The following is a 55,719-nucleotide window of genomic DNA, read 5'->3' as shown; positions in this document are numbered from 1 at the left end:
GGAATGGGGTTTCTACGGCGGCGGATTCATCGGATTCTCGGTGGTCGCATTGCAGCTCGACTTTTCGACGATCACCATTCCGGTGTCGACCGCAGATCTATCGCTGCTCATCGTATTTCTGGTCTACACGTCAGAACTCGCGCGAGCCGACTCGCGCACTTCGACGTCAACAGCCGAGGACGGCAGCCTTGGCCAAGCCGACGTACTGGTAGGCGAAGGTCGCCGTCCATAGTGGGATCGACCGGCCGTAGTCGCGCGGCACGGACCGCATGACGACGTCGCCTGCGAAGCACTGGCCGAAGATGTAGCGGGCGCGGAAGAGGTGGTAGCGCCAGCTGACCACAATGACCGAGCGCCAGTGTCGCTCCTTCGCCATCCGCTCCGTGAACATGGCCTCACCACGCGTCGTCGAGGGATCCGGGTTGAAGCAGATGACTTCGATGGATTCGGTGCTCGCCGAGCAGACGCGTTCCATCAGTTCCGCGCCGCCCCGGTGATACCCGTCGTTCAGGTAGGGGTCGGAGATCAGCACCGTGTTGGCGTAGCCCTCGCGGGCGAGTTGCAGCCCGTAGTCTTCGCGGCCGTCGTGTTCGCCGCCGAGCACAACGATGGCGTCGACCTTGCGTAGCGGGTCGGAATGATCCCGATAAAAGAGTTGATAACCGACCCCGTCGAAGGCGAGTACGACCACAACGACAATCACGAGCACCCAACTGATCAGACGGCCGGAGAGTCGTCGTCGACGGCGGGGTGTCTCCTGTCCGCTGCGGGGCTCGGAGACGTAGGAGTCCGTCGGGTCGGGCGACGTCACGTGGCAAGTCCTCCGGCCGGGAATCTGACCTCGTCGACCTTAGTCGAGGCTCCCCTGATTGGCTCGAACCGAGGACGGACGGCCACAAAAAAGCGCTTGATGGAGGGCTGAAAGCCACGATTCTCGGGTGGCAAAACCGCAGATCAGACCCTATATTTGCTAGACCAAAGCGGTGATCAATTGAACTTGAATAGCGGTACTTGGATCCAATTCACACCTGCCCGCTTGGATAATCGTAAACTGCACGCGTGGAGAGGGCGGCGGACAAGTACGGGGGGCACGACGTTCCCGGAATTGTCGTCGCCATCCTCGCCGATCCGCAGCGCCGGGCGTGCGCGGTCTTCGGCCGTGAGCAGACCGAGGCGGCAGCGCGCACGGTGGTTTCTCAACTCGTGGAAACGCTGGGGCCAGACGTGGGTCTGGACACCCGAAACCGATTCGAATGGCTCCTGCAGCTACCACAGGGCCCCGGCGTCGACGCCCTGCTCGTCGCTCTACAGGCGGGCCTCACCGCCACGACAGCCGAAGTCGACGGGGTGAGCGTCTTCGTCGACTTCGCCTATGGCATCTCGAGTGGATCGGTGTCAGGTGCCTCGGCGTCAGGCGTTGGGGCCGACAGCCTCGTCCGGTCAGCCGACGCCGCGCTCTGCCTGGCTCTGGAATCGCAGCGTCGAATGGCAATCGCCGGACCCGAAATCTATGAGCGGCTCGAAGACGACCTCGACCTCGCGGTGAGGCTGACCAACTCGTCGCAGGCAGAGTTCCGACAGTTCTACCAACCGATCGTGCGGATTGCTGATGGCGCGACCGTCGGGTTCGAGTCATTGCTGCGGTGGATCACCGCCGACGGAGTGCTCTTGCCCGGCGACTTCCTCGCCGTCGCCGAACAGACGTCGACGATCCTGCCCATCGGTCGCAACGGGGTGACGCAGGCGGTCCGAGCGCTCCACGAGTCGATCAAACCGATGTGCGGCCCGGACGCGTTCGTCAGCATCAACCTCTCGCGGCAGCAGCTCGTCGACGAGACGATCGTCGATCACGTGGTCACCGAGATCGACAAGTACGGCCTCGGCCCTGGTCAGATCTGGATCGAGGTCCAAGAAAACGAGGTCATCGACTTCGACACGGAGGCTCAGCGCGCCGTCGAGCGACTACACGAGAGCGGCTGCACCATCTCGATCGACGACCTCGGCTCGGGATTCTCGGCGCTGCGATACGTGCGGGACCTACCGGTCGACGTCGTCAAGGTCGATCGGGCGCTCATCTCGGCTATCGCAAACAATCCGACCGACCGAGCGGTGGTGCACGCAATCTGCGAAATGGCCGAGACGATGAACATCTCGACGGTCGCGGAGGGCGTCGAGCACCACGCCGACTTCACCGGCGTCGAAGAGTTGGGTTTCCAGTTCGCGCAGGGCATCTACTTCGGCGCACCCGAGCCGTTCGGGTCGGCGCCCCAGTAGTCGTGCGGGTGCGGGTCCGGTAGTCGTGTGGGTGCGGGTTCAGTAGTAGTACGGGAAGGCGTCCCACTCCGGAGAACGCTTCTCCAAGAACGCATCTCGGCCCTCGACGGCCTCATCGGTCATGTACGCCAGGCGGGTGGCCTCGCCGGCGAAGACCTGCTGGCCCATCAGTCCGTCGTCGGTGAGGTTGAACGCGAACTTCAACATGCGCTGGGCCGTCGGCGATTTGCCGTTGATCGCCCGTGCCCAGTCGATGGCCGTGCGCTCGAGGTCGGCGTGGTCGACGACGCGGTTGACCGCGCCCATGCGGTGCATGGTCTCGGCGTCGTACGCCTCGCCGAGGAAGAAGATCTCGCGGGCGAACTTCTGGCCGACCTGCTTGGCGAGGTAGGCGCTGCCGTATCCGGCGTCGAACGAGCCGACGTCGGCGTCGGTCTGCTTGAAGCGGGCGTGCTCACGCGAGGCGAGTGTCAGATCGCAGACGACGTGCAGCGAGTGCCCGCCGCCGGCGGCCCAACCGTTGACCACGGCGATCACGACCTTGGGCATGGTGCGGATGAGTCGTTGCACCTCGAGGATGTGCAATCGGCCGCCCTCGGCCTTGACGCGCGCCTCGTCGACCCCGGTTGCGTCGGCGCGAGTGACGTCGGAGTCGTGGCTGGTCGCGTACTGGTAGCCCGACCGTCCACGGATGCGCTGATCGCCGCCGGAACAGAAGGCCCAGCCGCCGTCCTTGGGGCTCGGGCCGTTGCCGGTGAGCAGGATTGTTCCGACGTCGGGGCTGCGTCGAGCGTGGTCGAGGGTGCGGTAGAGCTCGTCGACGCTGTGGGGGCGGAACGCGTTGCGGACCTCGGGCCGGTTGAAGGCGATGCGCACGATTCCGTCGGCGCGGCTCGTGCCGACGTGGCGGTGGTAGGTGATGTCGGTGAGGTCGTCGAAGCCTTCGACCGTGGTCCACTGGCTGGGGTCGAAGGGCTGGTCTGATGCGTGCTGGGTCTCACCGGAGGTCATGAATATTGACCTTAGTTGTCCGATGAGTGGCCTTCGCGAAGCCCCATCTGGCACCCTTGATGCATGTCATTCGAGGTGATCGCGATCGTGATCGTCGCCTGGGTGACGATCTCGGTGGTCGTCGCCCTGGTGGTCGGTGCCGTGATCAGGCAGCGTGACCGGCGCGAAGCGCCCCGTCCGACCCAGCTCGCAAGCGGTTCCGAATCCGACAAGCACGAGGGCTGACCGGCCATATACGGTGGCCAGATGGCATCTGACACGCGCGACGGTTGGGACATCCGCTCCGAAGAGGAGTCGCCCCACGAGGGCGGATTCCGCGCAAGGATCGAGGTCACGACCGACCGCGGCGGACCCCGATACGCCGAGCTCAACGAGCAGATCCGACGGCTCATGGACCTCGCCCGCTACGCGAGTCCCGAGGGCGCGGAGACCGACGAGCTACTCGAGCAGATAACCGCCCTCAACGAACGACTGGAGAAGGTCCAGGTCGACGAGTGGCACACTCCTGCGGGAACCCGCGTCGACCTTCCTGCACGAGGCAACATCACGCTCCCGCCGTACGTGATCTCGTCGGCGAGCGCCGACGGAGTAGTCGCAGAGGTCACCTTCAGGCCGTTTCACCTCGGTGGCAACAACGCGGCGCACGGAGGGCAGGTGGGGGTCGCATTCGACGACCTCGGCGGCATGGCGTCGGCGCTCGCGATCAACGGGGTCACCCGCACCGCATACCTGACGGTCCAATACCGCTCGCTGACACCGTTGTCGACGCCGCTGACGTGCCGCACCTGGGTCGACAAGCGTGAAGGGCGCAAGGCCTTCGTGAAGGGCACCCTCCACGACGGCGACCGTCTGTGTGCCGAGCTGGATTCGCTATTTATTGAGCTGAAGCCTGGTCAGCCGTAACATTTCGAGGTACCAGGGTCGGGGGCGTCTACGTCGGGGGTTGTCCATATCCCAGGGGTCATGAGTACCAGGGAGATTGACAGGCATGGACCGGCATTCGGTGGTCGACGACCGCCTGGCGATCACCGTCGCGCTGGGAGCACTCCTGTTCGCGGTGGTTACGTTCGTGCAGGTCACTCTCGACACAACGCCCGGAGCACGTCCTGCATCATCGGTTGCGGCGGTCACGGCCGTCGTGCTCGGCGTTGCCGCGTGGATGATCTGGCGGCGGCCGGGGGCGATCACGTCGCGCACCGCTCCGGTGCTGGTCACTGCGGCTGCGCTGCTTGTTGCCGCGAATCCTCTCGCTTACGTGCTCTGCACGCACGTCGCCTACCCGTCGATCGGAACGCTGCTGGTCATCGTCGGGATCGGGGCACTCGTCCCGTATCCGCGCATCGCGCTCGCGCTGATCGTCGGGCTAAATGTGGCGGCGCTGCTGTTGGCGTGGCGCTATCCGCAGGCCGCTCCACTGGGCGTCGTAGCCGTGCAGTTGCTCAAGGCTGACGTGCTCGCGCTCGTGATCGCGCTGACCTGGCGACGCACCGAGCGTCGCCTCGGGGCGGCCACCGAGACCATCGCGCATATGGCGGTGACCGACGAGCTGACGGGTCTGCTCAACCGTCGAGGACTGACCGAGCGCGGACAGACCTTTGTCGACGATGCCCTCGCGTCGGGAGACCATGTGATTGTCGCCTTCATCGACGTCAACAACCTCAAGGGCATCAACGACTTTCACGGACATTTCGTCGGTGACAGTCACCTCTCCGGTATCGGCGAGTCGTTCAGGTGGGTGCTCGACGGTGGCGATTTGGCCGCCCGGGTTGGAGGCGACGAGTTCGCGTTGGTTGCGCGCGGCGGACCGGATGAGGTCTCGCAGTTCCGATCGCGTGTCGAACATCTACGTGCACGAGTGCCGCACTTCGGCGTCGCGATCGGCTGGGCGCAGTGTGGACCGGAGGACGCCAGGACGCTGCGCGCCCTGTTCGACGAGGCGGACGGAATGATGCTGCGCCACAAGCGGCGGCTGATCTAGGGGTCGTCGGCGCGGCGGTGCGGTTCTTTGGTCCGTGCAGGTGTTTTGCTGCAGTTGTTTGGCTTCAGTGCAGTTCGGTGACCTCGATGGTCGCGCCCGCGGTGTGGAGTCGGTCGATCAGTGCGTCGCCCATCGCGACGGCGGGTGTGAGAACGCCTGCGCGCGAGGGCAACTGGTGGCGGTTCAGCGCGAGTGTCAGTGCGCTCTCGCCGAGCATGACGGCCGTGGCCTTGTATCCGGGGTCGCCCTTCATCGAGAAGGTGGAGCGGAAGCGTCGACCGGTCGTGGTGCGCGTGTAGGTGCGGATCACGAAATAGCCGTTCTCCCGCGCCTTTTCGCTGGGACCGGAACCCGGTTTCGGAAGCACGCGGTCGAGGAGCGCGCGCGTCGGGGTGAACGACATCGCGCCGAGGAACGCGCCGGACCCGATACCGACGGCGCCCGCGATGACCGTCGACACTCCCGGGACACCGCCGACGGACATGGTCTCGGCGTAGTGGAAGTCCTTGCCGTAAGCGCCGTCGAGGAGTGCGTTGGAGCGTCGAACTATGCGCGTGTTGTGCGAAGCCATGAAGAACGGTGCGAGGGTTCCGCGCAGCGATTCGTCGACCTTGTGCGCGTTGATGATTCCGATGTCGCTCGGCTCCGACGACAGCGCGGCTCGCGGGGTCTGGGCGGGTGCGCCCGAGAGTGCCTGCGGGTTGAGCAGGAGGCGTCGGACGCTGGAATCCTTTGCCTGCTCGGCGATCACGCGCATCGAGTCGATGGTTCCGCCCGAGACGCCGCCGCGCATCGCAGCGACGACCATGGTGGTGTCGGTCATTTCGCCCGCGTCGGCGTCGGTGACTCCGCGATACAGCTCGTAGGCGGCGAGATCGGAAGGGACGGAATCGAATCCGCACGAATGCACGATGCGTGCTCCGGTGGCCTCCGCGATCTCGTGGGCTTTCTGGATGGAGTAGTGCACGAAGGGGACCTCGCCGGTGAGGTCGACGTAGTCGGTGCCCGCGGTGGCCGCGGCGACGACGAGTGCCTCGCCGTAGCGCAGGTACGGCCCGACGGTGGTGCAGATGACGCGCGTGCGGGCGACCATGGCGTCGAGCGATGCGGGCGACGACGAATCGGCGACGATGAGCGGCCAGTTGCGAGCGGCGTCTGGCAGGCGGCGTCGGGTGTCGGCGAGTTTGGTCTCAGAACGCCCCGCTAGCGCGATGCGTGTTCCGGCGGGAGCATGCTCGGCGAGGTAGCGGGCGGTGAGTTCACCGACGAATCCGGTGGCGCCGAAGACGACGACGTCGAATTCGCGGATATCGGGCGCCTCGGACGGGCTCGTCGAGGCTGACGACTGGGTGTTTTCGGGCTGGCTTTCACCGGTCATGAGTTCAATGTATATGCGACTCCGGTCACAGTAACAATGGGCTGCGTCGTCGTGAGGGCGGAGCGTCGCAGGTCAGGTGCGGGTTTCAGGGGGTGAGCCTGCGGGCGGCCGCGCGTGCTGCGAAGGGCGCGACGAACAGCATGAGCAGTACGCGCAGGATCTGGGCCGCGACGACGAATGCGACGTTGGAGCCCGCGGCCGTCGCTGCCGCGAGCACCGCGTAGATACCGCCCGGGGTGGTGGCGAGGTAGCAGTCGAACATCGACTCGCCCGTCCACCAGGAGAGCAGCACGCCGAGCAGCGCGCAGCCGACGCCGATCGCGAGGATCAGCACGACTGCGGCGGGCAGGATACGGCCGATGGCGCGGAGTCGGGGGAGCGTGAACCCGAGGCCCGCCTGCCAGCCGATCACCGCGTATGCGACGGCGAGCAGGACCGAGGGGACGGCGGCGTCGCCTGCGATCCCGGTGAGTTCTGCTGCCGTTGCGAGGGCCATCGGGCCGAGGAGGCCCGCAGCGGGGAGATGGATGAGTTTTCCGAGCGGGAGGCCGACCCCGATGCAGATCGCGAGGAGTGCGACGCCCGCGGCCTGTTCTGTCCAGGTCGGCCGGGCGACAACGACATTCGACGACGACGCGTGGAACACCAGCGACGCGACGAGCGGAATGGTGCTGGTCACGAGCGCGACCCGGACGTACTGGACGACCGCGACGACGCGCTCGTCACCACCGAGATCGCGGGTCAGCGCGACGAGACCCGACGCCCCGCCGGCCACCAGAGCGAGTGAGCCGGTCAGGGCGTCGACCTCGCGGTGCAGGCCGAGGAGCGCGCCGCCCGCGACCGACAGCGCGAGCGTGCCGAGCCCCACGACGAGCACCGGCAGCCAGGCGGAGCCGAGGCCCGAGATGGTCGTCGGATCGGCCATGGTGCCGATGTAGACGCCGACCGTGCCCTGCGCCGCCAACATCGCCGCGCGGGGGACCATCGGCGGGTCGGTGGCGTCGGGTTTGGTGGCTTTGTCGGCGGGTTCTGTTGCGCTGTCGGGGTGTGATGCGGTCGCGGTTTGGGTTCTTGCGTCGGCGGGCGTGCGTGGGCGTGGGGCGTATCCGACGATCGCAAGGAGTGCGGCGACGAGGAGTCCGGCGAACAGCGGCGCGGCGTCGACGTCGATGAGGTCCAGCAGGACACTGACGCCGACCGTGAAGGCGGCGAGCAGGAACCAGCGGGTCATTAGTCGAGCGTAGCGAGAGGGCGATCGGGTGGTCGGGTGGAGCGAGGGTGCGGTTTTGGTCAGGGGGCGGTTGCGCTGCCGAGGCTGAGGGCGGCAAACGGTCGGGGTGCGCCGTGTTGGTAGAACTGGTCGAGTGCGGTGAGGTCGAAACCGTTGTCGGTCAACAGTTTCGGGATGTCGCGGGTGAGGTGACAGCCGCCTGCGGTGCGTTTCTGGATCGGTTCGAGGCGTCGCTGCCAGCGTCGGACAGCGTCGTCGGGCGCGCTGCCGTGTTCGAGAAAGACGACGGTGCCGCCGGGGCGCACGACGCGGGCGATCTCGGCGAGTGCGGCGTCGACGTCGGGGATGGTGCAGAGGGTGAAGGTCGAGAGCGCGGCGTCGAACGTGTCGTTGTCGAAGGGGAGGCGCTGGCCATCGAGTCCGGCGCGGCGGATGGGGACGGGCGAGGCCGTGACGCGCTCGACGGCCATGTTCCACGCGACGTCGGAGGGTTCGATCGCGTCGACGGACGTGACGGCGCCCGGGTAGAGGCCGACGTTGCGGCCCGAGCCGAAGCCGATCTCGACGACGCGGCCAGAGAGTGGCGCGCAGGCGCGGCGTCGAAGTGGGTCGAGCATCGACGACCCGCACGTCACGTTGATGACGCGCGGCAGAACGTGATCGGTGTAGAAGCCCACTTGCCAACCTTCCGTCGAGCCGACGGCACGTATCGGAGATCACTTTAGGTGCGGACATAGGCTGGAGCTCATGAATTCCTCGACAGAGTCGACGAACTCCATGCCTGGCGCGGCGAGTTCCACGCCTGCGGAGGCGGGTGGGCCGAATCCGTCGACGTTGCAGGCGCGGGTGATCGTCGACGAGATGATCCGCGGGGGTGTGCGGGAGGCCGTGCTGTGCCCTGGGTCGCGCAATGCGCCGCTCGCGTATGCGCTGTACCTGGCGGACCGGGAGGGTCGGCTGCGGCTGCACGTGCGGATCGACGAGCGGTCGGCGGGGTTTTTGGCGTTGGGGTTGGCGGTGTCGTCGAGGCAGCCGGTGCCGATCGTGATGACGAGCGGCACAGCCGTCGCCAACATGGGGCCCGCGGTGTTCGAGGCGAACTACGCGCGGGTGCCGCTGGTTGTTGTCAGTGCGAATCGGCCGTATGAGCTGCTGGGATCTGGCGCCAATCAGACCGTCGAGCAGTTCGGGATCTTCGGGACGCAGGTGCGGGCGGCGATCAGCATCGGGCTCGCGGAGGAGGGGCTCGACGCCAACAGTCAGTGGCGTTCGGCCGTCGGGCGTGTGTTGGCGTCTGCGCGTGGTGCGCGGACGGGAAATCCCGGGCCCGTGCAGTTCGACATTCCGCTGCGCGAGCCTCTGGTGCCCGACGTCACGAGTACGTCCGAGGATCTCGGCGCGTTCTCCGGACGACCCGGCGGCGTGCCGTGGACGCAGGCGCCGGTGGCCAAGCTCGACGTCCCGCTGCCGATCGATCTCTCGCTCGACACCGTGGTGATTTCTGGGCACGGGTCGGGTGTGCATCCGGAGTTGGCGGGCGTGCCGACCGTCGCCGAGCCGACCGCGCCGCACGCCGCGACGCCGCTGCACCCGCTCGCGCTGGGGTCGATCAAGCCGCAGCAGGCGATCATCTGCGGGCGTCCGACGCTGCATCGCGGGGTGTCGCGGCTGCTGGCCGATCCGGAGGTGCGCGTCTATGCGCTGACCACGGGGCCGCGCTGGCCGGACGTGTCGGGCAACGTCTACGCGACCGGGACGCGCGCGGAGGTCAGCGGCGAGCCGCGCGAGGAATGGCTCAAGGAGTGCGCCGCCCTGGAGCAGCGCGTGCTGGGAGCTGTCGACGCTGTGCTCGACGAACCGGGGCCGCCGACCGGGCTGCACGTCGCGCGTGTGGTGAGTGCGGCGTTGTCGGCGGGTGATCAGTTCGTGGTCGGGGCGAGTAATCCGATTCGCGACGTCGCGCTGGCGGGCCGGGTGTCCGAAGGTGTGCGCGTGCTGTCGAACCGCGGCGTCGCGGGGATCGACGGGACCAATTCGACGGCGATCGGCGCTGCGCTGGCCGGGGGTGCGGCGTCGACCGTCGCTCTGATGGGCGACCTGACGTTCATCCACGACTCGACCGGGCTGATCATCGGGCCGGGTGAGCCGCGCCCGTCGTCGCTGCGGATCGTCGTGGCGAACGACGACGGCGGTGGGATCTTCGGGCTGCTCGAGCAGGGCGATCCGCGGCTCGACTCCGGCGCGTTGTCGGGGGCGTACGAGCGGGTCTTCGGGACGCCGCACCGCACCGACCTGGCCGCCCTGTGCGCCGGGATGCGGGTGGCGCATCGTCGGGTGTCGCTTTCGGAGCTCGCCGCCGTGTTGGGAGAGGAGCTGCCGGACGACGCCGGGGGCATCGAGGTCGTCGAGGTGGTCACCGACCGCGGCCGACTGCGCGACGTCCACGCCGCCATCGCCGCGCGGGTGGCGGGGTAGGGGCGAGGCCTGGCTTTGGGTCGGGCCGTGCTGCGCGGCTGGGGTGGGGTGGGCGGCCGGCGGTGCGCGCAGAAAAGTGCACCCCTGGGGTGGTCGGGGTGTACCGGTACAGGTCCGCGGCCCACAGGACGTAGTTTTCTGCGCGGGGAGCCGCGCCCGACGGGGGCGTCGGACCCGGCGGTTATCCTGGCAGCCATGAATCCGACCATCCTGCGACGTGTGCAGAAGGTGTTGCTCACGCTCGGGATGGTCGTGACCGCGATGTGCCTTGTGCTCATCGTCGCGTGCTTCCGCAACGACGCGGAGATCGAGAAGCACAAGGCCACGGTCACCGCCGACGTCGTGTACGCCGACCGGCTGCACGCCAACGCGTACTTCCAGACGCCCGACGGCTCGGTGCACAGTCCGCGGCTCGGGCTGCTGTATCCGACGGAGCTGACCGCAGGCCAGCGCATTCGAGTCGACTACAGCACCGCCAACCCCGACCTCGCCAAGCCGACCGGGCGCACCGCTGTGCTGTCGATCGTGCCCGCGGTGTCGGTGGCTGTGCTGGGGTGGATCGTCGTCGGGGCGCTGATGCTCGGCGTCGCGGAGTTCTCCCGACGCTGGGGCCGACGCCGTGCCGCGCTGCGCACCGCGCGCGACGAGGCCGACGCGGGGAGCGCTGGTGCCCAGGCCGACGGTGGTGCGCGGGACGAGGCCGACGCGGAGGGCGCCGGTGCGCAGGCCGACGGCGGTGCGCGGGACGACGACGGTGCACAGAACTCCGGTGCGCAGGCCGAGGCCGACGCGTCTTCGACTGGCGCTGAGTCCAACTCGTCGGCTGCCGAGACTTCACGCGGAGTTTCGAGACCCGACACGTCGGCCGAGGTTGCCGGAAACCTCGGCCGCTGATTCTTGCGGCATGCGCGTCGCAATCGCCGCCGAGAGTTTCCTTCCGCAGGTCAACGGGGTCGTGAACTCGGTTCTCCGGGTCATCGACCACCTCGAACGTCAGGGCCACGAGGCCGTGGTGATCGCTCCCGACTCGGCGCGCGGCGTCGAACGTGGTCCGCGACTAGTGGGTCGGCGCACGCCGGTGCATCTGTTGCCGTCGGTGAAGGTGCCGCGGGTGTCGTCGTTGCCGGTGGGTGTGCCGGCGCCGGTGCTGTATCGGACGGTGCGTGATTTTCAGCCCGACGTCGTGCATCTCGCGTCGCCGTTCGTGGTGGGCGGGGCCGCGGCTGTCGTTGCTCGACGACTCGACATCCCCACGGTCGCGGTGTTCCAGACCGACATCGCGGGTTTTGCCGATGCGTACCGGCTCGGCGTGGCCTCACGCGCGGCGTGGCGCTACACCAAGCGTCTGCACGAGATGTGTGACCGTACGTTGGTTCCGTCGAGTGCGACGCTGGAATCGCTTGGTGCACATGGTGTTCCGCGCCTGTATCGGTGGGGGCGCGGCGTCGACACGCAGTTGTTCAATCCGACTCGGCGCGACGAGGAGCTGCGTCGTGAGTGGATGGGTGATCGGGAGCGTTTGGTCGTCGGATTTGTCGGCCGGTTGGCGCCGGAGAAGCACGTCGAGCGGTTGGCATCGCTCGCGCACGACGACTCGGTGCGGGTGGTGATCGTCGGCGACGGACCGGAGCGCGCGAGGTTGACGCGACTGCTGCCCGACGCGGTGTTCACCGGGGAGTTGCGCGGCGTCGAGTTGGCCCGCGCGTACGCGAGCCTCGACGTGTTCACGCATGCGGGCGAGCACGAGACGTTCTGCCAGGCGATCCAGGAGGCGATGGCCAGCGGGCTGCCGGTCGTCGGGCCGGACGCCGGTGGGCCGCGCGATCTGGTGTCGGCGTGGCGGACGGGGTATCTGCTCGAGCCGGCGTCATACTCGGCGAAGTTGCCCGAGGTGATCGACGTGCTGCGCGACGACACGCATCGCGCGGCGATGGGGCGGGCGGGGCTTGCGGCGGTGCGCGATCGGACCTGGCCTGCGATCTGCGAGCAACTGGTCGGGCACTACCGCGCGGTGATCGCCGGGCAGAGCGGACTGACCGATTCGGAGCTGTTGGCCGGGTAGTAGCGTGGTCGGCATGGCCATCACCGACCGCGCAGGTCTCGACAAGGCGCCTGCCGAGGTCGCCGCGATGTTCGACGGCGTCGCGAAGCGCTACGACATCACGAATACTGTGCTCTCCTTCGCGCAGGATCGTCGGTGGCGCAAAGCGACACGCAAGGCACTGGCGCTGGGCCCGTCGGACGTGGTCCTGGATCTCGCCGCGGGGACCGCGGTCTCGACAGTCGAACTGGGGGAGTCGGGAGCGACGTGCATCGCCGCCGACTTCTCGCTGGGAATGCTGAAGGCGGGCGCCGACCGCGACGTTCCCAAGGTTGCGGCCGACGCGCTGGCGTTGCCGTTTGCTGACGGATCGTTCGACGCCGCGACGATTTCGTTCGGGCTGCGGAACGTGCAGGACGTTCCACTTGCGCTGTCAGAATTGAGCCGTGTGCTGAAAACCGGTGGGCGACTTGCGATCTGCGAGTTCTCGACCCCGACCTTCGGGCCGTTTCGCACCGTGTACATGGAGTACCTGATGAAGGCGCTGCCCGCGGTGGCGACGAAGGTGTCGAGCAATCCGGCGGCGTATGTGTATCTGGCAGAGTCGATTCGGGCGTGGCCGGATCAGTTCGGGCTAGGCGACCTGATCCGCGCCGCGGGGTTCACCGACGTGCGCTGGCAGAACCTGACCGGCGGCATCGCCGCGGTGCACACTGGCCGCAAGGCTTAGCGCGGCCGGGGGTACGTACACAATCGTGACGTGAGCGGGGCGCCGAGGAGATTATTGTCTCGGCGCCCCGCTGACGACCGAGTTGTGTACGCGCGCCGCGGGTGTGGAAGTTCAGAGGGCGTCGAGCAAGGTGTCGCGCGGGCCTCGATCAGCGGGCCAGGTTCGGGCGCGCGCGGGTGCTGGCCTCGTAGATGTGTGTCTTATCGAAAGATGTGGGTGCTGCAGCACACAGATCCTTCGATTCGACACACATTTAGCCGCCGGGCACTGCTCGGCGCAGCTCTTGAGCGACGCGGGGTTCACCGACGTGCGCTGGCTGAACCTGACCAGCGGAATCGCCGCGGTGCACACGGGTCGCAAGGCTTAGGGCGGCCGGGTGCGTACACAATTGTGACGTGAGCGGGGTGCCGAGGAGATTATTGTCTTGCCCCCGCGCTGACGACCGAGTTGTGTACGCGCGCCGCGGGTGTGGCGGTTTGGCGGGCGTCGCACGGGCTCCCGATCAGCGGGCGGGGCACGACGGCGAAACCGCAGCTCCGCTGGTCGAGCGGACGCGAGCGCAGCGAGCACCCAGGTCGAGACCACTGGGCCCGGCGGGGTGATCTCGACAAGCTCGATCAGCGGCGCGGGGCTCGATCAGCGGGTCGGCTCGATCAGCCGGCCGGGCTCGGTCAGCGGGCTGGGGCTCGATCGGCGGGTCGGGTTTGGGTGCGCGCGGGTGCCGGCCTCGTAGATGTGTGTCTTGTCGAAGGTTGTGGGTGCTGCAGCACACAGATCCTTCGATTCGACACACATTTGGCCGCAGGGGCGCTAGGCCGAGCTCTTGTGCGCCACAGGGCATCCCGTGGGGAAGGTGCCGAGGTCCTCGACGCGGTAGCCGTTCGGGTAGCCGCGGACCTCGGCGGTGTCGATGCCGAAAACCGGTTCGGTGCGGGGCGTGGCGAAGTAGCGGATCGCGAGGCCGCGGGCTTTGAGTCCTGCGGCGACGAGTACGCGCTCGGCGCGTGTCGGGTGCGGGTAGTGGAAGGCGTCGAGGAGGGGTTCGTCCATGAGTGCGCGGGCGAGTCGTCGGACGAGCGGGGCGGGAAGGAGTCGGTACGGCATGAAGGTGGTCAGGAGGTCGAGCGTCGAGTCGGCAACGGCGCGGGAGCCTTCGCGGAAGTCGAAGTGCTGTTGCTCGTAGGAGTCCATGAGGGACTCGAACTCGGCGTAGGTGTCGGGAATGTCCTTGATTCCCATGTGCTTTCCGAGTAAGCGGTAGTAGTTGGTGAGCCCGTCGATCTCGCGCTGGCTGAGTGTGCGCCACTCGTAGGCATTGATCCAGCGGGGTGGACAGACGACGAACGTCGCGAGGACGTAGAGCATGTCGTCGTTGGAAATGTCGTAGCGGCCGTGCATCTGGTTGATCCGACGGACCGCCGCGTGCCCCTGGCTGCCCGGAGCGAAACCGTGCTCGACGGGTGCGGACAGGAGTAGCACCGTGTCGTCGTAGCGCTTCTGGGTTTCGTCGGTGAATTGGACTGTCTTGTAGAGCAATTCGCCGATCGACGGCACCGCGTAGGTGCGGAACAGGGCAAAGCTGAGCGCTTGCGTCGTGGCCCAGACGAACTCCTTGCTCGACAGTTCAAGGGCGTACGTGCGCGGATCGTCGGCTGGATCGACGGCGGCGAGTTCGTCGCGGCGACGGTACCGCTCGCGTCGACGCGCGGAGGTGATGCCGGAGAGCCGCGAAGGCAGGGTCCGCAGAGGTGGTGTCCGCAGAGGCATGAGGGGCTCCCTTGTCGTCGACGTTGTGGTGCATGACACATTCTCAATGGAACGTATCACGCAAAACGTCTCAAACCAATGGTCGACGCCTCGACGTGGAGCTACGGGGAAGTATTCAGGCGAACGGAGGCCGGTCGTCGATGCGCGTGGAGACGTGGCCTGCGGCACGCCAGGCGCGGGCGACGAGATCGGCGTCGTCTTCGGTGATGAGGTTGCCCATCACGCGCACGACGAGCGACATCAGCTTTGCCGACCGAATGCCCGGCCGCCCGAGCAGCGGCACGGCGCGAGGGACGGTCAGCACGCCGGCGAGGCGTCGAGCGGCTGAGAACGCCAGACCGTAATGCTCGACGAGGGTCTGCTGCCACTGCACGGTGTGGTCGGGGCTGCCGAGGCGCTGGGCGGCGAGGCGGCCGGTCTCGAGGGCGTAGTCGATGCCCTCGCCGTTGAGCGGATTGACGCATGCGGCGGCGTCGCCGATGAGCATCCAGTTGGGTCCGGACACACCCGTCACCGCGCCACCCATCGGCAGCAGCGCCGACGTGAGTCGAGCGGGTTTCCCGGTGATCTGCCACTCGTCGCCGACCATGCGCGCATAGTGGTCGAGGATGGGACGTAAAGCCATGTGCGCCGGGCGTTTTGACGTCGCCAGCGCACCCACCCCGACGTTCAGCAGGCCGCTCGCAGTGCTGTGTTGATCCGGCCCACTCCCGGTGCTGTGTTGATTCAGATCGCCCCCTGCGCTCCCGAGCGGGAAGAGCCACCCGTAGCCGGGTAGGAGCTCGCCGTCGGGGGCGCGTAGCTCGAGGTGCGACCCCATCCAGTTGTCGTCGGCGCGTGTCGACGGGACGTAGGCGCGCGCTGCGACGCCGAATGCGGTGTCGCGGTGCCACTCTCGGCCGAGCTTCTTGCCGAGCGTCGAGCGCACGCCGTCGGCGACGATGACCTCGCGCACGCGGATCGTGTGCTGTCCTTCCGGACTGTCGACGGTGACCGTCGAGATCCGATCGCCGGACATCTCGACGTCGATGGCCTTGGCGCCCTGGAACATTCGGGCGCCGCGAGTGACGGCGAGTGCGCGCAGCTCGTCGTCGAGTTCCATCCGCGTGATGGCGCTGCCGTACGCGGGGAAGCGGCCGGCCGGCCACGGCACGCGCTGCGTGGCTCCCCAGCCGTGCAGTTCGAGGCCGTCGATGCGGGGGCTGGCGGCAAGGCGGTCGGCGAATCCGAGTTCGATGAGCTCGGCGGTCGCGCGCGGCGTCAGGCCGTCGCCGCATGTCTTGTCGCGGGGGAAGGTGGCGGCGTCGAGGAGGACGACGTCGAGTCCGGCAGCGGCGGCGTGGGCGGCGGCGGCAGACCCGCCCGGTCCCGCGCCGACGACGAGGACGTCGGCGCTCTCGGGGATCTGGCTCGTCACTCGACCAGTATGTGGCCTCCCGGCACGCTCGCCACACGCGCCCACCGACTAGGCTCGGCGGAGTGAAGTCGACTTTCGCGGGTCTGGATCTGGGTTCCGAAGAGTTCGCTGGCATGGTGCGGACATCGTTGGGCCAGGTAGAGGAATTGTTGCTGTCCGAGTTGGCATCCGGCGACGACGTCATGACCGAGGCTGCGAGCCACTTGGCCAAGGCGGGCGGCAAGCGTTTCCGCCCGATGTTCGCGATCCTGGCCGCCCAGTTCGGGCCGCGTCCGGACGCGAGCGAGGTGATCACGGCCGCGACGGTCGTCGAGATGATCCACCTCGCGACGCTCTATCACGACGACGTGATGGACGAGGCGCCAATGCGACGCGGCGCGCAGAGCGCCAATGCGCGGTGGTCCAACAGCATCGCGATCCTCTCCGGCGACTACCTGTTCGCCCGCGCGTCGCGCCTGGTGTCGACGCTGGGGCCCGACCCGGTGCGGATCATCGCCGAGACTTTCGCCGAGCTGGTAACGGGTCAGATGCGCGAGACCATCGGCGCCCGCGACGTCGACCCGATCGATCACTACCTGAAGGTGGTGTGGGAGAAGACCGGTTCGCTCATCGCGGCTGCCGGTCGGTTCGGTGCGATGACCTCCGGTGCAACTTTGGACGACGTCGAGCGGCTCTCCCGACTCGGCGACATCGTCGGCACGGCGTTCCAGCTCTCCGACGACATCATCGATATCCGTTCAGCCACAGGCGATTCGGGCAAAACGCCCGGAACCGACCTGCGTGAGGGTGTGCACACGCTGCCGGTGCTCTACGCATTGGCCGACGACGACGCGGCGTCGAACAGGTTGCGCGAGCTGCTCGTCGTCGACGGTGGTGCCGCGAGGCCGCTGACCGACGACGCCGAGGTTGCCGAGGCGCTCGGCCTGCTCGTCGAGTCGCGTGGCATGACCCAGGCCAACGCGACCCTGCGCGGATACGCAGACGAGGCGGGGCAGGTTCTTGGCGCGCTTCCCGAGGGGCCCGCGCATGCCGCGTTGACGTCGCTGGTCGATTACACGATCGCGCGCACCGGGTAACTCGCCGACGCCACACGGAAACCCAACCGGACCCTGGATCGTTTGAGAAACTGAGAGCCCCGGCATCGCGTCGGCGGCGAGTTCGAACGAGGATCTGATGCGAAACGGTGTGAAGACGGCACTTCTGCTCGGAACGATGTCGGCGTTGATCGTCGCGATCGGTGCCTGTTTCCGGAGTCCGACGATTCTGTGGGGGTCGGTGATCCTTGCGATCGCCGTGAACGGCTACGTGTACTTCAACAGCGCCAAGATGTCGCTGAAGGCGATGCACGCGCAGCCGGTGACGGAGGTCGAGGCACCCGTGATGTACCGGGTGGTGCGCGAGCTCGCGACGCAGGCGCGGCAGCCGATGCCCGCGCTGTACATCAGTCCGACGGAGTCGCCCAACGCCTTTGCGACGGGCCGTAACCCGAAGAACGCGGCGGTGTGCTGCACGGCGGGAATCCTGCGGCTCCTCGACGAACGGGAACTGCGCGCGGTGCTCGGCCACGAGCTCTCGCATGTCTACAACCGTGACATCCTGATCAGCTCGGTCGCGGGTGCGATGGCCGCGATCATCAGTGGTCTGGCGAACTTCGCGATGTTCTTCGGGATGTCGGGTAACCGCAACAACGGACCGAACCCGATCGCGCTGATCCTCATCTCGCTGCTCGGGCCGTTCGCTGCGACGTTGATCAAGCTCGCGGTGTCGAGGTCGCGGGAGTTTCAGGCCGACAAATCGGGTGCCGAACTGACCAACGACCCGTTGGCGCTGGCGTCGGCGCTCGCCAAGATCTCCGGCGGCATCCAGGTGGCGCCGCTACCCCCGCAGCCCGACATCGCCGCGCAGAGCCACGCGATGATCGAGAGCCCGTTCCGCGCCACCGACCGCATGGCCAAGATGTTCTCGACGCACCCGCCGACCGAGGAGCGCATCCGGCGCCTGCAGGAGATGGCGCGGCGGGGGGTCTAGCGGGTCGCCGAGTGAGAATCGACGAGCGCAGCGAGGAGGCTCGGAGCGAGGGCGGGCCCGCGCTTCTGACTAGCTCAGCGGTAGTTGACGAACTGCAGGGCAATGCCGAAGTCCTCACCCTTGAGGAGTGCGATGACGGACTGGAGGTCGTCGCGCTTCTTGCTCGACACGCGTAGTTCGTCGCCCTGGATCTGAGCCTTGACGCCCTTGGGGCCCTCGTCGCGGATCTTCTTGGAGATCTTCTTGGCGTGCTCGGAGTCGATGCCCTGCACGAGGTTGCCGGAGATCTTGTAAGTCTTGCCCGACGACTGGACCTCGCCGGCGTCGAACGCCTTGAGCGAGATGTCGCGGCGGATCAGCTTTTCCTTGAACACATCGAGGGCTGCCTGGGCGCGCTCTTCGGCGTCGGAGGTGATGACGATCGTCTCTTCGCCGGACCAGTCGATGCCGGTGTTGGTGCCGCGGAAGTCGTAGCGCTGCGAGAGTTCCTTCGCGGCCTGGTTGAGGGCGTTGTCGACCTCCTGGCGGTCGATCTTGCTCACCACGTCGAACGATGAATCAGCCATGGATCACAGCGTAGCCCGACGCCGCTCGGGCCCGGGGCGAGTGGGGTGGTCTCGACAAGCTCGACCAGCGAGGAGTAGCTCGACCGGCGGTGGGTGCAGCTCGGGCGGCGGGTGGTCTCGACAAGCTCGACCAGCGGTTGGGGGCTCGACCCGGCGGCGGGCGCTCGACCGGCGGCGGGTGGTCTCGACGAGCCCGACCAGCGAGGAGCAGCGGAGTGCCTCGTGGGGCGTCGTGCTGACCTGCGGGTTTGCGTCGAAGACAGGGGTTCGTTGTATTCTTCTCGGCGTTGTTCTTACGGTCGTGAAGGTCGTGGGAAACAGCACGGCAGATTGCCCGAGCGGCCAATGGGAGCGGACTGTAAATCCGTCGCGAAAGCTACGCAGGTTCGAATCCTGCATCTGCCACAACGAGGTGAACGTCTGGTCGGCGGTCCATCGGAGAGCTGTGAGAGCAGCGATTTGGTGAGCCGCCGCATCGGTGTGTAACCTCGTTAAGGCTCTCCGGACGCCCGCAAGGGCTGCCGGAAACGCCCCCTTAGCTCAGTCGGCAGAGCGTTTCCATGGTAAGGAAAAGGTCGACGGTTCGATTCCGTCAGGGGGCTCGGTAGGACTTGAACGCCCGACGCCGCAACGCCACCGCGAGGACTGCGTCCACGCTGACGGCGTTCATGTCACCATGGCGGTGTAGCTCAGCTGGTTAGAGCGCACGACTCATAATCGTGAGGTCGAGGGATCGAGTCCCTCCACCGCTACACGTAAGGCTTGTCGCGCGGCCCGGGTCGGGCGAGGCGGCGCCTAGTGCTCCGACGACCCAGACCCACCCGAAAGAAGGCGAACCCAGTGGCTTCCTCAACTGACGTCCGGCCCAAGATCACCTTGGCCTGCGAGGTGTGCAAGCACCGCAACTACATCACCAAGAAGAACCGTCGTAACGATCCCGATCGCCTCGAGATCAAGAAGTTCTGCCCGAACTGCGGCAAGCACCAGGCGCACAAAGAGTCGCGCTGATTTGTCGCTGAGGCCGATGGCCCGGAGCGTCGTCGAATGACGGTGTCAAGCAGGTTGTCGGTACGCGATCGGATCGTCGAATCCGGTTTGCGTAGTTCGGCGTTGTGCGTCGTCGCGAGATGCGCACCCACAAGTTTTGTGCAACTGCGGGCTGTCTCACACGAGGCAGCCCGCAGTTGTCGTTCAGATGAACAAGTTCAGTACAGTTGCCAGCGAGTATGCGTCTCGACGATGAGCGGTCAGCCCTCCGTCCGTCGGACGTACAGCCCAGTGCAGCGTGAGGAGTCCAGCCGATGTCACAGATCACCGATAGCGAGATCCAGGAACGGATCGACGCGTTGAAGAACGGTGTGAAACTGACTCCGGAAGAGATCGCGGCGCACACCAAGTCGATGGTCGGTTTCAACTACACGGTCGACGACTACTACGAGGTCGGTCGTGAAGAGATCCGCAAGCATGCTCGTGCGGTGCAGGACGCACATCCCGTCCACTGGGACGAGGCGGCCGCGGCGGAAATGGGTCACGACACCCTGATCGCCGCGCCGACATTTGTCTCGGTGCTCGGGATCATCGCGCAGCGTCGGCTCTTCGAAGACATCGTCACCGGCTACGACCTGTGGCAGATCATGCAGACCGACCAGCGACTGATCTTTCACCAGCCCATCAAGGTGGGCGACCGACTGATCTGCGACGTCTCGCTGGAGTCGTTCCGGCAGATGGGTGGCGCGGACGTGATGGTCACCAAGAACATCATCTGGAATCAGCACGACGAGCCGGTCATGACGACCTTCACCAGCCTTGTCGCGCGGGCTGCCGTCGACGCTGATCCCGAGGTCCTCGACGAGCTCGAGCACGTCATGATGAAGGTCGACAAGGAGCCGACGCTGCCGCGTAGCGTGCACGGACCGTTCGACCGCTACAACGATCCGGACCCGGTCGTTGCGCCGAAGCCGTACTCGGCGATCAACTTCGACGACCTCGAGGTCGGCCAAGAGCTGACCCCGATGACCAAGACCCTCACGCGCGGCAACCTGGTCAACTATGCGGGTGTCGCGGGAGATCCCAACCCGATCCACTTCTCCGACGAGCTGGCCAAGGTCATCGGACTCGAGACTGTGGTCGCGCACGGCATGCAGACGATGGGCCTCGGCGCCAGCTTCATCACCGAGTTCATCGGCGACCCGGCCGCGGTCTACGAGTACAACGTGCGCTTCACCAGCCCGGTGTACGTCTACCCCGACACCTACGCGAACGTCGACTTCACGGGCAAGATCAAGTCGCTCGACCCGGAGACTCGACGCGGCGTGATCAGCATCGTCGCCAAGCAGGGCGACCGCAAGATCTTCGGGCGCGCGCAGGCGCACGTGCAGTTCAACTGACGCTAACGGCCTGGCTGGGTGGTCTCGACAGGCTCGACCAGCGGGTGGGGCTCGGCCGGGTGGTCTCGACAGGCTCGACCAGCGGGTGGGGCTCGGCCGGCGGGTGGGCGCTCGGCCAGCGGTGGTCTCGACAAGCTCGACCAGCGGGTGGGGCGCTCGACCAGCGGGTGGGCGCTCGGCCAGCGCTGGTCTCGACAGGCTCGACCGGCGGGCGAGGCGCTTGACCGGCGGTTGGGCTCGGCGCGCGGGAGTGGTCAGGCGGCCTGATGGGTCGCCACGTGGACCGGCTGCCCGAGCGCGATGCGGAAGAGGGCGCGCACCGAGTCGAGTGCGCCGTCGGGCACGTCGGCCGACGGCGAGGCGCCGGGGTGCTGGCGGGCGATGCGGGCGCGCAGCACCTGGTGGCGGATCTCGAAGCGCACGGGCGCGGTCAGTGTTGCGGCCTCGCCGTCGATTCCCGCGTTGAGGTCGGTGTCCGAATCGATCTCGAACGTCGGCGCCACCCATTCGCTCCAGAGGTGTTGTAGCCGTGTCGAACCGGGACGCGACGTCGGGTCGGCGATGACTGCGACGCCGAGCAGGCCGTCTTCGATGCTCGGGCGGGTACCCGATCCGATGATGTGCCCGAGGCGATACTGGTTGTTGGACACCATGATTGCGGCGACGGACTCGTGTTCTGTGCCGTTGGGGTCGTGCCAGGAGACCGATGGCTGGTCGGCATTGGGTCCGAGGACCTGCGACGCGACGTCGAGCAGCGTTTTGGCTTTGGCGTTGCGGTAGCTCTCGCGTTGGACGGCCTCGCCGTAGACGCCGAGCGAGACGTTGTTGACGAAGACCTGTCCGTTGACGACTCCGAGGTCGACGCGACGTTCGCCGCCTTCGACGAAGGAATCGAGGGCTCCGACGGCGTCGTCGCGGTCGACGCCGACGTCGAGTGCGAAGTGATTGCGGGTGCCCGACGGGATGCACGCGTACGGCAGATCGTGCGTCGCCGCGACGTCGGCGACGACCGCCTGCGAACCGTCGCCGCCCGCCATCGCGAGTGCGTCGGCGCCGTCGGCGATGGCGCCCTCGGCGAGGGCTCGCAGATCGTCGCCCTTGACCAGTTCGATGGTCCGGTAACCCCGACGTTCAGCTTCGTCGGCGAGGTGGAGGCGGTCGGCTTTGCCGTCGCCGGAGCGTCGGTTGTAGATGAGCACGGGAGCACTCGGGGGTGCGACGATGGGCAACGGCACCGAGACGCGGAACGCTCGCGACGCCGCCGCGATGGCGATCGCGAACAGCGCGATCACGACGAGCGTGCCGATCAGCAGCCACCAACTGCGCAGCACGACGATGACGATGGCGACCACAGCCAGGATCACCGCGATGACCAGTTCGGCGAGGCGTCGGTTCCCGATATTGAACAAGCCGTCGACGGCCAGTCCCGCAGCGACGAGCAGCAGCACCAGCGCGATGAGTCCGACGGGGAATTGCTTGCCCGCCGAGACGATGGCGATCACCACGCCGAGAGCGCCCGAGGCGAGCGAGAGGATGGCAAAACCGCGTCGTTGTCCCGCAGATTGTGTCATCAGCTCACGATACGCAGCCGACGAACAGTGAGGCGGGACATCGGGCTGCGGCGCACGGAACTGTCGCGGGATCGACTCCTGACAGTGAACGCAGCGCAGGCAATCACGGCGATGCCACCGGCCACGACCCCGAGCGAAACCCCCTCGTGCAGCAGCAGCGCGCCCCACGCGACCGAAAGGACGGGTTGGACGAGTTGCGTCTGACTGACGACGGTCATCGGCCCGATCGCGAGTCCGCGATACCAGGCGAAGAATCCGAGGAACATGCTGACGGCACTGAGATATCCGAACGACGCCCATTGCGACGCGCTGATGTCAGTCGGCGGTTGCAGGTGGATCGAGCGGGCAGAGACCATCGCCATGACAGGCAGCGCGAGCACCAGCGCCCAGCAGATCGTCTGCCACGCGCCGAGTTCGCGCGCGAGAATGCCGCCCTGGGCGTACCCGACCGCGCCGAGCACCACGGCGCAGAGCAGGTAGACGTCGTCGATTCCGCTCGACGACGCGCCGCCGTGCGCGAGGAGCGCGAACGTGACCGTTGCGATGGCACCCGCGGACGCACCGATCCAGAACCGCACGCCGGGACGTTCGCGGGTCAGCGTGACCGCGACGACGGCGGTCATCGCGGGAAGCAGTCCGACGATCACCGCGGCGTGGCCGGAATCGGAGTGTTGCAGTGCCAGCGACGTGAACAGCGGGAATCCGACGACGACGCCCGCGGCGACCGGGAGCAGGCGAAGCCACTGCCGGGCGGTGGGGAAGCGGGTGCGCGTGACTCCGAGCGCGATGACGGCCAGCGCTGCCGCGACGACGGCCCTGCCGCATCCGACCAGCAGCGGGTCGAGTCCTGCGTCGCCGCCGGAACCGACGGCGATACGGGTCAGTGGCACCGAGAACGAGAACGCGGCCACCCCGACGAAGCCCCAGACCAGACCGCTCGACGGTGCCTGGTGCGATAGCGGCCTCGAACCTGGTGCGATAGCGCTACTATTGTCTCTCATGTTTGACGATAGCAGCTCGCGGATCGCGCAACACCTGAGATTGCTCGCCGAGCGTGAGCAGCCGGGATCGAGACTGCCGTCGACGCGTGCGTTGGCCAAGCAGTTCGGGGCCGGTCCGGTTACGGTCCAGCGTGCTCTCGCGGCGCTGGTTGCCGACGGTATCGTCGAAACACGCTCGGGTGAGGGGACATTCGTTGCTTCTCGACGTTCCGCCCCGAGGCGCGACATCGGGTGGCAAACCGCAGCGCTCGGGCCGGAACGTTCCGGAATCCCCGCAACAGGGTCGACGCTGCGGATGGTCCCGCACGACACCATCGCCATGCACGGCGGATACCCCGACGACGAGCTGCTACCGCAAGAGCCAGTCGCGGCCGCTGTGCGTCGTGTGTCGCGAATGGCTGAGGCATTCACGCGACCGCCTGTCGCGGGCGTTCCGGAGTTGCGTCGCTGGTTCGTGAGCGAGCTTGCCGGGGTCGAGGGCGGTGCCGGCGGTTGGCGTGACTCCGATGTCGTGATCACCTCGGGCGGGCAGGCCGCGCTCGCCGCGACGATGCGGGCGATCGCCGCTCCGGGCGAGGCGATCGTGATGGAGTCGCCGACCTACTGGGGTGCGATCGCGGCGGCGCGCCAGGCCGGTCTGGTGATCGTTCCCGTCGCGCGCACCGGGGGCGCACCGAGCGCCGTCGACCTCGACACCGCGTTCGCGACGTCGGGTGCGCGCGTCTTCTACGCCCAGCCCAACTACGCCAACCCGACCGGCGAGCAGTGGTCGGCGCAGCAGCGGGCCGAGGTGCTCGACGTCGTGGCGGCGCATCGGGCTTTCGTCGTCGAGGACGACTGGGCCCACGACTTCGGCATCGACACCGTGCCGCGAACACTCGTCTCCGCGGACGAGAACGGGCACGTCATCTACCTCAGGTCATTGACGAAGAGCATGTCGTCGTCGATCAGGGTCGCCGCGGTGATGGCGCGTGGGCCGGTGCGTCAGCGCATCGAGAGTGCTCTGGCGCTCTCCGACCTGTACGTGTCGCCGATCCTGCAGCTCGCCGCGCTCGACGTCGTGACCAGGCCCGCGTGGCGCACATCGCTGCAGCGGCTGCGACGCGGACTCGGTGCGCGTCGCGACGCTTTGCTCGACGCGCTGCGCGCCGAACCGTCGTTGACGGCCACGACACCGCCGGGCGGGTTGCACCTGTGGGTTCGGCTGCCGGACGTCGGCGCTGGGGACGTGCCCACCGACCCGGACGTCGTCGCCGCGCGGGCGCTGGCGCGCGGGCTGTCGGTAGTGGCCGGCCGCGAGTGGTTCCCGGCCGAGCCGACCGGACCGTACGTGCGACTCAGCTACGCCGCCGCGGCACCCGACCGCTACGCCGAGGCCGTCGAGATCCTCGCTGGGTCGTGTTAGGCAGCCGCTGCGGCGAGGGCGTCGAGAACCTGGCGGGCCGTGGCGTCGGGACGTCGAGTGATGTCGTCCCAGGTGAAGTTCAACATCCGCCAGCCGTCGGCGAGTAGGGCGTTGCGCTTGGTCCGGTCGCGTTGGAAGGTCTTGGCGTCGCGGTGGAACGCGAAGCCGTCGATCTCGACGATGAGTCGCGCGTCGCGGAACACGAAGTCGAGCAGGTACCCGAGGACCTCTGTGTTGGCCGTCCACCCGGTGATGCCGTGCGCGTCGAACAGTGCGGTGGCCGTGCGTTCGGCATCGGATCGCGCTCCGGACCGCGGTGCGTCGAAGAGTCGTCGAGCCTCGGGTGAACCACGACGACGCGGGTAGCGGCGTAGCGCGTCGTCGAGTTCGGTGATGGTGACGCGGTGGGTGAGGAGGGCGTTGTCGACGGTCGAGGTGTCGCCAGCGGCGGCGACGTCGAGCAGGGTGGTTGCCACCGACGCCACGCGCAGCCCATCGACCACGACGACGTCTGGTTCGTGCAGACGGCGATGCGTGACGAGAACGCCTGCCGACGCACCGGCGTGGCGGCCCTTGACCTGGGTGGCGACACTGATCTTCGACGGAAAAGCACTGGTCAGGCCGTGCCACCATGCGGCCGACGACCCGACGAGCACCGCGGATTTGCCGACCGATGCGACCGCGATCCGGACTCGTACTCGCGATGTGCGCGGATGGTCGACGGCGCGGAAGGTGGCCTCCGCCTCACGCACCCACGTGCCGGCGGAGAGTCGACGCTGCACCGAGTGCCTGCTGAGGCCGAGCGCTCGAGCCTGTGCGAGAGTGATGACGCCGTCGTGCGTCGACAGGTGCTGCGCGAGCGTGGTCATGCGATATCGGACGTGACGGGGCGCCCTGAGGTTCCATGCCGTGGGGTTCCACGCCGGCCGAAATCTTGCGGTTGCCCAGACGCGCGGAATCCGAGCGTCTGGGCAACCGGAAAAATTCGCGGATCGACGCAGGTCGGGATGGATCGGTACAGGAAGTGTTTTGGGTTAAGCGGGGCGGGTGTTCTACACTGAAGTGTCAGGTTTACCCTTGACTTGCGCGCCGCCCATAGGGTGGCGCGTTGGTTTTGTCGGCGACGGCCCATCGGTTTCGGATCGGTAGGCTGGTTCCGGCAGGTCGACCATGACCGGCGACTGCAGAACTCGCAAGAGTCGACGCAGTCGCAAAGGGGCGTAGCTCAACTGGCAGAGCAGCGGTCTCCAAAACCGCAGGTTGCAGGTTCAAGTCCTGTCGCCCCTGCCCTGGAGAGGGCACACGTTGACGAGAGGACCTCGAAGGTGAGCAAGCGAGATCGAGCGGCCCGCGCCAAAAACGACGGGCAGTCCAACGCCGCCGATTCGGCAGCGGAGGAGCTCGAGACCCGCGACGACGCCGTCGAGGACGCGGATGCCGCAGCCTCGGATGCGTCGTCGGACGATCTTCGTCCGAAGGGCAAGCGTTCGGGACGCGGTCGTCGCTCGTCGGCGAGTGCCGTCGACACGACAGATGGTGATGCGGATTCCGAAGGTGGATCCGCGGTCGCCGTCAAGGAACGCAAGGTAAAGAAGGCGTCCGAGCAGAGCAGCAATCCGTTTGTGCGGATCTGGGTGTTCATGCAGCAGGTCGTCTCGGAGATGAAGAAGGTCATCTGGCCTACGCGGCGCGAGACGATCACGTACACGATCATCGTGCTCGTGTTCGTGGTGGTGATGACCGCGTTCATCTTCGGGATCGACATCGGCTTCGCCAAGCTAGTTCTCTGGATCCTCGGCTGATTCGGGCTCACTCAGGTGAGCCCGCTCCCGACCGGGTCATCCGACGGACGACCAACTTCATGAAAGAGGAGCGTGGGCTGCAGTGAGCACCCCGGATAACGAGTTCGACCCGACCGACGCGGTCGAGACCGACGTCACCGACGCCGGGAGCGAAGCGACCGTGGACGAGACCGACGATCCGGGCACCGAGGCGCAGGTCGAGGCCGCACAGGACGACGCCGCAGCCGTCGACGGTGGCGAAGAGGCCGTCGAGCAGGCAGAAGCAGCCGAGGACGCCGCGGTTGATGCCGACGCTGCCGAAGCCGAGGAAGAGGTCGACCCCGCCGAGGAACTGCGCAAGCAACTGCGTCGCGCACCCGGTGAGTGGTACGTCATCCACAGCTATGCCGGTTACGAGAACAAGGTCAAGACCAACCTCGAGACCCGCGTGCAGAACCTCGACGTCGGCGATTACATCTTCCAGGTCGAGGTCCCGACCGAAGAGGTCACCGAGATCAAGAACGGCCAGCAGAAGAAGGTCAACCGCAAGGTGCTGCCCGGCTACATCCTGGTGCGCATGGACCTCAACGACGAGTCGTGGGGCGCGGTGCGCAACACCCCGGGTGTCACGGGCTTCGTCGGAATGACCAGCAAGCCGTCGCCGTTGAGTCTCAACGAAGTGCTGCAGTTCCTGCTGCCGCGCACTCCCGCGAAGAAGGCCACGGCCAAGGGCGCCGAGAGTGTCGAGCAGGCCGCAGCGGCCGCAACGGCGGTTGTCGAGGTCGACTTCGAGGTCGGCGAGTCGGTCACCGTCATGGACGGCCCGTTCGCGACGCTTCCCGCGTCGATCAGCGAGGTCAACGCCGAGCAGCGCAAGGTCAAGGTGCTCGTGTCGATCTTCGGTCGCGAGACGCCCGTCGAACTCGGCTTCAACCAGGTCGAGAAGATCTGATACCTGCCGAGAAGATCTGATACCTGCTCCGGACGGAGCAACACACAAGCTTCCACGCCTCCAGCGGACGTGGATCTGCAAGAAACAAACAAGGAACAAGGATGCCTCCCAAGAAGAAGAAGCTCGCCGGGATCATCAAGCTCCAGATCCAGGCAGGCCAGGCAAACCCGGCCCCGCCAGTGGGTCCGGCGCTCGGTCAGCACGGCGTGAACATCATGGAATTCTGCAAGGCGTACAACGCGGCGACCGAGTCGCAGCGTGGCAACGTCGTGCCGGTTGAGATCTTCGTGTACGAAGATCGCTCGTTCGACTTCAAGCTCAAGACCCCGCCTGCAGCCAAGCTGCTGCTCAAGGCTGCCGGTCTGCAGAAGGGTTCGGGCGAGCCGCACACCAAGAAGGTCGGCAAGGTCTCGATGGATCAGGTCCGCGAGATCGCCAAGACCAAGGCCGAAGACCTCAACGCCACCGACATCGACCAGGCCGCGAAGATCATCGCCGGTACTGCGCGATCGATGGGTATCACCGTCGAGTGAGCTTGCGAACTCGCGCAAGAATCACCGTCGAGTGAGCTTGCGAACTCGCGCAAGTTTGACCGTCGAAGGCTAAAAGCCGCTGAGTGGGAGGGCCGGCTCGGCCCACACACCACCAACCCGAATCATCAATACGGAGAAAGAACAGAGCAATGAGCAAGAGCAGCAAGGCCTACAAGGCCGCGGCCGAAAAGGTCGACAAGGACAAGCTCTACAGCCCGCTGGAGGCTGCTGAGCTGGCGAAGGAAACGTCGTCGAAGAACACCGATTCGACCGTCGAGGTCGCAATCCGGCTGGGCGTCGACCCGCGTAAGGCAGACCAGATGGTTCGAGGCACCGTCAACCTGCCTCACGGCACGGGTAAGACCGCCCGCGTCATCGTGTTCGCCGCAGGCGACAAGGCCGCCGAGGCCGTGGCAGCCGGTGCCGACGAGGTCGGCGCCGAGGACCTGATCGAGAAGATCCAGGGCGGCTGGCTCGACTTCGACGCCGCGATCGCCACCCCTGATCAGATGGCCAAGGTCGGCCGTATCGCGCGTGTCCTCGGACCGCGCGGCCTGATGCCGAACCCCAAGACCGGCACGGTCACCACCGACGTGACCAAGGCGATCAACGACATCAAGGGCGGCAAGATCAACTTCCGCGTCGACAAGGCAGCCAACCTGCACTTCGTCATCGGCAAGGCGTCGTTCGAGCCGAGCGCGCTCGCCGAGAACTACGGCGCTGCGTACGACGAGATCATGCGTGCGAAGCCGTCGGCCGCGAAGGGCCGCTACATCAAGAAGGTGACCGTCTCGACGACGACGGGCCCGGGCATCCCGGTCGACCCGGCCGTGACGCGTAACTTCACCGAGGCTCCTCAGGACTGAGAGCGTCATCTGTTGTAGCGCAACAGTTTCGAAGCCCCCGAACGCCAGTGGCGTTCGGGGGCTTCTGCGTTGGGACCTATCCGACGACGTTCCGCTGTCCGACGACGCCGCCTATCCGACGACGCGCTCGGCGAAGGCGATGATCTCGTCGGCGACCTCGTCGCGGATCGGTGGTTCGTTGTGTACCTCGTGCCGGTAGCCGGTGTAGATGCGGGTGCGCACGTCGGCGTGTCCGCTCGCGGCGAGCTGATTGCCGACGTGGTAGGCGCCCTCGCCGAAGTTGGCGACGGGGTCGGCGTCGCCGGCAAGGATGAGGATGGGCAGGTCGGAGCGGACTGTCGGATACCAGGTGTCGGCATTGACGGCGTCGTAGAGATCGACGAATCCGCGGATGAATCGCACGGACATGGGTGCGCCGAAGTTGTTGAACGGGTCGCGGGCGTGGTCGCGGACGACGCCCGGATCGCGCGCCACCCATGCCGTGGGGAAGGCGTCGGAGCCGAAGCGCGCGGTGAATCCCTCGAACATCTGGCCCGCGTACGTCTCCGTCGCTGTCGACGTCGGGTCGGACTCCGCGGCGAGTGCGTCGCGGTCGAGGACGTCGTCGATGCCGTGGATCTGGGCCGCGATGCCGCAGAGGATAAGGCCCTTGAGCCAGTCGCTGTCGTCGGACACGAGACCGCGCGCGATCATCGAACCCCAGGAGTGCCCGAAGACGACGTAGGGCAGGTTGGGGTAGAGCTCACGCACCTTGTCGCGCAGGGTGCGTTCGTCAGCCACCACGACCTTGTCGGCGTCGTCTCCGGCGTCTGCCCAGACTCCCGAGGTCATGGCCGTCTTGCCGTGTCCGGCGTGGTCGTCGGCGACGACGACGAATCCGGCGTCGAGCAGCTTGGTGATGAGCCGTAGGTAGCGGCGTGAGTGCTCACCGAGTCCGTGGACGATGTGGATGATGCCTCGCGTCTTGGTCGCGGGCTCGTAGACCCAACCGAAGATGGTGTCGCGACCGTTGGCCGACGTGAACTCGATTTCGTGAAGTGACAACGCTGTCCTCTTCCGACGGGCCGCGTGCGCGGCGTGACTGTGTCACTTCCGAGCTAATCACGCACCGCCTCAGACGTCGACGGGCGCGGCGTCGACCTGCTTGATCGGTCCGGTGAACCACTTCTTCACCGACAGGTGCCAGTAGCCGTAGAGCAGGATCAGTGCGCCGCCGACGAGCAGCGGGGTGTAGTTGACGTACTTACACTCGAAGCTCGCGTCCCACGGCATGCCGCCGAGCGAGGTGGGGAACATGGCGACGAGCGAGGTCAGCGCGATCTCGATGAGAGCGATCGGTGCGATCCACTTGTACTTGGAGCCGAGTGTCCACGAGCCGGCCTCGAACGAGTCTCCTGCCTTCCAGCGGAAGTAGATCGGGACCGCGAAGCACAGGTACAACCCGACGACGCCGATCGAGACAACCGCGTAGAAGGCGACGGGCACGGGTGCGCCGTTGATGTCGACCGGCACCAGAGCGGGCAGCGTGATGATCGCGGCGATGACGGCTGTCACGACAACGGCGTTGGCGGGCATGCCATTCGAGCGGACCTTGGACCAGAGTTTGTGGCCGGGCACGGCGCCGTCGCGGCTGAACGCGAACATCATTCGCGACGCACTCGTCTGGCACGCCGCGGTGCAGAAGAGCTGGCCCGCAGTGGAGATGATCAGCACGACGCCCGCCCATTTCGAGGTGAGTGCCTGGGTGAAGATCGTCGCGACGGCGCCGCCACCCTTGGAGACGCCGTCTGCGTCTTGGACGGCGAACAGGAAGCTGAGCAGCAAGATCCACCCGCCGACGGCCGAGTAGGCGATGGAACGCCAAATGCCCTGTGCCGCAGCGTTGGCCGCGCCCTTGGTCTCCTCGGAGAGATGGGCGGAGGCGTCGTAACCGGTGATCGTGTACTGGGTGAGGATCGCCGAGATGGGCAGCACGAACAGGATGAAGCCGAAGCCCGACGTCTTGCCTTCGAAGATGCCGCTGTTGTTGACGGTCTTGGCGAAGACGTCGGAGAAGGACGCGTGCTGATCAGGGAGCAGGAAGAGGATGAGAATGACTGCGGCAGCACCGAATACGTGCCACCAGACCGAGATGTTGTTGAGCATCGAGAGCAGGTGACCGGAAAAGATGTTGATCAGGGCTGAGCACGCCAGGATGATCAGGAAGATGACGAACACTCGGGTCAGGCTGTAGCCGTCGAGCCACGATTGGCTGAATGTGCCGATGGTGAGGTCGAGGAAGGTAGCTGCGCCATACGCGACCGAGGCCAGGATGGCGACGAGGCCGATGAGGTTGAGCCACCCGGTGTAGAAGCCCGCCTTGGCGCCGCCGAGTTTGGCTGCCCACCAATAGATTCCACCCGACGTCGGGTATGCCGAGACGAGCTCGGCCATGCAGAATCCGATCAGCAGGATGAAGATCGAGACGATCGGCCAGCCCCATGCGATCGCGGCCGGTCCGCCGTTGTTCCATCCGAGTCCGAACGACGTGAAGCAGCCCGAGAGGATCGAGATGATCGAGAACGAGATCGCGAAGTTCGAGAAACCGGACCACGAGCGGTGAAGTTCCTGGGTGTAGCCGAGTCTCGCGAGGTGGGCCTCGTCGTCGGAAAGATCCTCGGCAAGGGTGTCATGGCCTTCAGGCATGGGTGAGCTCCCCCGGTAAGTGATGGTGCGACGCCACGTTGCGATGCGCAAGACCAGCAGAACATAAGCTCTCCGTGGCGATTTCGCATGCCAGAAACGGACATCGCGACGAATTCATGAGTGTGATGGTCATACCCGTCGTGAAACGACGGTATGGACGGCGAGTGAAATGATCGGCGATCAGGCTGCGGGCGCGGCGTCGGCCGACGATAATCGGCACCAGGGGCAGGATTTCGGGGCAGCACGAGACACAGGCGGTTGAACGTGAGACAAGCCCGACCGAGCAAGTTGGCCATCATCGGCGCAGGCGCTGTGGGTACCGCCATTGCGTACGCGTCGTTGATCCGCGGTGTCGCGCGCACGATCGCGCTGATGGACATCAACACGTCGAAGGTGACCGCGGAAGTCCTCGACCTCTCGCACGGACTCGAATTCGTGCCGCGCGCCGACATCATCGGCGACGACGACGTGTCGGTCTGCGCCGACGCCGACGTCGTCGTGTTCACCGCGGGCGCGAAGCAGAAGCCCGGGCAGTCGCGGCTCGAATTGGCCGAAGCCACAATCAATCTGACGAAGAACATCCTGCCCGGTGCCATCAAAGTTGCGCCCAACGCGATCTACATCATGGTCACCAACCCTGTCGACATCGTGACCTACGCGGCGCTGAAATACAGTGGGCTGCCCAGCAATCAGCTGTTCGGATCGGGCACGGTGCTCGACTCGTCGCGTCTGCGGTTCCTCATCGCGCAGCACGTCGGCGTCGCGGTGCAGAACGTGCACGGCTACATCGTCGGCGAGCACGGCGACTCCGAGATCCCGCTCTGGAGTTCGGCGTCGATCGGCGGGGTGCCGCTGCTCGAGTGGAAGCCCCTGCCGGGTGGCCAGGCCATCGACGCACCGGCGCGCGAACGCATCCAGCACGAGGTGGTGCACGCGGCGTACAAGATCATCGAGGGCAAGGGCGCGACCAACTACGCCATCGGGCTCGCGACCACGCGCATCATCGAGGCGGTGCTCAACGACGAACACCGCGTGATGCCGATTTCGACCGTCACGGGCGGGTACGAGGGACTCGACGACGTATGTCTGTCACTCCCGACGCTCATCGACCGCAACGGCGCGGGCAGCCGACTCGAGATCAAGATGTCCGACGCCGAGCACGAGGGACTGATGAAGTCCGCCGAGACGCTGCGGGAGATGCAGGACAAGTTCGGGCTGTAGCGCCGCTCGGTGACTTCGGGGTCGGGCGCGGCGTGGTCTATTCCGTGCTGGCCTGTTGCACGCTGTCTTGTTGCGTGCCGCCGACGATGGCCTGGAGCGCGGCGACATGGCCGCTGAAGGCCTCGCGTCCGGCGTCAGTCAGGCGGGCTCGGACGCTGCGTCGACGGCCGGTGCTCGGACGTTCGGTGCTCACGTAGCCTGCGGATTCCAGGGTGGCGAGCTGCTTGGACAACGCTGAGTCGGACAGGGCGAGCCGTTCTTTGAGGTAGCCGAAATCGGCCCAATCGGCGGCGGCGAGGGTCGCGACGAGCGTCAGTCGGGTGCTCGGGTGGATCAGCTCGTCGAATTTCGGTGTGCTCACGCGCCCACTCGCCTGCGGATGTCGTCGAAGATCTGCGGTCCGCCGAAGCCGAGTATCGCCGCCACGAACACCGCCGCCCCGATGGACGGGTGCCGTGCGCCGTCGGCGTCGAGCACCAGTGCTGCCGCGACTGTGACGGCGACCGCGGTCAGCAGCATGCCGATGACGATCAACGGTATGCGACGATCGGCGACGCTGAGGGCGGGGCGCACATGCGTGCTTGCGCGTCGGCCGTCGAAGAGTCGGGATGCGATCGCCGAGTGCGCGGCGCCGAACGCGATGGTGGCGACGGTCGTGACCCACGGGGGAGCGAATGCGCTGATGACACCGAGAACGATCCATGAGGCGGCCATCGCCCACCAGTAGCTGCGGGGAAGGCCGAGGTCGTCGGCGACCCGGCGACGTGCGTCGTCGGCGGACCCGAGCGCCTCGCGCGCCTGGTCGGGGGTGATGTCCATGAGGGTCTCCTCGGTGGGAGGTCTTGGCCGTGGGTGCCGTGGGCTACTTTCCGTATAGGAAAGTAGTGTCTACTTTCCTACTGGGAAAGTCAAGGGATTCGAGAAATCCTGCGCGGAGTGGAACCAAACGACAGTCGATCTAGTCTGATCTGTATGCGCGACGACAAACTCCTCACCCGGATCGCGGGGTTGCTGCGGCAGGCCGAGAACACCGACAACGAGCATGAGGCCGAGACCTTCATGCAAGCCGCGCAACGATTGGCGACGTCGGCGTCGATCGACCTGGCGGTCGCCCGTGCGCACGATCCAGCGGCACGGCGAAAGACGACGCCGATCACCAGACAGGTCGCGATCGGCGAGACCGGAAAACGTGGATTGCGCACGTACGTGCAGCTTTTCGTCGCGATCGCGCGTGCCAACGACGTGACGGTCGACGTCGCGGGCAACAACACCTTCGTGCTGGCGTACGGATACGAGGCCGACATCGACACATGCGAGGCGCTCTACACGTCGTTGTTGATCCAGATGGTCGCGGCGAGCGACGGTTACCTGCGGTCGGGCGATTACCGGGGCGAGACGTCGGCGCGGGTGGTGCGCAAGGGGACGGGCTGGCGGTCGAGGAGAGTTGTCGAACGTAAACCGCTCGCCCCGATCACCGCACGGTTGAACTTTCAGTCGGCGTTCGCCGAGCGGATCGGCGTGCGACTGACCGAGGCACGTGACGCCGCACGGGAGGAGGCGGTGGCGCGTGACGACTCTCGCGAACTTCCCGCGGGCTCGACGTCGACCGCACTTGCGTTGCGCGACAAGGAACTCGAGGTGAGCAGCTTCTACAAGACCGAGTCGACGGCGCGCGGCACCTGGCGGCCGACGAGTGCGTCGTCGGGGTACTCGGAGGGCGCGCGTCAGGCGGGCGACCGCGCGGGGCGTCGGGCGAAGATCGGTGCCGATCGCGAGTTCGGTGCTGCCCGCGGGGCGCTCGAGGGCTAGGGTGCGCGCCTCAGCGCATCTCGCCCTGCAGTGCTTGGGTATAGCGCTCGTTCTGGGCCGCGTCGGTGCCCGCGGGAAAGGTCAGCACGAGGTCGACGACTTGGAAATCTCCCGGATGTGCGCCCGCGTAGAGCTGCGCGCGGCCGGTGCTCGGAAACTGCATGAGGATCACTTGATCGGACTCGACGGCACTGCTGCATCCGGCCGCCGGACACCGCGCGGCGGTCGCGTCGTGACGGCCGGTGACGGGCAGTCCGGTGGCGGCGATGCGGTCGAGCACCTGGTTGAGCTGGGCGGGGTCGACCGGGTTGTCGACGTACGACGTCGAGGGCGCCGACACCGTGGAGACCTCACCCGACGACGAACTGCAGCCGGTGAGTGCACCCCCGACGATCGCGGCGCCGACGATCGCGATCGCGGCAGACTTCCCGATGGTGTGCGAGCGCGGCGTCATCGCGTGGACTCCCTGCGTGTCGAAGTGCGAAGTGCTGACCTCGTCGAGCCTAGTCACGGCGGGGTCGGCCTCGGAATGTGCGGTCGCCGGGCGCGAAGGGTCGGGGAGCGTCGTGCCGCCGCGCCCCATCAGGTATCGACTTTGAAGCATGGGCCGATCAACTCGAGCTGCATTGAGAGAGCGGCGACTCGTCGAGGCATCCCATGCCCACAAACTCGCTGCTCAACTCGGAAGCTCGTGTTTCGTGAGTCGATGACCCCAGGTCAGTGCGCAACTCGGCGTGGGATAGGAAGTACGGGTGAAGATCGTCTACATCGCAACGCAGCTCACCTATTCGGGTATCGAGCACTTCGGCCGTTCACTAACCCGTCATCTTGCGAGTGAACACCAAGTGCGGGTGTGCGGTGCGATCGCGCTGCCTGACTCGCGCCTGTGGAAAACTCGCGTCGCTGATGAATTCGTCATGCCAGTTGCCGACCTCGCCGATGTCGACGTCGTCCTCCTGGAAGGCGGTTGGATAGACGGCGCGGGCGCGGAAAAACTCCCCTACTCGGCGGCAGAGGAGTTTGTGCGCCGCGGCGGACAACTCATCATCGCCGACCTAACCAGGGACACGCTGCAGGTGAGTGATCGCATGCAAGGTGCCGGTGGCTTGTTCGGCGCTGTGCCCACTGGCCGCTACCTTTACGACGAGACTGCTGGCGCAAATGGAGCAACGTACTATCTCCCTGGCGAAATGTCGGCGCTGGCCCCTCGTTACCAGCCAGTCTTCGACGGCATTGACTCAGTCCTGGCGGCGTCAGCGATCGAACTGGCACCGACCACCGCCGACATCGTCTCCACCGGTAACAAGTTCACCGTCACCCTCAACATGGATACCGACATGCGTCTAGACGTCGCGCCGTGGGCCACGATCAATACCTACGGCAGCGGCCACGTCGTTCTCGTCGGTGCGTGCGTCACCTACGATGCGATCGTCGACCTCTGCCCCGACAACGCTCGATGGATTGGCAACATCATCACCGCAGTGTGCGACGAGACTCGAGAGACCAGCAACTGGCGAGTCGCGGCTAAAACCTCACCTCGCGACACCCACCACGATGTTGCGTCGCTCCTCGCGCAGCCTGAATCGCAACGGCTCGAACGGAAATCGTCGTTTCTCACACCGACTGACCCGACTCGCGGCGGGGTGTCGAAAGACATCCTCAAGCATGCAGTCGGCAAGTCGATCGCCGCGCTGGCGAACACCGACGGCGGGCACCTGATCATCGGCCAGGACGACGCAGGGGAGGTGCTCGGATTGGCGGCCGATTTCGCGGCCTCAGGCAGCAGGCACCCTGACCGGGACGGGTGGTATCAGCAGTTCGTCCACTACGTCCGCGACAATTTCAGTGACACCTGGGAGTCGCTGCAACTCGGCCTGGAATGGGTGCCTACAAGTTCCGGCGACTACGTGGCCATCATCGCAGTACCTGAGCGTCAGTCATCAACTCCGGTGATGGTAAAGGACCCGAAGAAGCAGAACGCGGAGAAAGTGTTTGTGCGACGCGGCCCTGTCACAGTAGCGCTCTCCACCCCCGAAGTGATCGCTTGGTACGAGGCCCGCAGGGAACGCCTCGCTCATCGTCCTTGACGGCGAAACGGTGAGCGAGGCGCGTGTTCCGCACAATATGGTGGCCAGCGCTGGCAGGTCGCTGTCGGCGGGGTCGTTCGGGTTGTAGGCAGCTCGGACGTGGTGGGTTCTCTTGCTAGTTCGGTAACGAGGAGTTACCCACCGCGAACCCCGGAGGAGTGGTACCAAGAACGAAGTAATAGTGCCTCGGGTTCTCCTAGTACGACGCGCGCGAGGTAGAGCATCGCTTCACGGAACTCCACCCCGTGCCAGCGCGTGCCCGTCGGCGACGCCGGAATTCCTGCCGCTACCGACAGGTGGTGGGCGAGTTCGTGCAACACGATGCTCTCGCGGCCGAACTCCCTGCGGTGCATAGGAATTGCCATGGTTGAGGTTGCAGGCTCGTAGTGAGCGCTGCCTTGTCCGCGCCGTTCTCTTACTTGGATTGGGCCCGCTGTGGGGTACCTGCTGCGTAGAGAGTCCATTGAGAGTATTTCGTCAACGTATCTCTGAATCGACGCTATGTCGGCGAATCGTCTTTGAGTGGACACGTAGAGGTGTGAGCCGTGGAAGTCCACAAGACCGCCCCTATCGAGGGCAGAGGACCAAATGCTCTCCGCGCTGTAGACCGCTGACGCGTTCACGGCTGGCGCCTACCGCTGGTCGGAGACACGATCGAGCAGGCTTGCTCGCGGTGAGAATTCCCGGAGAAGGTGACATTTCGGCGCCCGTGCGCCGTGGAGTAGAGCGGTTGTACGCGCGGCCTGCTCGCGCGAGACAGCGTGCCGAGTCTGCCGGCGTGGCCGCGCGTGTCTGTAAGGTCCTTGTTCTTACGATTGACGACTATGTGCCTGTGAGTCAGTGCTAACCGGGTCACGTCTGCCTCTCCGCGGAGCTTATCGAATGCATGTCGGTCGTCTACAGGTACAACATGCGTTCTTCCTCGGCGGGCTCGGCGTGTTGTGGCGACGCTCTTCCGTCCAGCATTGCATTCGACATCGGCCTGCGAAATGGTGCTACGGGGAGCGTCGCATCTGAGTGCAGCTACGGCGTGTAGGTGCTAGCACGGCATGGTGTTCGTGAAGTTGAATCTGAGACGCGACGTTTGTGTGACGCGATGCCTCAGAGCCCTTCGCCTGCAAGGAAAGTCAGGTGACTCGGGTGCTCAGGGTCGAGGATCGAGGATCAAGCGTTGCCTGCGGCCGCGCGCCTTGACCAGATCCGGCACGACGGTCAGGTAACGCGGGAAACTTGCCGCGTACACGTCGACTCGTAGCCGATGGCCGGGTTCGAGGACGGCGTCGGTCGGGACGAGATCGACGTCGATGCGCACCGGGGCGTCGGGCGGTACGGGCAGTTTGCGCTTGCGCGACAAGAAGTGGTGCGCGCCAACGAGACTGCCGTCCGAGGCGTAGGTCGATTTGCTGGGATCGAGCGCCCGATTCGACGCCGACAGGGCGCCGTTGGTCAGTACCTTCGACGTTCCGTCCGGCGCGACGTCGTTGACGGTGACGGCCCAGATTGCCTCGTGTGCGGTGGTGGCGACGTTGAGCCGTAGATTCATCGAACCGGACGTCGGTGATCTCGACCTCGACGTGCAAATGGTCGCCCGGTCGCGCCGGGGACGGCCAGCTCAGTTCGATCCCCGTGCCAATGATGCCGGTCGCCAAGGGTAGGCAGGTCACGAGCAGACGCATGGTGATCGCCGCGGTGTGCCAACCGCTGGCGGCTAGGCCGCGGAAGAAGGTGTACGCGGCGGCATCCGCGTGGAGGTCTGAGTCATGGGTGTCCCCTTCCCCCGGTGGGGGTTGCGCTAGCTGCCGTCCTCGGTCCTGGCCAGGTAATCGCCCAGATTCAGCTCGACGTCTAGCCCGTGGCTGGCGAATTGCTTTCCCAGCCGGGCGAATCCGGAGGCAAAGCTGGGCCATCCCAACGATCGCGAGTATTCCGCGTACTCGGTGAGCAGATCGGCGTCGGGCGGCAGTGATGCTCGGTTCACCTGCGCCTTCGCCCCGGCAAGCACTTGCTTGTCGAAGGAGGCCAGCCGTGTCGCCAGCGTGCTGACAAACGTGTCGAGTTCGGCATCGGGCATCGCGCGCGTCACCCAGCCGTATTGAGCTGCAAGTTTTGCGGAGTAATCAGCGCTGGTGAGGATGGCTTCCAGGCTGCGATCCCGTCCGATCAAGCGGGGCAACCTGTCGGAGCCACCTCCGCCGGGCAGGATGCCGGTCCCCACCTCGGGCTGGCCGAATAGGGCCAATTCCTCGCTGGCATAACGTAAGTCGCAGGCGAGTGCCAATTCGTTGCCACCTCCGCGGGTTCTACCGCGTATCTTGGCGATGCTGACGAACGGCGCCTTCGTGAGGCGAATCACCAGATCGATCCAGGCTGGGACGTTGTCGGCGAGTGTGGGGAAATCCGCGGCTTTGGTGAGGTCGAAATGGTTGAAGTAGAAACCGTCGGTGGCGCTGGCGAATACGACCACTTTGACGTCGTCGTCAGCGCCGAGCTGGTCGATGGTGGCGTGCAACGCGGACACCGTCTGCGGATCTATCAGGTTGACCGGCGGATTGGCGAAGGTGACGGTGGCGATCTCTGGCGCTGACCGGGCCAGGCTGACAGAACTCATGGACACACCCGACCTATCGTCCGAGGAATTGATTGACGTCGGCGGCGAACGCGGCCGGATATTGGAACAGGAACGCATGGCCGGCATCGGGATAGATCTTCAGCTGCGCGTTGGGCAGGTACTCGGCGAGGAGATAGGTGTTGGGCGTCGGGACCATGATGTCGTTGTCGCCGTTGGCCACCAGTGTGGGTTGGTTGATCGCCCGCAGCCGAACCAGTTTGGCCGGGTCCGGGATGCCCCAAGTGGAGATGGCGGTCATGTGCGCGGCAACGGTATCGGCGTTCACCGTCGTGTCGCGGTCGCTCTGCCGCAGTCGCAGTCGGCTGAGGAATTCGCGTCCCAGGGCGAGACTGGAGGCGGACTTCTCGAAGAACATGGTCAGCAGGCCCTCGCCGTCGATCGCGTCCCTGATGGCGACTTCCAGGACCTCGGGAACATACATGTGCATCCGTTCGCCGCCCTGGGGCCCGGTGCCTGCCAGCACCAACCTCCGCACTTGGTGGGGCCGCATCAACGCGAACTCCTGGGCGACGAACCCGCCCAGTGAGAAGCCGAGCAGGTCGATGTGCGTGAGCCCAAGCGCGTCGACGAAAAATATTGCGCCGTGCGCCATTTCAGCCACGGTATTGGGCGTGCGGCCGGTGCTGGCACCGACGCCGTCGAGGTCAACGAGGATCACTTCGCGCTGCTCGGCGAGCGCATCGACGAAGGCCGGGTCCCAGTTGTCCAGGTTCGCGCGGTAATGCACGAAGCAGACCAGCGGAGGGGCCGAATTGTCGGTGCTCCCGAACCGCCGATAGGCGTATCGCACGCCGTTGGTGGCCTCGACGCTCAAATTGGGGGTGTCGACCTGGGTTGCTGTGCCCATGAGTGAAATTCCGTTCTGGGTAGCGGTTTAGCGGAACACCGAGGCGCGGGCCCGGCGGGTGAACTCGTCGGCGATCACTTCGGCTGCGCCGGTCTCTATGGCGTCGACGATCTGGCGCGCCACGTCGGCGGGGTAGTTCTTGGGGATATCGATGTCGGCGACCATGGACGTGTCGGTGTAACCGAGGTAGACGCCGACGACGTTGATGCACCGTGGCGCCAGCTCCGCCACAGACTGCTCGTCGGTGACGTCGAGTTCCACAGGGACGATCCGGTGATCGGAATCCGGTCAGGGCCTCGGCTGGTCGCGTACACCTTGCCCGCACCTCGGGTAAGCAATTCGTCGACGATGGCCTTGCCCGGGCCGCGTTGACCTCCGGTCACGACGACTGAGGCGTTCCTGACTGTTCGCGCGCTCGACATCCACCCACCGTGCCGGAGATCCGGTTGTGGCCGGTATCCGTCAGATGACTGGCGGGCGCCGGATCCTCGTCGAAGCCGACCGGCTGGGCCTGACGGCGTTGCAGGAGCTGGTGTCGCAGGGACCTCTGACGCCGACGGTTGTCGCCATTTTCCCGTTGCGCCAGACCAGTGAGGCGCAGTCCAGTAAGTCAGGTCCGGGCAAGACGGTGCTGACCGTGGTTTCGCGCGGCTGAACAGTCATCACGCGGATACCCCCGGATACCAGTGGCCAGGAGGCTTACAGACATGTCGCAATCCCCTTCCGCACCAGTCTTTTCCCGATCTGCCGAGACCCAGTATGTGGACGGCCCGAACGCCCGATTCGCCTACCGCCGCTTAGGATCAGGCGCGGGAACGCCCTTGGTGCTCGCACTGCGCTTCCGCGGCACCATGGATCACTGGGATCCGGAATTCCTCGACGGACTCGCTGCGCACCGTGACGTCATCATCTTCGACAACATCGGGCACGCCAAGACCGGCGGTGTCGCGCCGACGACGATGTCAGCGTTGGCCGGTGGCCTGATTGAGTTCGTTGAAGCACTCGGATTGGCCGAAATCGACCTGCTGGGTTGGTCGCTGGGCGGAATCGTGGTCCAAGCTGTCACCCTGCAGCGCCCCGATCTGGTGCGCCGTCTCGTGGTCGCCGGCAGTTCGCCCGGGGGAGGGGTCCCTGGCATGCCGCAACCCGACCCACGGATCTGGCAGGTGGCAACCAAACCTGTCAACGACGACGACGACTTCCTATACCTGTTCTTTCCGGATACTGCGCCGGCCCGAGAGCTGGGCCTGCAGTCGTTACGGCGCCTCGACGCTCGCACGCAGTCGGCCGAACACGTGCCGGTGTCCCTCGACACCATGAAGGCGCAGCTGGCTGTCATCGCCTCGACCGGATCGATGGTGTGGGATGAGCTGGCGGACATTCAAATTCCGGTACTCGTCGCCAATGGTGCACATGACCGAATGATCGATGCCTACGCCACCTACGCGATGGCCGGCCGCCTGCCGAATGCCAAGATTCTGCTCTACAGCGACGCCGGCCACGGCTTCTTGTTCCAACACCTCGCCGACTTCACCGGCGAGGTAGTGAAGTTCCTGTCATGACCGCCACCATGGATGCCGATCTGTTGGTCATCGGCTTCGGCAAGGGCGGCAAGACCCTGGCCGGCGACATGGGCAAGCGCGGGCAACGCGTTGTCCTCGTGGAGGCGTCCCGGTCGATGTACGGCGGAACCTGTATCAACACCGGATGTGTTCCCACCAAATCGCTGGTGTTTCACAGCGGCCGGCTTCCCTACGCTTCGGCGGTCGCCGAAGTCGAACGCCTGACTGCGGGTCTGCGGGCAGCCAACCTCGCCGGCCTGGCACCGATACCGACGGTGACGGTGCTCACCGGTAGTGCCGCCTTCCTCGATCCGAACACCGTGGCGGTGACGACCGCCACGGGCCCGGTGACGGTGTCGGCGCGCCAGATCGTCATCGGGACGGGATCGGTACCCGTGGTCCCGGATCTGCCCGGCCTCGCGGATTGCCCGGTCGCGGTGACCAGCGCTGAACTGCTCGGGCGGGTGTCTCGACCGGATCGGCTCGTCGTGCTCGGCGGCGGTTACATCGGTTTGGAATTCGCCTCGATGTACGCCGGGTACGGCGCCTCGGTCACCGTTCTCGAACGACGACCGGCCGTGCTGGGGCACGAGGACCCGGAGGTCGCCGAGACCGCCCGAGCCCTCCTGCACAGCAGGGGCGTCACGATCGTCACGAGTGCGACCGTCACCGGCGTACAGACGATTCCGCGTCCGGGTGGCCCACCTGAAGCCAGCGTGGAGTACGTCCTCGACGGGCGCTCGACGAAGATCGGCGCCGACAATGTTCTGGTCGCCCTCGGTCGCAGGCCCAATACCGCGTCGTTGAGGCTCGACCGAGCGGGTGTGGATACCACCGATGGCGGCGCTGTCGCCGTCGATGACTTTCGCCGCACCAGCCAGCCCCACATCTTCGCCGTCGGCGATGTCAACGGCGGCCCGCAGTTCACCTACATCTCGCTGGATGACTACCGCATCGTCCTCGACCAGCTCACCAGTGCGTCTGCGCCCCGAAGCGCCGCACAGCGGCACGCCGTGCCGAACTGCCTGTTTCTCACACCGCCGCTGGCGCGTGTGGGGCTGACCGAAACCCAAGCGCGGGCCGCCAATTACGACATCCGCGTCGCCACCAGCCCGGTGGTGAACCTGGCTACGGTGGCCCGGGCCCGCATCGTCGGCCAAACCGAGGGCATGATGAAAGTGGTGGTCGACGCGGCCACCGACCGTATCCTCGGTGCGGCACTGCTCTGCCACGACGCGCAGGAAATCATCAACATCGTCGCGCTGGCTATGCGCCACGGCATCACCGCGACGGCACTGCGGGATGAGATCTACACCCATCCCTCCATGGCCGAGTGCTTCAACCAACTTCTGGGACTGCTGAAATGAAATTCGATCCCGACGACGCGGGGTGGCTGTTCAACGGGCCGCTGGAGGCCGATGAGTTCGCCACCGGCACGTTCGCGCGCGCCGGGGTGCTGGATCTGACCGAGTTCGCCGGTTCCGGCGCGGATTGGCTACCCGACTTCCCGCCGTACATCAACCACGCGAAAACCACGGTGGTCAGTCCACACAAGGTATTCGGCCCATAGACCAACGACCTGGTTCTGCAGCTGCGCAAGCGGGGATGCCGCCGGGTGATCCTGGGCGGGATGCTGGCCAACATGTGCGTCGAGTCGCACCTGCGGCACCTGCTCGAAGACGGATTCGAGGTGGCTGTGGCGGTCGATGCTGTCGCAGGTCCGCGGCACCCACAGTGGGGCGACGGATATCAGGCCGCCACGGTCAACTACCGCTTTCTCGCCCATGCTGTGGCACCGACCTCGGAGATCGTGGCCGACATGACGGCAGCCGCGCCGTAGCGACGGCCGTGCCGGTGCGCTCATTGCGCTGTACCAGGATCCCTCCAGCGCCGCACGACGATGAGGTGGACGACAGGCAAGGCGACGGCGGCCGCCGCGGTGACAGCCCATTGGCGGGTGTGTCACCGGCGGACATAGCGACACCCAACACCGAGGTTGCCAGGATCGCGCCCAGATACCGGGTGGCGCCGAGGTTCGGCGAATGCCGCGCTACGTTGAGGACGGCATTGTTAGCACGACTCTGAAACGTGCCTGGTTGCGCATCATCCGGTCGTATCCGGCGGCAGCGTCGTCCAAAGGAACGGGCTCGACCCAGGGTCGAATACCGTGCAGTGCAGCGAAGTTCAGGGTGTCCTCGGTGTCGGCAGCTGCCCCGGCAGGGTGTCCGTGGACGGTGCCGGAGCTGTTGATCAGCTGCAACGGGGTGACGTGAATGGACTCGTCGAGCACCGCCAGCGTGAGCAGCTCGCCGTGGGGAGCCAGACCGTTGACCGTCGCGCTGATCGCGTCTGGATTGGTCGCGGTCGCGGCGATCACTCGGGCGCCGCCGAGCTTGCGCAACTCGGCGGCTACGTCCTGAGAGCTCGAGTCGATATAGCGGTGGGCTCCGAGTTGCCTAGCCATATCGGCCTTCTCGTCGCCGCGGGAGATGGCGACGGTCAGGAAACCCATGTGAGCGGCGAATTGCACGCCCAGGTGTCCAAGGCCGCCCACGCCGAGAATCGCCACGACATCGCCGGGTCGGGCACCGCTTTCGCGAAGGGAATGGAACATGGTCACGCCGGCACACGCCAGTGGGGCTGCGTCGACTGCGCTGAGTCCATCGGGAATTCGCGCCAGTCCCGACTGGTGGACGATCAGCTGCTCAGCGTATCCACCCGGGAACGCGGCCCCGGTGATCTTGGACCGCTCGCAATGTACGAAATCACCTCGGCGGCAACGGAAACAAGTGCCGCAGTAGAAGCCGAACCAGCCGACAGCGACACGGTCCCCGACCTGCCAGTCCAGCACGTCCGGGCCTATGGCCTCGATGTGGCCGGCAACCTCGTGCCCGGGAGTCACCGGAAACGTCGTGCCCGGCAAATGCCCGGCTGCGATCTGTGAATCGGAGTGGCACACGCCGCACGCCTCCACGGTGACTCGGACTTCGCCGGGTCCGGGCTGAAGAAAAGGACGGTCGGTGAGTCGCAGCGGCCCACCGGGCTCGATGACCTCGACTGCGCGATAGGTATCAGATGCCATGAGAATGCCTTTCAGTTGGAGCTCAGCGGGGTAGGGAAAAGTCGAGGACGACGCGGAAACGCGCGCGACCGGACATCATGCGGTCGTAGGCCTTCGGCGCGTCGGTGAACGGCAGCGGTTCGATCAGGGGGGCGATCTGATGAGCCAGGCTGAATGCCAGGTTGTCCTCGTTTTCGATGGCCGATCCGGTCAAGCTCCCGACGACGCTGCGGCCCCCGAAGATCAGGTCCGGGGTCAACACCGGCATCGGCTCGGGCGAAGCGCCCACCACCACCAGTCGGCCGCGGGGTTGCAGCCCGGGTACCAGACTTGCCATCGACGGGCCGTGACTGGCGGTCGCAACGATCGCCGTCGCCCCGCCCAGTGCGTTGAGCGCGGCCGAGGGGTCGGCGGCGGCGCTGTCGATGTAGTGGTCGGCGCCCAGGGTGGCGGCCAGCGCGGCTTTGTCGGTACCCCGGGCGATCGCCGCGACCCGATAGCCCATCTTCTTTGCGTATTGGATCCCGAGATGACCCAGGCCGCCGATACCCTGGACGGCCACCAGCGAATTCGGCGGGGCCGCTCCGGCCCGTAGCGCATTGAAGACTGTGATTCCGGCGCACAACAGCGGGGCGGCGGTCAGCGCGTCGAAACCTTCGGGGACGCGCACCAAGCCGCTGGGCCGGGCGTAGACCACTTCGGCGTATCCGCCGTCGGTGGTGGTCCCTGGCTGAGGTTGGTCGGTGCAGTTCACGAAATCGCCGCGCCTGCAGTAGTCACACTGATTGCACTGGCCGCCGAGGAACCCGAGCCCGACACGGTCGCCGGCACTCCACCGCGGGTCCACTTCAGCGCCGATTGCGTCGATGACACCGACTACCTCATGACCGGGCACCCGGGGCTTGGTGGGGTCCGCCCGCTGACCCTCGACGGCAAGAAGATCGCTGTGACACACACCGCAGGCCAAGGTCCGGATGCGCACCTGTCCGGGAGCGGGTTCCAACAGCTCACGGTCCACCAATGCGAAGTTCCGTTGGCCGGTGACCTGATAGGCACGGTAGGACGTCATCTCAAGTACGACACCAGTTCAGTCGTCGGCGCGGTATCGGCACGTTGACGGCGGTGTCCGCTCGCCCGAGGCGCCCCGCGGTGTGAGGGCTTGCGCTGACCAGGAGCGGGTACCGGAGTCGCGTGACCTATACCGGGGAAGCGCTCCGGCCAGGACACTCCACTGAGTGAACGAACTCGCCAGCGCTCAAGCCGCAGTGGCCGCACTGCGTCCGGTCCTCAGTGACATCACCTCCGATCAACTGAGCTGTCCCACCCCGTGTCCGGGGTTCGATGTCGCGGGTCTTGCCGATCACCTGGTGGGCACCATCACGATGGCCCGGGAATCAGCCGAAGCGGACCTGACCGCCCGGTTCGGCGAGCAGCGCAGTTCCGAGAGCGCGAGGCTCGACGGCGAGACCGAGGACTCCGTCCTGACCCGCGTAACCTCGGCCGCCGAATCGGCCCTATCTGCGTGGCGGCGTCGCGGGACCGATGGTGACGCCATCTTCGCCGGGCGTGTCCTACCGACTGGTGGCATACACCGGACGCGAGCCCCGCAACCATAGTTAAACGACGGATATCCGTCCCGAGGTCCGCGTGCCACCGTCGACACCATGACCAACACAGCAGCGACCGAAATCGACGACACCTCTTCAGCGTTCACGCCCAACCTGACCATCGACGTCGGCGGCGCTCCGATGCTGTACCGCCGCACCGGCCGGAGTTCACACACCGTGCCCCCGCTGGTCCTGTTGCAGCACTTCCGGGGCAACCTGGACTACTGGGATCCGCTACTGCTCGACACCCTTGCCGCAGACCGTGACGTCATCACCGTCGATCTGCACGGGGTGGGCGGTTCGGGAGGACAGACGCCCGACAACGTCTCGGACATGACCCGCAACGCGATCGCATTCATCACCGCGCTCGGACTCACCGAGATCGATCTGCTCGGATTCTCGCTCGGCGGTCACATTGCGCAGGAGATCGCACTGGTTCGGCCGCGACTACTGCGCAGACTCGTCCTGGCCGGGACCGCGCCGCAGGGCGCTCCGGACCTGCATCGGTGGAGCGAGGACGTCTACCGCTGGGCTACCGGAGACGTGACGGCGCCCGAGGACTTCATCTCCCTGTTCTTCTCCGGCTCCGATGACGGGCGACAACGCGCGTGGGAGTACCTGGCCCGAACCCACACCCGTCAGCAGGACCGCGATCCGGAGTCGTCGCTGGCCTGCCGCGACGCGCAGTTTCAGGCGCTGATGACTTGGGGAATACCGGAATCGGCCAAACTTCAACGGCTCTCGGCGATCACCCAACCCACGCTGGTAGCCAACGGCGACAACGACACCATGATGTACACCAAGAACTCGCAACTGCTCGCCGAGAACATTGGCGGCGCGCAGCTGCGGATCTACCCCGATGCCGGACATGGGTTCCTCGATCAGTACCCGGTCCAGTTCGGTCAGCACGTGCGTCAGTTCCTGGGGTGCTGACCGTTATTCGGCATCCAGAGCATCGCGGAGCTGGACCCGGCTGGTGATCCCGAGCTTGGGAAAGAGTTTGTACAGGTGCGCTGCCACGGTGCGGTGCAGCAGGCTGGAATGTCGGGTTGTGGATGCAGCCGGTCGGTGCCCAGTGGTTTCTGATCGACCAGCACGCCGGCCCCGCCGTGATCTCACTGGTCGCGTGTTCCGACAGCTACGGAGCCCCTCGATCTTCGGGCGATCGACGTCGATCCGGCACGGCAGGCCGGTTCGACCGCGCTCACCAAGTTCCGGACCCGGCTGGGAATCGCCCCGGATGTCCTCAGTGTGAGGTTGGCGAGCCTGGTCAACGCTGGCGTGTTCGAACCGATCGACTGTGGCGGCCCGTTTGCGCCGCCGTGATGGACAGGTTGTGGATCCCCCCGTGTGCAGTTGGTCTTACCCGTTGGCTGATCAGGCGGCCAGGAACCTCAGGATGTCGCGGCCGAGCTCCGCCTGGTAGTCACCATGGATGCCGTGCGAGGCGCCGGGATACACGCGAAGGGTGCCGTGGCTGACAAGCTCGATCGCCTTGTAGGCGGCGTCATGGATCGGCACGATTTGGTCGTCTTCGCCGTGCGCGATGAGAATGGGAACGGTCAGGTTCTTCAGGTCCTCGGTGAAGTCGGTTTCGGAGAACACCTTGATGCAGTCGTAGGCCCCCGCCAGGCCAGCCTGCATACCCAACAGCCAGAACTGATCGATCAGCCCCTGGGATACGGCCGCACCGTCTCGGTTGAACCCGTAGAACGGAAGGGCGAGGTCTTTCCAGTACTGGGACCGGTCGGCCAGCACATGGGCGCGGATGTCGTCGAACGCCGCGATCGGAGTCCCGTCCGGGTTCTGATCTGAACGCACCATGACCGGTGGCACCGCACCCGCCGTCACTACCTTGCTGACCCGACCCTGCCCGTGTTGCGCGGCATACCTGACCACCTCACCACCGCCGGTGGAATGGCCCACCAGGGCGAGGCCGGTCAAGTCCAGCGTGTCGACCAGCGCCGCCAGGTCCGCAGCGTAGGTGTCCATGTCATTGCCGGTCCAGGTCTGCTCCGAGCGGCCGTGCCCACGGCGGTCGTGGGCGATCGCCCGGTATCCGTTGTCGGCAAGCAGTTTCAGCTCGGTGTCCCAGATGTCCGCACTGAGTGGCCAGCCGTGACTGAAAATCACCGGGCGTCCCGCACCCCATTCCTTGTAGAAGATCTGCGCTCCGTCGGGGGCTGTGACATAGGGCATGAACGAATCTCCCATCGTGGGTTTCCAGTGCTGCTGCTATCAGTATTTCCACGGCCGCACCCCTGACGCATCGGTCGAACGACTGCAGCTAGAGCCAATTCGGTGACCCGCCGCGGTCGTAGCGAGCCGGGTGGCGCGGCAGTCATCTGACCGATACCAAGCGGCTCCGCCGGCTGAGACGCTGTGCGCACCGGACGACAAGCGGGAAGTGAGTACTGCCATGAGCAATCTGGTTGATGAAGTTCTGGACGTGTACGGAGGCGCGGCGCGCTGGAAGCAGATCCAGACAATCACCGCACACAAGAAGTTCGGGGGTGCGATCTGGGACATCAAGGGTGTGCCGGGTATCGTCGACGACGGCGAAATCACCGTGTGGGTTCAGCAGCAACGCACGTCACTGCGGCCGTTCACCGCGCCGAACCTCAAGTCCGACTACACACCCGGACGCGTAGCAATCGAAACCCTCGACGGTCACCCGGTCGAAACTCTCGATGACCCACGCGCCTCGTTCATCGGACATACGCTGGAAACGCCGTGGACAATTCCACAATTGGCGTATTTCACCGGCTATGCCATGTGGACCTACGCAGCGGAACCGTACAACCTAACCCTGCCGGGCATCGTGGTCACTCAGGGAGACGACTGGACGGAAGGCGACGAAACATGGCGGCGCCTCGATGTCACCTATCCCGCGGACATTGCCACTCACAGCAGCCACCAGGTCTTGTACATCGATGAGAGCGGGCTGATCCGGCGTCGCGACTACGAAGTCGATATCGCGGGCGGATCGCCAGCAGCACACTATGTTTCAGATTTCCTGGAGATCGGCGGAATCCTCGTCCCGGCCAAGCGGATGATCTACGTCCGCGACGAGGCCGGCCAACCCATGCTCGACCAACTCGTAGTCTCGATCAATCTGTCGGACATCGACGTGGTGTGAGTCGCCGCGCAACGCCGCGCACTGACGGACGATATTCATAGCTGGTGGGCGGCACGACTGCAGATCCGGTGTCGCCGGGGCCACGGATTACGGTTATCGCGTCGTCTTACGGTTATCGCGTCATCGGCTGAGTCGTCTATAGCGGTACGGCGGTGAGTATGGCGTGTACGGAGCTAATGGCGCTGGCACCTTCGCCGACGGCAGCGGCGACGCGTTTCATCGAACCGGCGCGGACGTCGCCTGCAGCGAACACGGCGGGCTGGCTGGTTTCAAACGGCAGCGGTCGGCGCCCATCGGGGCTCCAGTTCGCATCGAGGGTGTAACTGGGCAAGCGGGCGTCGGTGAGAATGAAACCGTGGTCATCGAGGGCGACGGTGGTGAGCCAGTCAGTGGCTGGCGTAGCCCCGATGAAGCAGAACAGTCCGCAGCAGTCGTGGCTGGCACCTTGGTCGTCGTCGCTGCCGGATGTGGACAGCGTGATACTGCGCAGCCGATCATCGCCGTCGACGGCACTGACATGAGTGCTGGTATGCACGGTGACACTTGGATGGGCGTCGATGCGTTCGGCGAGGTAGGCCGACATTCCGGCGCCAAGAGTGGATGCGCGCACCACGAGGTCAACGTGATTGTCTCTACTGGCCAGGAATAGGGCGGCTTGTCCGGCGGAGTTGGCTCCTCCGATGACCGCTACCCGCCCAGAGCCGCAGAGCCGGGACTCCAATTCTGTTGCCGCATAGTAGATCCCGGAACCTTCGAAGGAGGACCAGCCGGGCAGTGGTAGCGATTTGTACCGGGCTCCGGTGGCGATGATGACCGTGCGGGTGTTGATGGCGGTGTCGTCATCGAGTCGCACCGTCAGCCCGTTTCCGGTGGCGTCGATGGCGGTGACCGGGGCCGGAGTGGCGATGCGGGCGCCGAACTTCTGGGCCTGGATGACGGCGCGTGTGGTCAGGTCCGCGCCGGAAAGACCGGAGGTAAAGCCAAGGTAGTTCTCGATGCGGGAGCTGGCGGCGGCTTGCCCGCCTGTGGCGATGGCGTCGACAAGCACGGTGCGCAGGCCTTCTGAGGCGCCGTAGACCGCGGCGGCCAAGCCGGCGGGGCCCCCGCCGATGACCGTGACGTCCATCGTGGTGCCCAGACTCGGGCGTCGAGACAATCCGATGACGTTCGCTACACGGGTGGGAGTGGCGTTGCGTACCACGGTGGTGGCAGTGAGCACGGCGGGTAGATCATCGGGTTGCAGCTGCGCGGCACGCAACAGCAGCTGGCCGAGTTCGCTGTCAGCTTCGGTCCAGGTGTGCGGGAGGTGATGGCGTTCGAGATAGGTGCGCAGAGCGAGGGATGAGGCTGTAGGTGTGCCGACCAGGACCTCGACGCTACGGGCGGCTTCGTTGGCACGCAGGATCTGCCGTCGATCGATCAATGCTCGAAGGATGAGATCGGACAAGTCGGGTTCTGAATTCATGAGCCGCCGGAAGTCCGACGGGCTGATGCGGTACACGGTGGCGTCGGAGGTAGCGAGGGCATTGAGGTAGGTGCGTTGACCGGTGAGCAGGTTCATCTCGCCGCTGAATTGTTTGTGTTCGTAATGGGCGACAACGGCTTCGGGGCTGTCCGCCGTGGCCGCACGCAGGATGTCTACTGATCCGGTCTCGACCAGCAGCATGTCGCAGTCGATGGTCCCGGCGCGGAACAGCCATGTCCCGGCAGCGGCGTCTTGCCGCGTACCAAAGTCACGGAACCGTTCCCATTGATCATCGGTGAAGCTCGGCTGTGCCGCCGTGTGGGCTTCGAGGGCCATCGCGTTCCTTTCGTGGTGGTCACGCTTGGGTGTGCCGGTGAACGTTCAGGACCCATCGCGGCGGGGTGAAGCGAATTGGCTGTCTGCCGCGGCGTGCAGCGTGTAGGGGTTGCCAAAGTGCCCGTAGGTGGCCAGCATCGCCTCGACGATGGCTCCAGCGGTATCAGCACTGGCTGCGAGTCGGTCGAAATCGCTTATGTATTGCCGTGATTGGTCGAGCAGCCGGCGGGCGTCGTCGTCGGGTGCGGCGGGGTCCCGGTGCCCGGCGATGATGGTCTTGGGCGCGTATGCCTCAAGGCGGTCAAGGGAGCTGAGCCATTCCCTACGGCTGTGCGGGGTGGATCCCACCAGCCACATGTGGATGTCGTTGTAGGCTATGTCGCCGGAGACGATGGCATCGAGGTCAGGAATGTGCACGATGGTCGCGGTCACCCCATCGGCGCCCCCGATGGGCAGGACGCGCAACAGGTGGCCGTCGACGTCGAGGTGGTCGGCGGACACCTCGACGGGCACGGTGGGTGCGGTATCGAATTGGCCGTCGAACCAGGCCGTCCAGGCCGCCATCATGGCAGGTTCGACCTGTTGTTGCGCTTCGTGCAATGTCTCGGGCCTGCTGACCAGTCGCGCGTAAGGGAATTGGCGCAACAGCGCGCCGGCACCGAAGAAATGATCCGCGTGCCCATGGGTGATGTAAATGTGCGACAACGCGGCGTCGGTGCTGTCGGTCACCCACCGCGCCAGCTGTTCTCCCTCGGAGCGGGTCAGCAAAGCGTCGACGAGGACCGCGTGCTCATGCCCCGCGATCAGGGTGGCGGTGGTCGCAGGCCACGTCGCTTGCTGAGCCGGATCCCAACTGGGCACCTCGCCGTACGGGATCGGCTTGTACTGGCCGGTGAAGACGTGAAGGGTCAGCGGCGTTGACATAGGACACTCCTTCGAGGGCACATGGCGTATACCAACCAACGAGCTACTCGATCGCCCACCAAGCCAGCGCCCGCCGCCTAGCACGCTGCCATCGGGTCCAGTCGGTGCGCATCCGTCACATGACTACCGTCGCAGGATGCGGGTCCTGGCCCCAGGCCCTTTGCCCGCTACGCCAGTTGCGCGGTGCGACCGATGATGACGAACACCGCCAGGACGAGCAGCAGCGCGTTGACCGGCAATTTCTTAAACGCAGCGCGCCGTGCGTGGAAGATTCCCGCGGCGATCTGCAACAGGGCTAAACCCGCGGCCGCCACGGGAGTCAGAATCGGTGCAATCCACGTGGCCCAGGGGAAACGTGCCTCTTTGACGAACGAGCCTCAGAGCCCTTCGCCTGCAAGGAAAGTCAGGTGACTCGGATGCTCGGGGTCGAGGATCAGGCGTTGCCTGCGGCCGCGCGCCTTGACCAGGTCCGGCACGACGGTCAGGTAACGCGGGAAACTTGCCGCGTACACGTCGACGCGTAGCCGATGGCCGGGTTCGAGGACGGCGTCGGTCGGGACGAGATCGACGTCGATGCGCACTGGGGCGTCGGGCGGTACGGGCAGTTTGCGCTTGCGCGACAAGAAGTGGTGCGCGCCAACGAGACTGCCGTCCGAGGCGTAGGTCGATTTGCTGGGATCGAGCGCGCGATTCGACGCCGACAGGGCGCCGTTGGTCAGTACCTTCGACGTTCCGTCCGGCGCGACGTCGTTGACGGTGACGGCCCAGATGGCCTCGTGTGCGGTGGTGGCGACGTTGAGCCGCAGATTCATCGAACCGCTGATCGGTGTCTGCTGGGTGACGGGAGCGCTGGTGAACGAGAGTGCACCACGCTCCTGGAATCGGGCGTCGGCGTTGAATGGCCTGCCGAGGGCCATCGTCGCGCCCGCTGTCACCTGCGTCATGTCGCGTGAGACGAGGCCGCGAACATCCGGGCGGACATGAAGCGAGGCGTAGTCGGAGCACGGGGTGGATTGCAGGCTGCCGTCGTGCACGCAATGTGTTGCGCTGGAAGAACACTCGCTGGAGAGATAAAGCCGACGCGGCGAGACGCCCTGGCGCGGGAACGACTGACCAGCAGTCCAGGTGCCGCCCTGCTGGCGCAGTGTCACCGGTCCGTAGTGTTCGACGCCGTTCGCGTGCCCCTTGAGCCAGCGGTCGAACCACGCGCGTTCGAGGACGTCGAGACGAGGTGGCGCGAACTTGCCGCCGTAGCCGGACCCGACGTCGAAGTGATAACCGTCTCCGACGATCAATTGCTTGCGGCCCGGTTCGAGGTTGAGGCGCTCGTAAATGCCTGTGGCACTGCGTCCGAAGAGGTCGTGCCATGCACCGACGGTGAGCGTCGGCGCCTCGATCCGGTCGATCTGCGGATCGCGGGCGTCGAAGTACGGGTCGTCGAAGATGCGGTCGTCGCGGGCGGTGAGGAACCCCCAGAGGAGCGAGGGGATTTCGGTGGCAGGTGACGCGACGCGGTCACGAAGCCATCGGAAGTGGTTGCCGCGCAGAACATCTCGCATCAGCGTCGACGGATTCGGTACCCACTTCAGTATGTTCACCACAGACAGCCATGCCGGGATGAAGGCTGAGGGCATGCCGCCGGTGATGTAGATGTCGCGCACGATGTCGTCGCAGCCCTCGACCGCGAACACCGCGCCGAGCTGGGGTGGCCGCTTGTCGGCGGCCTGCAGCGAGTTGATGGCCGAGTACGACCACCCCGCGAGTCCGATCTTGCCGTTGCACCACTGCTGCTCGGAGACCCAGTCGATGATCTCGACGGAATCCTGCTGTTCACGCGGGCCGAGGATCTCCCATTTGCCGTGGCTGGCGCCGGTGCCGCGAACGTCGACGATGATCTGGGCGTACCCGCTGCGCACCAGGTTTCGATTGATCCCGAAGACGTCGATCACGCCGCCCGCGAGCATCTGGGTCAGAGTGGTCAGCCCCTCGAGTGCCGTGCCTGTCGCGTCGACCGATCGCGCGGCCGCGCGCACGGCACCCCCGAGGACGGGGGCGTGCATCGTGCTGTCGATGAAGTCGATCGCGGCGCGGTTGTAGGGGTTGATGTTGATGATCGCCGGATAGGGCGTCGTGACCACCTCGCCGAAACGTGTGGCAGGCCGAACGATCGTCGCCCGCAACTCGACGCCGTCGCTCATCGTCAGAGTGACATCGCGGTCGATCGAGACGCGGGGGTAGACCTGCGGGCCGTCGACCTGCTCGCGCCAGCGCATCGCACTGGCGCCTCCGGTGGGATCGCCGAGGGGGAGTGTGCCGAAGACGGGTGTGTCGGTGCTGGATCGGCGCAGTGATGAAGGGTCAACTGGAAATGGCTCGATGCGCGCGCGCTCTGTCGCCGCGTGCTCGTCCGCTGTCGGTCTCAACTGAAACGCCATGGTGCATCAGCCTGCCTTTGAGGTCACTGCACCTGCGTCAGCCGGTCGTTGTCCGGTGGGCGTGCCGCCGCGGATGCCGTCACTTCATCGTGTCGGTAGGAGTGACACGAACCGCGTTGTGGCACAGCCACAACCCCACCCAAATGTGGTCCACATCACTCCGGACCTCGACAATAGTGCATGTCGTGTCTCAGAACGCTAACTAGGGGGCGTCAATTTGGCGCTCAGTGCCATAATCGCAGGTCAGGGGCGAACATTTTGTTCGGATAGGCCGAGATCTATTGCGGCAGCGGCCTCGAGGACCATCCAACCGGACAGTTGAACCGACAGATCGCGTTCGGGAACCGACGACGAATTGACCGCTCCCGCGATGAATGCGGCGTCGGTACCGCCCCTGGTCGGCCGAATCGCCTGCTGGTGCCAGTCGGCGCTGAAGACCACGGTGTCGTCGACTTCTGCACGCGTGGACCACGCGGCGTCGGCGCTGCTGAGTACGAGTGCAGCGCTGCGTCGACGCAAC

At 66.0% G+C, this 55,719-nt stretch carries 57 protein-coding genes, 4 tRNA genes and 1 pseudogene (2 of these 62 running past the window's edge); 33 read left to right on the top strand and 29 right to left on the bottom strand.

Annotated elements, in window-relative coordinates:
• Positions 1-232, top strand: partial view of an O-antigen ligase family protein gene (locus ACRVY7_RS07445; RefSeq protein WP_431816588.1) — the 3' end only. 1,187 nt of this gene lie to the left of the window's left edge; 232 of the gene's 1,419 nt are visible here — the last part of the coding sequence; its start codon lies off the left edge, out of view; its stop codon occupies positions 230-232.
• On the opposite strand, the gene ACRVY7_RS07440 is transcribed toward ACRVY7_RS07445, so the two are convergent.
• Positions 167-811 (bottom strand): YdcF family protein, encoded by a 645-nt coding sequence (locus ACRVY7_RS07440; RefSeq protein ID WP_431816587.1) that lies wholly within the window; start codon positions 809-811, stop codon positions 167-169. The genes ACRVY7_RS07445 and ACRVY7_RS07440 overlap by 66 nt on opposite strands.
• A gap of 248 nt (positions 812-1,059) precedes the next feature.
• On the opposite strand from ACRVY7_RS07440, the gene ACRVY7_RS07435 reads away from it, so the two are divergent.
• Entirely contained in the window at positions 1,060-2,274 is a 1,215-nt protein-coding gene (locus ACRVY7_RS07435; RefSeq protein ID WP_431816586.1) for an EAL domain-containing protein, read from the top strand.
• 39 nt (positions 2,275-2,313) lie between these two features.
• Here ACRVY7_RS07435 and ACRVY7_RS07430 read toward each other — a convergent pair whose 3' ends face one another.
• Positions 2,314-3,285, bottom strand: a complete 972-nt coding sequence (locus ACRVY7_RS07430) for a 1,4-dihydroxy-2-naphthoyl-CoA synthase (protein WP_049698660.1) — start codon at positions 3,283-3,285, stop codon at positions 2,314-2,316.
• A gap of 63 nt (positions 3,286-3,348) precedes the next feature.
• On the opposite strand from ACRVY7_RS07430, the gene ACRVY7_RS07425 reads away from it, so the two are divergent.
• The 3 genes from ACRVY7_RS07425 (at position 3,349) to ACRVY7_RS07415 (ending at position 5,263) form a co-directional block, all read left to right on the top strand.
• Entirely contained in the window at positions 3,349-3,510 is a 162-nt protein-coding gene (locus ACRVY7_RS07425; protein ID WP_197494623.1) for a hypothetical protein, read from the top strand.
• A gap of 21 nt (positions 3,511-3,531) precedes the next feature.
• Positions 3,532-4,188 carry a PaaI family thioesterase gene (locus tag ACRVY7_RS07420; protein ID WP_049698661.1) on the top strand — a complete coding sequence of 219 codons (657 nt, stop codon included), beginning with the start codon at positions 3,532-3,534 and terminating at the stop codon, positions 4,186-4,188.
• An 85-nt stretch (positions 4,189-4,273) separates the two neighbouring features.
• On the top strand, positions 4,274-5,263 hold the full coding sequence (locus ACRVY7_RS07415) for a GGDEF domain-containing protein (protein WP_431816585.1): 990 nt from the start codon (positions 4,274-4,276) through the stop codon (positions 5,261-5,263).
• Between the two features lie 64 nt (positions 5,264-5,327).
• Here ACRVY7_RS07415 and ACRVY7_RS07410 read toward each other — a convergent pair whose 3' ends face one another.
• The 3 genes from ACRVY7_RS07410 to ACRVY7_RS07400 all read right to left on the bottom strand — a co-directional run bounded on the left by ACRVY7_RS07410 (position 5,328) and on the right by ACRVY7_RS07400 (position 8,549).
• A complete protein-coding gene (locus ACRVY7_RS07410) occupies positions 5,328-6,641 on the bottom strand; it encodes a saccharopine dehydrogenase family protein (RefSeq protein ID WP_331436190.1) in 1,314 nt (437 codons plus the stop codon).
• 85 nt (positions 6,642-6,726) lie between these two features.
• Positions 6,727-7,872: an AbrB family transcriptional regulator gene (locus tag ACRVY7_RS07405; RefSeq protein ID WP_431816584.1), complete on the bottom strand. Its 1,146-nt coding sequence runs from the start codon at positions 7,870-7,872 to the stop codon at positions 6,727-6,729.
• Positions 7,873-7,931: 59 nt separating this feature from the next.
• Entirely contained in the window at positions 7,932-8,549 is a 618-nt protein-coding gene (locus ACRVY7_RS07400; protein WP_431816583.1) for a class I SAM-dependent methyltransferase, read from the bottom strand.
• Positions 8,550-8,649: 100 nt separating this feature from the next.
• Here ACRVY7_RS07400 and menD point away from each other — a divergent pair, with 100 nt between their 5' ends.
• From menD to ACRVY7_RS07380, 4 genes are all read left to right on the top strand, one after another.
• A complete protein-coding gene (gene menD, locus ACRVY7_RS07395) occupies positions 8,650-10,347 on the top strand; it encodes a 2-succinyl-5-enolpyruvyl-6-hydroxy-3-cyclohexene-1-carboxylic-acid synthase (protein WP_431817053.1) in 1,698 nt (565 codons plus the stop codon).
• Positions 10,348-10,542: 195 nt separating this feature from the next.
• Complete coding sequence (locus ACRVY7_RS07390) at positions 10,543-11,241, top strand: hypothetical protein (RefSeq protein WP_431816582.1); 699 nt, start codon at positions 10,543-10,545, stop codon at positions 11,239-11,241.
• 10 nt (positions 11,242-11,251) lie between these two features.
• On the top strand, positions 11,252-12,409 hold the full coding sequence (locus tag ACRVY7_RS07385) for a glycosyltransferase family 4 protein (protein ID WP_431816581.1): 1,158 nt from the start codon (positions 11,252-11,254) through the stop codon (positions 12,407-12,409).
• A gap of 13 nt (positions 12,410-12,422) precedes the next feature.
• Positions 12,423-13,118: a demethylmenaquinone methyltransferase gene (locus tag ACRVY7_RS07380; RefSeq protein WP_431816580.1), complete on the top strand. Its 696-nt coding sequence runs from the start codon at positions 12,423-12,425 to the stop codon at positions 13,116-13,118.
• Between the two features lie 810 nt (positions 13,119-13,928).
• Here the strand turns inward: ACRVY7_RS07380 and ACRVY7_RS07375 are convergent.
• Together ACRVY7_RS07375 and ACRVY7_RS07370 are read right to left on the bottom strand one after the other, a co-directional pair.
• Entirely contained in the window at positions 13,929-14,885 is a 957-nt protein-coding gene (locus ACRVY7_RS07375; RefSeq protein WP_431816579.1) for an oxygenase MpaB family protein, read from the bottom strand.
• A 115-nt stretch (positions 14,886-15,000) separates the two neighbouring features.
• On the bottom strand, positions 15,001-16,302 hold the full coding sequence (locus tag ACRVY7_RS07370; RefSeq protein WP_431816578.1) for an FAD-dependent monooxygenase: 1,302 nt from the start codon (positions 16,300-16,302) through the stop codon (positions 15,001-15,003).
• 62 nt (positions 16,303-16,364) lie between these two features.
• Between ACRVY7_RS07370 and ACRVY7_RS07365 the strand changes: the two genes are divergently transcribed.
• On the top strand, positions 16,365-17,378 hold the full coding sequence (locus ACRVY7_RS07365) for a polyprenyl synthetase family protein (RefSeq protein ID WP_270483974.1): 1,014 nt from the start codon (positions 16,365-16,367) through the stop codon (positions 17,376-17,378).
• Between the two features lie 97 nt (positions 17,379-17,475).
• A complete protein-coding gene (gene htpX / locus ACRVY7_RS07360; RefSeq protein WP_005209130.1) occupies positions 17,476-18,330 on the top strand; it encodes a zinc metalloprotease HtpX in 855 nt (284 codons plus the stop codon).
• A gap of 74 nt (positions 18,331-18,404) precedes the next feature.
• Here the strand turns inward: htpX and ACRVY7_RS07355 are convergent, their stop codons facing one another.
• On the bottom strand, positions 18,405-18,896 hold the full coding sequence (locus tag ACRVY7_RS07355; protein ID WP_049698670.1) for a YajQ family cyclic di-GMP-binding protein: 492 nt from the start codon (positions 18,894-18,896) through the stop codon (positions 18,405-18,407).
• A 324-nt stretch (positions 18,897-19,220) separates the two neighbouring features.
• On the opposite strand from ACRVY7_RS07355, the gene ACRVY7_RS07350 reads away from it, so the two are divergent.
• From ACRVY7_RS07350 to ACRVY7_RS07330, 5 genes are all read left to right on the top strand, one after another.
• Positions 19,221-19,301: transfer RNA gene (locus ACRVY7_RS07350), tRNA-Tyr, on the top strand.
• 124 nt (positions 19,302-19,425) lie between these two features.
• Positions 19,426-19,498: transfer RNA gene (locus ACRVY7_RS07345), tRNA-Thr, on the top strand.
• Positions 19,499-19,574: 76 nt separating this feature from the next.
• Positions 19,575-19,648 (top strand) — tRNA-Met (locus tag ACRVY7_RS07340).
• Positions 19,649-19,736: 88 nt separating this feature from the next.
• Positions 19,737-19,904 (top strand): 50S ribosomal protein L33, encoded by a 168-nt coding sequence (gene rpmG / locus ACRVY7_RS07335; protein ID WP_003929651.1) that lies wholly within the window; start codon positions 19,737-19,739, stop codon positions 19,902-19,904.
• Between the two features lie 293 nt (positions 19,905-20,197).
• Complete coding sequence (locus ACRVY7_RS07330; RefSeq protein WP_331436185.1) at positions 20,198-21,283, top strand: fused (3R)-hydroxyacyl-ACP dehydratase subunits HadA/HadB; 1,086 nt, start codon at positions 20,198-20,200, stop codon at positions 21,281-21,283.
• A gap of 254 nt (positions 21,284-21,537) precedes the next feature.
• Here ACRVY7_RS07330 and ACRVY7_RS07325 read toward each other — a convergent pair whose 3' ends face one another.
• Both ACRVY7_RS07325 and ACRVY7_RS07320 read right to left on the bottom strand, forming a co-directional pair.
• On the bottom strand, positions 21,538-22,854 hold the full coding sequence (locus ACRVY7_RS07325) for a diacylglycerol/lipid kinase family protein (protein WP_431816577.1): 1,317 nt from the start codon (positions 22,852-22,854) through the stop codon (positions 21,538-21,540).
• The gene (locus ACRVY7_RS07320; RefSeq protein WP_431816576.1) at positions 22,854-23,855 is read right to left on the bottom strand and encodes a DMT family transporter; all 1,002 of its coding nucleotides are present in this window, start codon (positions 23,853-23,855) and stop codon (positions 22,854-22,856) included. The genes ACRVY7_RS07325 and ACRVY7_RS07320 overlap by 1 nt, the downstream gene beginning before the upstream one ends.
• Here ACRVY7_RS07320 and ACRVY7_RS07315 point away from each other — a divergent pair.
• Entirely contained in the window at positions 23,854-25,260 is a 1,407-nt protein-coding gene (locus tag ACRVY7_RS07315; protein WP_431816575.1) for an aminotransferase-like domain-containing protein, read from the top strand. The genes ACRVY7_RS07320 and ACRVY7_RS07315 overlap by 2 nt on opposite strands.
• Here the strand turns inward: ACRVY7_RS07315 and ACRVY7_RS07310 are convergent.
• Positions 25,257-26,129, bottom strand: a complete 873-nt coding sequence (locus tag ACRVY7_RS07310) for a DUF559 domain-containing protein (protein WP_431816574.1) — start codon at positions 26,127-26,129, stop codon at positions 25,257-25,259. The two genes, ACRVY7_RS07315 and ACRVY7_RS07310, sit on opposite strands and share 4 nt — an antisense overlap.
• 345 nt (positions 26,130-26,474) lie before the next feature.
• On the opposite strand from ACRVY7_RS07310, the gene ACRVY7_RS07305 reads away from it, so the two are divergent.
• From ACRVY7_RS07305 to rplA, 5 genes are all read left to right on the top strand, one after another.
• Positions 26,475-26,547 (top strand) — tRNA-Trp (locus ACRVY7_RS07305).
• A 38-nt stretch (positions 26,548-26,585) separates the two neighbouring features.
• Complete coding sequence (secE, locus tag ACRVY7_RS07300; protein ID WP_270483931.1) at positions 26,586-27,062, top strand: preprotein translocase subunit SecE; 477 nt, start codon at positions 26,586-26,588, stop codon at positions 27,060-27,062.
• 82 nt (positions 27,063-27,144) lie between these two features.
• Positions 27,145-27,993: a transcription termination/antitermination protein NusG gene (gene nusG, locus ACRVY7_RS07295; protein ID WP_270483927.1), complete on the top strand. Its 849-nt coding sequence runs from the start codon at positions 27,145-27,147 to the stop codon at positions 27,991-27,993.
• Between the two features lie 101 nt (positions 27,994-28,094).
• Entirely contained in the window at positions 28,095-28,526 is a 432-nt protein-coding gene (gene rplK / locus ACRVY7_RS07290) for a 50S ribosomal protein L11 (RefSeq protein WP_005209147.1), read from the top strand.
• Between the two features lie 149 nt (positions 28,527-28,675).
• Complete coding sequence (rplA, locus tag ACRVY7_RS07285; protein WP_005209149.1) at positions 28,676-29,392, top strand: 50S ribosomal protein L1; 717 nt, start codon at positions 28,676-28,678, stop codon at positions 29,390-29,392.
• Between the two features lie 111 nt (positions 29,393-29,503).
• Here rplA and ACRVY7_RS07280 read toward each other — a convergent pair whose 3' ends face one another.
• Positions 29,504-30,436: an alpha/beta fold hydrolase gene (locus ACRVY7_RS07280; protein ID WP_431816573.1), complete on the bottom strand. Its 933-nt coding sequence runs from the start codon at positions 30,434-30,436 to the stop codon at positions 29,504-29,506.
• A gap of 69 nt (positions 30,437-30,505) precedes the next feature.
• Positions 30,506-32,077 (bottom strand): amino acid permease, encoded by a 1,572-nt coding sequence (locus ACRVY7_RS07275; protein WP_431816572.1) that lies wholly within the window; start codon positions 32,075-32,077, stop codon positions 30,506-30,508.
• 264 nt (positions 32,078-32,341) lie between these two features.
• On the opposite strand from ACRVY7_RS07275, the gene ACRVY7_RS07270 reads away from it, so the two are divergent.
• Complete coding sequence (locus ACRVY7_RS07270; protein ID WP_231894108.1) at positions 32,342-33,298, top strand: L-lactate dehydrogenase; 957 nt, start codon at positions 32,342-32,344, stop codon at positions 33,296-33,298.
• Between the two features lie 37 nt (positions 33,299-33,335).
• Here ACRVY7_RS07270 and ACRVY7_RS07265 read toward each other — a convergent pair whose 3' ends face one another.
• Positions 33,336-33,659, bottom strand: a complete 324-nt coding sequence (locus tag ACRVY7_RS07265) for a transcriptional regulator (RefSeq protein ID WP_431816571.1) — start codon at positions 33,657-33,659, stop codon at positions 33,336-33,338.
• Entirely contained in the window at positions 33,656-34,117 is a 462-nt protein-coding gene (locus ACRVY7_RS07260; protein WP_431816570.1) for a hypothetical protein, read from the bottom strand. Before ACRVY7_RS07260 ends, ACRVY7_RS07265 begins: the two co-directional genes overlap by 4 nt.
• Positions 34,118-34,270: 153 nt before the next feature.
• Between ACRVY7_RS07260 and ACRVY7_RS07255 the strand changes: the two genes are divergently transcribed.
• A complete protein-coding gene (locus ACRVY7_RS07255; protein WP_270483917.1) occupies positions 34,271-35,107 on the top strand; it encodes a DUF2786 domain-containing protein in 837 nt (278 codons plus the stop codon).
• A gap of 10 nt (positions 35,108-35,117) precedes the next feature.
• Here ACRVY7_RS07255 and ACRVY7_RS07250 read toward each other — a convergent pair whose 3' ends face one another.
• Positions 35,118-35,711, bottom strand: coding sequence for a hypothetical protein (locus tag ACRVY7_RS07250; protein ID WP_431816569.1), 594 nt, complete (start codon positions 35,709-35,711; stop codon positions 35,118-35,120).
• Between the two features lie 148 nt (positions 35,712-35,859).
• Here ACRVY7_RS07250 and ACRVY7_RS07245 point away from each other — a divergent pair, with 148 nt between their 5' ends.
• The gene (locus ACRVY7_RS07245; protein WP_431816568.1) at positions 35,860-37,194 is read left to right on the top strand and encodes an AlbA family DNA-binding domain-containing protein; all 1,335 of its coding nucleotides are present in this window, start codon (positions 35,860-35,862) and stop codon (positions 37,192-37,194) included.
• Positions 37,195-37,328: 134 nt separating this feature from the next.
• Here ACRVY7_RS07245 and ACRVY7_RS07240 read toward each other — a convergent pair whose 3' ends face one another.
• The 5 genes and pseudogenes from ACRVY7_RS07240 to ACRVY7_RS07220 form a co-directional block, all read right to left on the bottom strand.
• Positions 37,329-37,817 (bottom strand): TIGR04338 family metallohydrolase, encoded by a 489-nt coding sequence (locus ACRVY7_RS07240; protein ID WP_431816567.1) that lies wholly within the window; start codon positions 37,815-37,817, stop codon positions 37,329-37,331.
• Between the two features lie 478 nt (positions 37,818-38,295).
• Positions 38,296-38,755 (bottom strand): annotated as a pseudogene (locus ACRVY7_RS07235) (CocE/NonD family hydrolase C-terminal non-catalytic domain-containing protein); the annotation flags it as partial.
• Positions 38,756-38,986: 231 nt separating this feature from the next.
• The gene (locus tag ACRVY7_RS07230; protein ID WP_431816566.1) at positions 38,987-39,802 is read right to left on the bottom strand and encodes an enoyl-CoA hydratase/isomerase family protein; all 816 of its coding nucleotides are present in this window, start codon (positions 39,800-39,802) and stop codon (positions 38,987-38,989) included.
• Positions 39,803-39,815: 13 nt separating this feature from the next.
• Positions 39,816-40,670 carry an alpha/beta fold hydrolase gene (locus ACRVY7_RS07225; RefSeq protein ID WP_431816565.1) on the bottom strand — a complete coding sequence of 285 codons (855 nt, stop codon included), beginning with the start codon at positions 40,668-40,670 and terminating at the stop codon, positions 39,816-39,818.
• 27 nt (positions 40,671-40,697) lie between these two features.
• Positions 40,698-40,931 (bottom strand): Rossmann-fold NAD(P)-binding domain-containing protein, encoded by a 234-nt coding sequence (locus ACRVY7_RS07220; RefSeq protein WP_431816564.1) that lies wholly within the window; start codon positions 40,929-40,931, stop codon positions 40,698-40,700.
• Between the two features lie 187 nt (positions 40,932-41,118).
• Here ACRVY7_RS07220 and ACRVY7_RS07215 point away from each other — a divergent pair, with 187 nt between their 5' ends.
• From ACRVY7_RS07215 to ACRVY7_RS07195, 5 genes are read left to right on the top strand one after another with little or no spacing between them, the layout of a single operon-like run.
• Positions 41,119-41,325, top strand: a complete 207-nt coding sequence (locus ACRVY7_RS07215) for a hypothetical protein (protein WP_431816563.1) — start codon at positions 41,119-41,121, stop codon at positions 41,323-41,325.
• Between the two features lie 52 nt (positions 41,326-41,377).
• Positions 41,378-42,232: an alpha/beta fold hydrolase gene (locus ACRVY7_RS07210; RefSeq protein WP_431816562.1), complete on the top strand. Its 855-nt coding sequence runs from the start codon at positions 41,378-41,380 to the stop codon at positions 42,230-42,232.
• Positions 42,229-43,599, top strand: coding sequence for an FAD-dependent oxidoreductase (locus ACRVY7_RS07205; RefSeq protein ID WP_431816561.1), 1,371 nt, complete (start codon positions 42,229-42,231; stop codon positions 43,597-43,599). The genes ACRVY7_RS07210 and ACRVY7_RS07205 overlap by 4 nt, the downstream gene beginning before the upstream one ends.
• A complete protein-coding gene (locus tag ACRVY7_RS07200; protein WP_431816560.1) occupies positions 43,596-43,802 on the top strand; it encodes a hypothetical protein in 207 nt (68 codons plus the stop codon). The genes ACRVY7_RS07205 and ACRVY7_RS07200 overlap by 4 nt, the downstream gene beginning before the upstream one ends.
• Before the next feature lie 9 nt (positions 43,803-43,811).
• Entirely contained in the window at positions 43,812-44,072 is a 261-nt protein-coding gene (locus ACRVY7_RS07195; protein ID WP_431817052.1) for an isochorismatase family protein, read from the top strand.
• A 210-nt stretch (positions 44,073-44,282) separates the two neighbouring features.
• Here the strand turns inward: ACRVY7_RS07195 and ACRVY7_RS07190 are convergent, their stop codons facing one another.
• Together ACRVY7_RS07190 and ACRVY7_RS07185 are read right to left on the bottom strand one after the other, a co-directional pair.
• A complete protein-coding gene (locus ACRVY7_RS07190) occupies positions 44,283-45,314 on the bottom strand; it encodes an alcohol dehydrogenase (RefSeq protein WP_431816559.1) in 1,032 nt (343 codons plus the stop codon).
• A 22-nt stretch (positions 45,315-45,336) separates the two neighbouring features.
• Positions 45,337-46,362, bottom strand: a complete 1,026-nt coding sequence (locus ACRVY7_RS07185; protein ID WP_431816558.1) for an alcohol dehydrogenase catalytic domain-containing protein — start codon at positions 46,360-46,362, stop codon at positions 45,337-45,339.
• A 166-nt stretch (positions 46,363-46,528) separates the two neighbouring features.
• Here ACRVY7_RS07185 and ACRVY7_RS07180 point away from each other — a divergent pair, with 166 nt between their 5' ends.
• Positions 46,529-46,909, top strand: a complete 381-nt coding sequence (locus ACRVY7_RS07180) for a maleylpyruvate isomerase family mycothiol-dependent enzyme (RefSeq protein ID WP_431816557.1) — start codon at positions 46,529-46,531, stop codon at positions 46,907-46,909.
• Positions 46,910-46,957: 48 nt separating this feature from the next.
• Positions 46,958-47,833, top strand: coding sequence for an alpha/beta fold hydrolase (locus ACRVY7_RS07175; protein WP_431816556.1), 876 nt, complete (start codon positions 46,958-46,960; stop codon positions 47,831-47,833).
• Between the two features lie 444 nt (positions 47,834-48,277).
• Here the strand turns inward: ACRVY7_RS07175 and ACRVY7_RS07170 are convergent, their stop codons facing one another.
• The gene (locus ACRVY7_RS07170) at positions 48,278-49,099 is read right to left on the bottom strand and encodes an alpha/beta fold hydrolase (protein ID WP_431817051.1); all 822 of its coding nucleotides are present in this window, start codon (positions 49,097-49,099) and stop codon (positions 48,278-48,280) included.
• A gap of 130 nt (positions 49,100-49,229) precedes the next feature.
• Here ACRVY7_RS07170 and ACRVY7_RS07165 point away from each other — a divergent pair, with 130 nt between their 5' ends.
• Positions 49,230-50,039 (top strand): hypothetical protein, encoded by an 810-nt coding sequence (locus ACRVY7_RS07165; protein ID WP_431816555.1) that lies wholly within the window; start codon positions 49,230-49,232, stop codon positions 50,037-50,039.
• 136 nt (positions 50,040-50,175) lie between these two features.
• Here ACRVY7_RS07165 and ACRVY7_RS07160 read toward each other — a convergent pair whose 3' ends face one another.
• The 5 genes from ACRVY7_RS07160 to ACRVY7_RS07140 all read right to left on the bottom strand — a co-directional run.
• Complete coding sequence (locus ACRVY7_RS07160) at positions 50,176-51,840, bottom strand: FAD-dependent oxidoreductase (RefSeq protein WP_431816554.1); 1,665 nt, start codon at positions 51,838-51,840, stop codon at positions 50,176-50,178.
• A gap of 45 nt (positions 51,841-51,885) precedes the next feature.
• A complete protein-coding gene (locus ACRVY7_RS07155) occupies positions 51,886-52,764 on the bottom strand; it encodes an MBL fold metallo-hydrolase (RefSeq protein ID WP_431816553.1) in 879 nt (292 codons plus the stop codon).
• A 167-nt stretch (positions 52,765-52,931) separates the two neighbouring features.
• Complete coding sequence (locus ACRVY7_RS07150) at positions 52,932-53,090, bottom strand: DoxX family protein (RefSeq protein WP_431817050.1); 159 nt, start codon at positions 53,088-53,090, stop codon at positions 52,932-52,934.
• Between the two features lie 51 nt (positions 53,091-53,141).
• On the bottom strand, positions 53,142-55,199 hold the full coding sequence (locus ACRVY7_RS07145) for a CocE/NonD family hydrolase (RefSeq protein WP_431816552.1): 2,058 nt from the start codon (positions 55,197-55,199) through the stop codon (positions 53,142-53,144).
• A gap of 243 nt (positions 55,200-55,442) precedes the next feature.
• Positions 55,443-55,719, bottom strand: the 3' portion of a protein-coding gene (locus ACRVY7_RS07140) for a glycoside hydrolase family 76 protein (RefSeq protein ID WP_431816551.1). The gene runs 962 nt beyond the window's last position; 277 of the gene's 1,239 nt are visible here — the last part of the coding sequence; its start codon lies off the right edge, out of view — the gene reads right to left on this strand; the stop codon is at positions 55,443-55,445.

Origin of the sequence: Gordonia jacobaea, assembly GCF_965344965.1 — a bacterium.
GTDB lineage: Bacteria > Actinomycetota > Actinomycetes > Mycobacteriales > Mycobacteriaceae > Gordonia > Gordonia jacobaea.
The sequence above is the reverse complement of the archived record's forward strand: the minus strand, read 5'-3'. Positions and strand labels throughout refer to the sequence as shown.

Coding starts and splice junctions, on each gene's coding strand:
- ACRVY7_RS07430 (WP_049698660.1), bottom strand. CDS start 3,285: ATGACCTCCGGTGAGACCCAGCACGCATCAGACCAGCCCTTCGACCCC.
- ACRVY7_RS07425 (WP_197494623.1), top strand. CDS start 3,349: ATGTCATTCGAGGTGATCGCGATCGTGATCGTCGCCTGGGTGACGATC.
- ACRVY7_RS07420 (WP_049698661.1), top strand. CDS start 3,532: ATGGCATCTGACACGCGCGACGGTTGGGACATCCGCTCCGAAGAGGAG.
- ACRVY7_RS07415 (WP_431816585.1), top strand. CDS start 4,274: ATGGACCGGCATTCGGTGGTCGACGACCGCCTGGCGATCACCGTCGCG.
- ACRVY7_RS07410 (WP_331436190.1), bottom strand. CDS start 6,641: ATGACCGGTGAAAGCCAGCCCGAAAACACCCAGTCGTCAGCCTCGACG.
- ACRVY7_RS07405 (WP_431816584.1), bottom strand. CDS start 7,872: ATGACCCGCTGGTTCCTGCTCGCCGCCTTCACGGTCGGCGTCAGTGTC.
- menD (WP_431817053.1), top strand. CDS start 8,650: ATGCCTGGCGCGGCGAGTTCCACGCCTGCGGAGGCGGGTGGGCCGAAT.
- ACRVY7_RS07390 (WP_431816582.1), top strand. CDS start 10,543: ATGAATCCGACCATCCTGCGACGTGTGCAGAAGGTGTTGCTCACGCTC.
- ACRVY7_RS07385 (WP_431816581.1), top strand. CDS start 11,252: ATGCGCGTCGCAATCGCCGCCGAGAGTTTCCTTCCGCAGGTCAACGGG.
- ACRVY7_RS07380 (WP_431816580.1), top strand. CDS start 12,423: ATGGCCATCACCGACCGCGCAGGTCTCGACAAGGCGCCTGCCGAGGTC.
- ACRVY7_RS07375 (WP_431816579.1), bottom strand. CDS start 14,885: ATGCCTCTGCGGACACCACCTCTGCGGACCCTGCCTTCGCGGCTCTCC.
- htpX (WP_005209130.1), top strand. CDS start 17,476: ATGCGAAACGGTGTGAAGACGGCACTTCTGCTCGGAACGATGTCGGCG.
- ACRVY7_RS07355 (WP_049698670.1), bottom strand. CDS start 18,896: ATGGCTGATTCATCGTTCGACGTGGTGAGCAAGATCGACCGCCAGGAG.
- ACRVY7_RS07330 (WP_331436185.1), top strand. CDS start 20,198: ATGTCACAGATCACCGATAGCGAGATCCAGGAACGGATCGACGCGTTG.
- ACRVY7_RS07325 (WP_431816577.1), bottom strand. CDS start 22,854: ATGACACAATCTGCGGGACAACGACGCGGTTTTGCCATCCTCTCGCTC.
- ACRVY7_RS07315 (WP_431816575.1), top strand. CDS start 23,854: ATGTTTGACGATAGCAGCTCGCGGATCGCGCAACACCTGAGATTGCTC.
- ACRVY7_RS07320 (WP_431816576.1), bottom strand. CDS start 23,855: ATGAGAGACAATAGTAGCGCTATCGCACCAGGTTCGAGGCCGCTATCG.
- ACRVY7_RS07310 (WP_431816574.1), bottom strand. CDS start 26,129: ATGACCACGCTCGCGCAGCACCTGTCGACGCACGACGGCGTCATCACT.
- rplK (WP_005209147.1), top strand. CDS start 28,095: ATGCCTCCCAAGAAGAAGAAGCTCGCCGGGATCATCAAGCTCCAGATC.
- rplA (WP_005209149.1), top strand. CDS start 28,676: ATGAGCAAGAGCAGCAAGGCCTACAAGGCCGCGGCCGAAAAGGTCGAC.
- ACRVY7_RS07275 (WP_431816572.1), bottom strand. CDS start 32,077: ATGCCTGAAGGCCATGACACCCTTGCCGAGGATCTTTCCGACGACGAG.
- ACRVY7_RS07260 (WP_431816570.1), bottom strand. CDS start 34,117: ATGGACATCACCCCCGACCAGGCGCGCGAGGCGCTCGGGTCCGCCGAC.
- ACRVY7_RS07255 (WP_270483917.1), top strand. CDS start 34,271: ATGCGCGACGACAAACTCCTCACCCGGATCGCGGGGTTGCTGCGGCAG.
- ACRVY7_RS07250 (WP_431816569.1), bottom strand. CDS start 35,711: ATGCTTCAAAGTCGATACCTGATGGGGCGCGGCGGCACGACGCTCCCC.
- ACRVY7_RS07230 (WP_431816566.1), bottom strand. CDS start 39,802: ATGAGTTCTGTCAGCCTGGCCCGGTCAGCGCCAGAGATCGCCACCGTC.
- ACRVY7_RS07225 (WP_431816565.1), bottom strand. CDS start 40,670: ATGGGCACAGCAACCCAGGTCGACACCCCCAATTTGAGCGTCGAGGCC.
- ACRVY7_RS07210 (WP_431816562.1), top strand. CDS start 41,378: ATGTCGCAATCCCCTTCCGCACCAGTCTTTTCCCGATCTGCCGAGACC.
- ACRVY7_RS07205 (WP_431816561.1), top strand. CDS start 42,229: ATGACCGCCACCATGGATGCCGATCTGTTGGTCATCGGCTTCGGCAAG.
- ACRVY7_RS07200 (WP_431816560.1), top strand. CDS start 43,596: ATGAAATTCGATCCCGACGACGCGGGGTGGCTGTTCAACGGGCCGCTG.
- ACRVY7_RS07190 (WP_431816559.1), bottom strand. CDS start 45,314: ATGGCATCTGATACCTATCGCGCAGTCGAGGTCATCGAGCCCGGTGGG.
- ACRVY7_RS07185 (WP_431816558.1), bottom strand. CDS start 46,362: ATGACGTCCTACCGTGCCTATCAGGTCACCGGCCAACGGAACTTCGCA.
- ACRVY7_RS07175 (WP_431816556.1), top strand. CDS start 46,958: ATGACCAACACAGCAGCGACCGAAATCGACGACACCTCTTCAGCGTTC.
- ACRVY7_RS07170 (WP_431817051.1), bottom strand. CDS start 49,099: ATGCCCTATGTCACAGCCCCCGACGGAGCGCAGATCTTCTACAAGGAA.
- ACRVY7_RS07160 (WP_431816554.1), bottom strand. CDS start 51,840: ATGGCCCTCGAAGCCCACACGGCGGCACAGCCGAGCTTCACCGATGAT.
- ACRVY7_RS07155 (WP_431816553.1), bottom strand. CDS start 52,764: ATGTCAACGCCGCTGACCCTTCACGTCTTCACCGGCCAGTACAAGCCG.
- ACRVY7_RS07145 (WP_431816552.1), bottom strand. CDS start 55,199: ATGGCGTTTCAGTTGAGACCGACAGCGGACGAGCACGCGGCGACAGAG.